This window comes from Streptomyces sp. NPDC127595 (assembly GCF_042671685.1).
Lineage (GTDB): Bacteria > Actinomycetota > Actinomycetes > Streptomycetales > Streptomycetaceae > Streptomyces.
Genome location: NZ_JBHXWK010000004.1, coordinates 459825 through 517495 on the forward strand (window position 1 = coordinate 459825; position 57671 = coordinate 517495).

Here is a 57671-nt window from a genome sequence, read left to right on the forward strand (position 1 = left end):
GGGTCGCCGTCTCCGCCTCCGTGGTCAGCGGGTGCTTGGTGTTCGAGCCGGTGCCGACCGCCGTGACCGCGCGGATGAGCTCGGTCGCGTACGGTGCGGAGGCCGCCACCTTGCGCTGCGCCTTGACGACACGCGAGGCGGCGATCATCTCCATCGCCTTGGTGATCTTCTTGGTCGCGGTGACGGACTTGATACGACGCTTGTAGACCCGGAGCTGGGCTCCCATGAGTCAGGTCCCTTCCGTCGTCACTTGGCCGCGGCGGCCGGAGCGTCTTCGCCGAGAAGCTTGCCGTCCGAGGTCTCGAACTGCTTCTTGAACTCCGCGATGGCGTCGGCGATGGCCGTCAGAGTGTCGTCCGACATCTTCGCGCCCTCCTTGATGGAGGTCATGAGGCCCTGCTCCTTGCGGTGCAGGTACTCCAGGAGCTCCGTCTCGAAGCGGCGGATGTCGGAGACCGGGACCTCGTCCATCTTGCCGGTGGTGGCGGCCCAGACGGAGACGACCTGGTCCTCGGTGGCCATCGGCTGGTACTGAGGCTGCTTGAGCAGCTCGACCAGGCGCTGACCGCGCTCCAACTGCGCCTTCGACGCCGCGTCCAGGTCGGAACCGAAGGCGGCGAACGCCTCCAGCTCGCGGTACTGGGCGAGGTCGAGACGGAGCCGGCCGGACACCTGGCGCATCGCCTTGTGCTGGGCGGAGCCACCGACGCGGGAGACCGAGATACCGACGTTCAGCGCGGGGCGCTGACCGGCGTTGAACAGGTCCGACTCCAGGAAGCACTGGCCGTCGGTGATGGAGATGACGTTGGTCGGGATGAACGCCGACACGTCGTTCGCCTTGGTCTCGACGATCGGCAGACCGGTCATCGAACCGGCGCCCAGCTCGTCGGAGAGCTTCGCGCAGCGCTCAAGGAGACGGGAGTGCAGGTAGAAGACGTCACCGGGGTAGGCCTCGCGCCCCGGCGGACGGCGGAGCAGCAGGGACACGGCGCGGTAGGCGTCGGCCTGCTTCGAGAGGTCGTCGAAGATGATGAGGACGTGCTTGCCCTCGTACATCCACTGCTGGCCGATGGCCGAACCGGTGTACGGCGCAAGGTACTTGAAGCCGGCCGGGTCGGACGCCGGGGCGGCGACGATGGTCGTGTACTCCAGCGCGCCGGCCTCTTCGAGGGCGCCACGCACGGAGGCGATGGTCGAACCCTTCTGACCGATGGCGACGTAGATGCAGCGGACCTGCTTCTTGGTGTCGCCCGAGCGCCAGTTGTCGCGCTGGTTGATGATCGTGTCGACGGCCAGCGCGGTCTTGCCGGTCTGACGGTCACCGATGACCAGCTGACGCTGGCCACGGCCGATCGGGGTCATCGCGTCGACGGCCTTGTAGCCCGTCTCCATCGGCTCGTGCACCGACTTGCGGATCATGACGCCCGGAGCCTGCAGCTCAAGGGCGCGGCGTCCGCTGGTCTCGATCTCGCCGAGGCCGTCGATCGGGTTGCCGAGCGGGTCGACGACGCGGCCGAGGTAGCCCTCGCCCACGGCGACGGACAGCACCTCACCGGTGCGCTGCACCGGCTGGCCCTCCTCGATACCGCTGAACTCGCCGAGGACGACCGCACCGATCTCGCGCTCTTCCAGGTTCAGCGCGAGGCCGAGGGTTCCGTCCTCGAACTTCAGCAGTTCGTTCGCCATCGCCGAGGGAAGGCCCTCGATCTTGGCAATACCGTCGCCGGCGACGGTGACCGTACCGACCTCCTCGCGCGAGGCCGCGTCCGGCTTGTACGACTGGACGAAGTTCTCCAGCGCGTCCCGGATCTCCTCCGGCCGGATCGTGAGCTCCGCCATCTGGGTTCCCTGCTCTCCTTGTTGGGCCCGAAGTTTCACTTGGGGGGATGGGGACTCCCCCCTGTAAAGAGGTGAATCCTCTGCACGGCCCAACGAGGGCCGTAGGTACGTACTGCGTATGAAGTTGGGGTCAGCCGGCCATGCGGCGGCTGGCGTCCGCGAGACGGTCCGCGATCGAACCGTTGATGATCTCGTCGCCGACCTGCACCTGGATCCCGCCGAGGACCTCGGGGTCCACGTCGAGGTTGAGGTGCATCTGACGGCCGTAGAGCTTCGCCAGAGCGGCGCCGAGGCGCTGCTTCTGTCCGTCGCTCAGCGGAACCGCGGAGGTGACGACGGCGACCATGCGCTCGCGACGCTCGGCGGCGAGCCTGGACAGGGACTCGAGTCCCGCTTCCAGGCTACGTCCACGAGGTGCGGTCACAAGGCGCGTCACCAGACGTTCGGTCGTCACGTCCGCCCGGCCGCCGAGCAGGCTGCGCAGCAGCTCGCTCTTGGCCGCGGTCGTCGCGGCGCGGTCGGTCAGCGCGGCGCGCAGCTCGGTGTTCGAAGAGACGATCCGGCCGAAGCGGAACAGCTCGTCCTCGACGTTGTCGAGGCGGCCGGCCTGCTGCGCCGACGTGAGGTCGGCGAGGCTTGCCAGCTCTTCGAGGGCGTCCACGAGGTCGCGCGACTGCGACCAGCGCGAGCGCACCAGACCGGCCACCAGATCGGCGGTCGACCCGCTGACCTGGCTGCCGAACAGGCGTCCGGCCAGCTCGGCCTTGGCCTCTCCGGGCTGCGACGGGTCGGTCAGGACCCGTCGCAGCGACACCTCGCGGTGGAGCAGCGCGGTGACCGCGGCCAGCTCGTCCGCGAGCTGCGCCGCGTCCACGGACGTGTTGTCCGTCAGCGCGTCGAGACGCTCACGTGCGGCTGCGGTTGCCTCGCGGCTCGCTCCGTGCGCTGTCATCGAGCCGCCTCGGCCTTCTCCTCGAGCTCGTCGAGGAAGCGGTCGATGGTGCGGCTCTGCCGGGCGTGGTCCTCCAGGGACTCGCCGACGAGCTTGCCGGCCAGGGCGGTGGCCAGCTGGCCGACGTCCTGACGCAGCGCCTGCGCCGCGGCCTTGCGGTCCGCCTCGATCTGCGTGTGACCGGCGGCGATGATTTCCTCACGCTGCCGCTGGCCTTCCGCGCGCATCTCGGCGATGAGCGTGGCGCCCTGCTCCTGCGCCTCCTGGCGCAGTCGCGCGGCCTCGTGCCGGGCTTCGGCGAGCTGATCCTTGTACTGCTGGAGCACGCTCTGGGCCTCGGTCTGAGCGGCCTCGGCCTTCTCGATACCGCCCTCGATGGCCTCGCGACGCTGCTCCAGAACCTTGTTGATGTTCGGGAGAAGCTTCTTGGCGAGGAAGCCGAAGACGATGACGAAGGCGATCAGGCCGATGACAAGCTCGGGAATCGGCGGGACGAGGGGGTTTTCCAACTCCTCGGCCGCGACAGTGAGCAGCTGGCTCATATCAGTGCCTTTCGTCTAGTGGGCTGTCGTGGATCCGACGATCAGACGCCGTAGACGAACGGCATGACCAGACCGATGAGGGCGAGCGCCTCACAGAAGGCGAAGCCGAGGATCTGGTTGGCGCGGATCAGACCGGCAGCCTCGGGCTGACGGGCGAGGGCCTGGGTGCCGTTGCCGAAGATGATGCCGACGCCGACGCCAGGGCCGATGGCGGCGAGGCCGTAGCCGATGGAGCCGAGGGAGCCGGAGACAGCGGCGAGGGTCTCAGTGGCAGCCATGCTGATTCTTCCTTCTCTGTACGGACCGGCGGAGGTTGGCCACCGGACGCTTTGGGGGTTTTACAGGGGGGTTGCTCAGTGGTGCTCGGCGAGCGCGCCCTGGATGAAGGTGCAGGTCAGAAGCACGAAGACATAGGCCTGCAGGGCCTGGATGAACAGCTCGAACGCCGTCATGACAAGCACCATGACGAACGAGACGCCCGCGTAGGCGATCCCGATGCCGTTGAGCAGGTACCAGCTGGCGATCGTGAACAGCAGCAGCAGGGTGTGACCCGCGAACATGTTCGCGAACAGTCGTACCGCATGCGTGAACGGCCGGACGATCAGGTTCGAAAGCAGCTCGATGCCCATCGCCAGCGGAAGAACCGGGCCCAGCGACTTGTCGTAGCCGGAGAAGTTCTTGAACGCGCCGACGAATCCGTGTCGCTTGAAGGTCAGCGAGACCCACAGGATGTAGACGATCCCGGCAAGTACCGCGGGGTACGCGATGATCGACGTCACCGGGAACTGGGCGACCGGAACGATCGACCAGAGGTTCATCATCCAGATGAAGAAGAAGAGCGAGACGACCAGGGGTACGTACTTCTCGCCTTCCTTCTTGCCGATCGTTTCGTAGACGACACCGCGGCGGATGAAGTCGTAGCCCGACTCGGCGACCATCTGCAGCTTGCCCGGAACGACCTGCGGCTTACGGAAGGCGGCCCAGAAGAAGCCGACGACGATCACCGAGCCGAGCAGCGCCAGCAGCATCGTCTTGTTGAAATAGACGCTGCTGTCCGCATCGCCCACGAGGGGCTCGAACAGGAACGAGTGCAGGCCGGGAGCGGGGAAGCCACAGCCATCGAAGATGTGACAGTCGGTCTCAAAGGCGAGCACCTGCGTCGGGTCAGCACTCACCGCGGGCTCCTTCAGCGTGGCGCATAGGTACGGCAACCTCGTTGTGTCGGCGCGGCGCGCAGCCGCGGTTCGGCACTGGACTGGTGTAACGGATGTGGGGGCGGCTGTGGGGCATCAAGCCTCGCGTTTGAGCAGGCGTCAGCTCAGATGCCCGCGCCCGCGATGCCGCAGTTGGCACCGGACGATAGCAGGGGTTCCTACGCTCGCTTATCCCGGCCCTACCCCTCACGACGAGTGCCCCGTCTTTTCGGGCTTGTCGCCCTTCGAGGACTCGGGTTCGACGTAGAGGATCTTGGCCTTCATGTAGGCACGCGCCTGGGCACCGATCCACGCGAGCGTGGTGGCGACAAGCGTGATCGCGAAGGCTTTGGGGTTGAACAGCGTCGTGTTCTTGAACGCCGCGACAAAGATGAACAGCAGAAGAATCTGTGCCGTATAGAGCATCAGACCCATCGCCTGGAACAAGTGCGGAAGCGATTTGGCAGTGCGCTGCAGAACGTAGAGCCCGATGCCCATGAAGAGGATCACGACCAGCGTCGCGACGACCGCCCCAATTGCTCCCTTGCCACCGGCGACCACACCACTGACGACGGCGGCAATCGCGCCGACGGCAGCTGTGGGCACAGCGGCCTGAAGGAGAATCCGGGCGTCATTGGACGGCATGGCGGCAACTCCGCTTGCTAAGGGGGGCAGGGTGTCGTCATGGACGAGCGTAATCCCGGGCTGAGAGAGAACCTCACGCCAAGGGACCGTCTCTCTCGGGTCCTTCGGCTCCGTCCCGGGTTCTCGTGAACCGTATCACAAACTATTTGATGAGGTCTTTACCTGGTTGGTGTGCTCGCTGTCACACATGAGAGTGAAGGTGCGCGTCTGTGCATTCAGCGAGCCAACTTGTCTGGTATTGGGACAGTTTGCCGAAGCGCGGAGGTGTGAACCTCTTGCAAGATTCTTACTTTGGCGTCAGCGCGACGACTCGGCTTTACGCCGATCCAGGAAGCGCGAACGAGCGCCAAGTGCCGTCGCCCCGTTGACTCCTGAGACTCCGACGGCAACCGGAGTCCGGTGCTCCTGCGCGCCGTCCCCCTCGGCGAGAACGCCTGCCTCGTACGCCACAGCCGGCACAGCCTCCGCCGCCTCCGGAAGGGCGGCTACGACCTTGCTACGGCGATAGCGCGGCGGCACGAAGCTCTCGGCCCAACGCGGGGTACGCGGCGTGAAGCGCGGCAGCAGGAGCAGCACGAGACCGACCGCGCTGAGCCCCATGATCCCGAGCACGATCCACATGGCACCGGAGTTGACCGAGTACGCGAGGGCGCCGAAGGAGATCAGCGCCGACCAGAAGTACATGATCATGACCGCGCGGCTGTGCGAGTGCCCGACCTCCAGGAGGCGGTGGTGCAGGTGCCCGCGGTCGGCGGCGAACGGGGACTGTCCGCGCCAGGTGCGCCGCACGATGGCGAGGACCAGGTCGGCGGCCGGGATCGCGATGATCGTCAGCGGCAGCACCAGCGGGATGAAGACCGGCACCGTCTGGTGCACGGTGTTCCGCTCGGACCCGGAGAACAGGTTCATCACGTCGGGGTCGATCTGCCCGGTGATGGAGATGGCGCCGCCGGCCAGCACGAGCCCGATGAGCATTGAGCCGGAGTCGCCCATGAAGATCCGCGCGGGGTGCATGTTGTGCGGCAGGAAGCCCAGGCACATGCCCATCAGGATCGCCGCGAAAAGCGTGGCGGGGGCGGCGGCCTCGATTCCGTAGCTGTACCAGATGCGGTACGCGTACAGGAAGAACGCGGCGGACGCGATGCACACCACTCCGGCGGCCAGACCGTCCAGGCCGTCCACGAAGTTCACGGCGTTGATGGTGATGACGACCAGGGCGACGGTGAGCAGGGTGCCCTGCCACGAGGTGAGCGCCACCAGGCCGACGCCCGGGATGGGCAGCCACAGGATCGTCAGACCCTGCACGACCATCACACCGGCCGCGATCATCTGGCCGCCCAGCTTGATCAGGGCGTCGATCTCGAACTTGTCGTCCAGGACACCGATCAGCCAGATCAGCGCCGCCCCGGAGAGCAGGGCACGCGGCTCGTTGGAGTTCGCGAAGACGTCGCTGAGGTTCTCCAGGTGGTCCGCGACCAGCAGGCCCGCGCACAGTCCGAAGAACATCGCGATGCCGCCGAGCCGCGGGGTCGGTTCTCGGTGCACGTCGCGCGCGCGGATTTCCGGCATGGCTCCGGCCACGATCGCGAACTTCCGCACCGGCCCTGTCAGCAGATACGTCACCGCGGCCGTCACGCAGAGCGTCAGCAGGTATTCACGCACAGGCTTCCCCACAGGTCTCGCTGGCCATCTGAGCCCCACACCTTATCGATGCACGCATATGGTTGGGGACTTCCGGGTAGCGACGATGGTTGCACGAGTGGCTGTGCACGAGGTTCCGTCTACCCCACATCAGCCGGGATACGGCGGAAAACTGCTGGTCAGCTCCCTGACTTCTTCACGAACCGTCTTCGCGTCCGTCTCGTCCCGCAGCACACTCGCGAAGAGTACGGCCACCCGCGCCATCTCCGCCTCCCCCATCCCCTGCGTGGTCAGCGCCGCCGTCCCCAGCCGCAGCCCACGCGCGTCCCCGTGCGGCAGCGCGCAGGTGTCGAGGACCATCCCGGCGGCGGCGAGACGTCCGCGGGCGGTGCGCCCGTCGACGCCGAGGGGCGTGCTGTCGGCGGTGAGCAGGTGGGTGTCGGTGCCGCCGGTGGTGATCGCGAGCCCTTCCGCGTCCAGCGCCCCGGCGAGCACCCGGGCGTTGGCGACGACCTGATGGGCGTACGCCGTGAAGGCGGGGGTCGCCGCCTCGCCGAACGCGACGGCCTTGGCCGCGATCGTGTGCATCTGAGCGCCGCCCTGGGTGAACGGGAAGACGGCCCGGTCGACGCGCTCGGCCAGCTCGCCGCCGCACAGGATCATGCCGCCGCGCGGGCCCCGGAGCACCTTGTGGGTGGTGGCGCAGACCACGTCGGCGTACGGCACCGGATTGGGCGCCGCTCCCCCGGCGACGAGCCCGATGGGATGGGCGGCGTCGGCGATGAGATAGGCGCCCACTTCGTCGGCGATCTCCCTGAACAGTGCGTAATCGATGTGCCGGGGGTAGGAGATGGATCCGCAGACGATGGCCTTCGGGCGGTGCGTACGGGCCAGCGCGCGCACCTGCTCGTAGTCGATGAGCCCGGTCTCCGCCTCGACGCCGTACCCGACGAAGTCGAACCACCTTCCGGAGAAGTTCGCGGGCGACCCGTGCGTGAGGTGGCCGCCGAAGGGCAGCCCCATCGCCAGGACGGTGTCACCGGGGCGCAGCAGGGCGGCGTACGCGGCGAGGACCGCCGAACTCCCCGAGTGGGACTGCACGTTGGCGTGTTCGGCGCCGAAGAGCGCCTTCGCCCGGTCCACGGCGACCCGTTCGGCGACGTCCACGATCTCGCAGCCGCCGTGGTGGCGGGCGCCCGGATACCCCTCGGCGTACTTGTTGGCCAGCGGCGACCCGAGTGCGGCCAGCACGGCCGGCGAGGTGAAGTTCTCGGCCGCGATGAGCTGCAGCGTCGTCGACTGCCGCTCCAGCTCCCCGATCAGGATCTCGGCGAGCTCCGGGTCCTGCCGACGCAGAACATCCGCTTCCAGCGTTCGTGTGACCGGCATGGTGGACTCCGGACCTCGGCATGGGGGTGCTAAGTCCAATGTAGAACCGGGACCGGTGGGTCGCCCGGTGTCACGTCCGGGTAGGTACGTCCTTGCGCCGGACTCCGTCCGTCCCGGTCGCGGCCGGATCACGTCCGGGTAGGTACGCCCGTCAGCGCCGTCACCACCGGATCCAGCGCCTCATTGATCTCGTCCCCGATCGAGCGGAAGAACGGCAGCGGGGCGCCGTAGGGGTCGAAGACCTCGTCCGCCTCCGCGGTGGGGGCCAGGAGCCACCCGCGTAGAGCCGCCGCGGCCCGTACCAGGGCGCGTGCGCGCTCGACCACTCCCTCCTCCAGGGGTGGGAGCGTCGCGGGGTCTATGGCCCGTACGAGCCGGGTGAACTCCTTCAGGGTGAAGGTGCGCAGGCCCGCCGAGTGGCCCATGGAGATGACCTGGGCGCGGTGGTCGCGGGTGGCGGTGAGGACCAGGTCGGCGCGGATGACGTGGTCGTCGAGGAGTTCACGGCCGACGAAGCCGGAGGGGTCCGCGCCGTAGTCGGTGAGGACCGTGGCGGCGTTGGTCTCCATGGGTGCACCCTCGTGCCCCCAGGTGCCCGCGCTCTCCACGATGAGACCGCCCCACAGGGGGTCGCCGAGCCGGTCCGCGAGGGCATGGCGGGTCAGCCGCTCGGTGATCGGCGAGCGGCACACATTGCCGGTGCTGACGTGGAGGATGCGGAAGGACCCCCTGGGAGAACCGTTGGCCCCCGTGATCCCCGTGCCTATGCCACGCCCCGCGTCAGGGGCTGTCAATTCGCCACCTCGAGGTCGGGTACGACCTTCCGCAGCTCCTCGGCCGACAGTGCCCCCTCGCGCAGCAGCACGGGCACCTTGCCGGTCACGTCGACGATCGAGGAGGGGACGATGCCGGGGGTCGGGCCGCCGTCCAGGTAGACCGAGATGGAGTCGCCGAGCATCTCCTGCGCGGCGTCACAGTCCTCCGGCGAGGGGTGACCCGTGAGGTTGGCGGAGGAGACGGCCATCGGGCCGACCTCGGTGAGCAGTTCGATGGCGACGGGGTGCAGCGGCATGCGTACGGCGACGGTGCCACGGGTGTCCCCCAGGTCCCACTGGAGGGACGGCTGGTGCTTGGCGACGAGGGTGAGCGCACCCGGCCAGAACGCGTCGACCAGCTCCCAGGCCATCTCGGAGAAGTCCGTGACCAGGCCGTGCAGAGTGTTCGGGGAGCCGATGAGGACAGGGGTGGGCATGTTGCGGCCCCGGCCCTTGGCGTCGAGGAGATCGGCGACGGCGTCGGAGGAGAACGCGTCGGCGCCGATGCCGTACACCGTGTCGGTCGGGAGGACGACCAGCTCGCCGCGGCGGACGGCGGACGCGGCTTCGCGCAGACCGGTGGTGCGGTCGGTCGCGTCGTTGGTGTCGTATCGCCGTGCCATTTAGCGGTCCTCCTCGTACACGTACTGCTGCCTGGGGAACTCGATGCGCGTGCTCACGGCATCGCCTTGCGGGCGGTCGCGAACCGCGGCCGGTTGTTGAGGTCCGGGTGGTCGGCCGCGTCGGCCCAGCCCCGCTCCTCGGTGAAGATCCACGGCACCTGCCCGCCCTGGGTGTCGGCGTGCTCGATGACGACGACACCGCCGGGCCGCAGGAGTCGGTGCGCGGTGCGCTCGATGCCACGGATCAGGTCGAGGCCGTCCTCGCCCGAGAACAGGGCGAGTTCGGGATCGTAGTCCCGTGCCTCCGGCTGGACGTACTCCCATTCCGTGAGCGGGATGTACGGCGGATTGGAGACGACCAGGTCGACATGGCCGTCGAGGTCGGGAAAGGCCTCCAGGGCGTCTCCCTGGCGCAGGTCGACCCTGGAGCCCGCGACGTTCTTGCGGGTCCACTGAAGGGCGTCCTCGGACAGCTCCACGGCGTGCACACGGGAGCGCGGGACCTCCTGCGCGAGGGCGAGCGCGATGGCGCCGGAGCCCGTGCACAGGTCGACGATCAGCGGCTCCACGACATCCATGGCGCGTACGGCGTCTATGGCCCAGCCGACGACGGACTCGGTCTCCGGGCGCGGCACGAACACCCCTGGCCCGACCTGGAGTTCCAGATACCGGAAGTAGGCGCGTCCGGTGATGTGCTGGAGCGGCTCGCGCGCCTCGCGGCGCGCGGTCACCTCCCAGTAACGGGCGTCGAAGTCGGTGTCCTTGACGGTGTGCAGCTCGCCCCGCTTCACGCCGTGCACGAAGGCGGCGAGCTCCTCCGCGTCATTACGCGGCGAGGGCACGCCGGCGTCGGCCAGCCGCTGGGTGGCCTGGGCCACTTCCGCGAGCAGCAGGTTCACGCTGGTCCTCCGGGCTGAGCTGTTGTCGTGAAGGTCGGTGGGGCTCTACACAGCTTTGGTGGGGCTCTACACAGCTTTGTTCGACTTACGCGGCGGCGAGCTTCGCGGCCGAGTCCGCGTCGACGCAGGCCTGGATCATCGCGTCCAGGTCGCCGTCGAGGACCTGATCCAAGTTGTACGCCTTGAAGCCGACACGGTGGTCCGAGATGCGATTCTCCGGGAAGTTGTACGTACGGATCTTCTCGGAGCGGTCGACGGTGCGGACCTGGCTGCGGCGGACGTCCGCGGCCTCCCGTTCCGCTTCCTCCTGCGCCGCCGCGAGGAGCCTGGAGCGCAGGATACGCATCGCCTGCTCCTTGTTCTGCAGCTGGCTCTTCTCGTTCTGGCAGGAGGCGACGACTCCGGTGGGAATGTGCGTGATGCGCACCGCGGAGTCGGTGGTGTTGACGGACTGGCCGCCGGGACCCGAGGAGCGGTAGACGTCGATACGCAGGTCGTTGGCGTGGATCTCGACGTCGACCTCCTCGGCCTCGGGCGTGACCAGCACACCGGCGGCGGAGGTGTGGATGCGGCCCTGCGACTCGGTCGACGGCACGCGCTGTACGCGGTGCACCCCGCCCTCGTACTTCAGCCGCGCCCAGACACCCTGGCCGGGCTCGGTCGCGCCGTTGCCGCCCTTGGTCTTCACGGCGACCTGGACGTCCTTGTAGCCGCCGAGCTCGGACTCGGTGGCATCGATGATCTCGGTCTTCCAGCCGACGCGCTCGGCGTAGCGCAGGTACATGCGCAGCAGGTCACCGGCGAAGAGCGCCGACTCGTCGCCACCCGCGCCGGCCTTGATCTCGAGGATGACGTCCTTGTCGTCGCTGGGGTCGCGCGGGACCAGCAGCAGCCGGAGTTTCTCCGTCAGCTCCTCGCGCTGCTTCTCCAGCTCCTTGACCTCGGCGGCGAAGTCCGGGTCGTCGGCGACGAACTCCTTCGCCGTCTCGATGTCGTCCCCGGTCTGCTTCCAGGAGCGGTACGTCGCGACGATCGGGGTCAGCTCCGCGTAGCGCTTGTTGAGCTTGCGCGCGTTGGCCTGGTCGGCGTGGACCGACGGGTCAGCGAGCTTCTTCTCCAGATCGGCGTGCTCGCCGATCAGTTCCTCGACCGCCTCGAACATCTCCGGCTCCAATGGGCTGCCCCCGGCTCCATGATGGGCTCGGGGACGTAGATAAAACGAATGGGGGCTGCACCGCAAAGCGCCGGTCCCGGCGCCCCCGTGCAGGGGGCACCGAAGACCGGCGCTGTGAGGTCGCTACTTCTTGGCAGCGGCAGCCTTGCCGAAGCGGGCCTCGAAGCGGGCCACGCGGCCACCGGTGTCGAGGATCTTCTGCTTGCCCGTGTAGAACGGGTGGCACTCGGAGCAGACCTCGGCACGGACGGTGCCGCTGGAGATCGTGCTGCGGGTGGTGAACGACGCGCCACAGGTGCAGCTGACCTGCGTCTCGACGTACTCGGGGTGGATGTCGCGCTTCAAGGTGTCTCCTAGTTTCGGGAGGGCGCCGGGTCGCAGCCGCGGATTGCGGGTGCGTGAACCGGAGCCGACGTACCAGTCTGCCAGGACTGGCCGCATCCCCCAAAACCGGGGGACGCCATGATCTATTCCCTGAGCCTTCCGGTGCCGCTGGGTCGACGCTTCCCAGCCCCTTCCGGCGCCGCTCGGCGACGCTTCCCAGCCCCTTCCGGTGCCGCTCGGCGACGCTTCCCTGAGCTTCCCCATGCCCGTCAGCCCGCGGTGACGACGTCCTTCGCAGAGCCCGTGGCGGTTCCCTCGGTGGCCGACTTCGGGATCACCTGGTCGTTCTTCAGGGCGTCCCACACCAGCTTGGCCTTGGCCTCGTCGACGAGCACACGGTTGGCGTTCGCGCTGTCGTACTGGACCGGCATCGTCACCATGGTCATCTTCGAGGAGCTGATGCCCTTGAGGCCGCTCGCGAAGGACACCAGGTCGTTGACGGACTTCAGGTCGGAGTCGGTGGTGATGGCGCTGGTGGCGGTGTCGGCGAGTTCGAGAAGCTTGGTCGGGCTGGTCAGCAGGCCGATGCTCTTGACCTGGTTCATCAGTGCCTTGATGAACGCCTGCTGGAGCTGGATCCGGCCGAGGTCGGAGCCGTCGCCGACGCCGTGCCGGGTGCGGACCAGGCCGAGCGCCTGCTCGCCGTCGAGGGTGTGGGTGCCGGCCTTCAGGTTCAGATGGCTGTCGGGGTCGTTGATGTCCTGGGTGGTGGTGATCTTCACGCCGCCCAGGTCGTCGATGAGCTTCTGGAAGCCGCTGAAGTCGACCTCGATGTAGTGGTCCATGCGGATCCCGCTCATGGACTCGACGGTCTTCACCGCGCAGGCGGCGCCACCCGTGGAGTACGCGGAGTTGAACATGACCTGGGAGGCCGCGTCGTGCGTGACGCCGTTGGCGTCGGTGCAGGAGGGGCGCTCGACGAGTGTGTCGCGGGGTATGGAGACCACACTCGCCGACTTGTGGCCCTCGTACACGTGCACGACCATCGCGGTGTCCGAGCGGGCGCTGCCGTCGTCGGTGCCGCCGCCCAGCTTCTCATTGGAGCCGGAGCGGGTGTCGGAGCCCAGGACCAGGATGTTCTCGGAGCCGTTGTCGACCTTCTCCGGCCGGTCCGTGCCCAGGACCTGGTTGATGTCGACGCTCTTGATGTTGCCGTTGAGCTTGAAGTACAGGTATCCGGCGCCGGTGCCCCCCAGCACGACGATGCCCGCCGCGACCCAGGCCGTGATCAGCAGGCCCTTGCGGCGCTTGCTGCGGGCCTTGCGGCGGCGGCCCTTCGCGCGGTGGCGCGGGGCGCTGGTGCCGGACTCCCCGGGTATGCCGGGTTCCGGCGTGCTCTCGGCAGGCATGTGCTCCTCAGTCCTTGTTCGGGTCGGTTACCCCCTGCTTTCAGGCTCAGGCCCGGTCGGCGTGACACATTCAGCTCCATGGTCACTCCGTACGGTCAGACGGGGAAACTCGGGCAAGGGTTGCACGACGCTCTGTGCCCAAGCTGTGGGTCCACGGGCACAGTGAGTCACAGGTGAGTGCGAGGGAACCCCGCTCACCTGCGATTTCAGCCGAATTGGCCGTGCCGCTCGGGATCGGCGCCGACCCCGGCTCCTGTGGCAAAGATCTCGCCGGTCACCTGCCGGCCGGTCGCACGCAAAGGGCCGCCCCCGTCACCGGTGTGACGGGGGCGGCCCTCGGACTCCACGGGATCCGGATCAGTCGTTGCCGCCGTTGCCCGGCGTCGTCTTCGCGATCTGCATCAGGAACTCGGCGTTGGACTTCGTCTGCTTCATCTTGTCCAGCAGCAGCTCGATGGCCTGCTGCGAGTCGAGCGCGTGCAGCACCCGGCGCAGCTTCCAGACGATGGCGAGCTCCTCCGCGTTGAGGAGGATCTCTTCCTTACGCGTGCCCGACGGGTCGACGTCGACCGCCGGGAAGATGCGCTTGTCGGCGAGCTTCCGGTCGAGCTTGAGCTCCATGTTGCCGGTGCCCTTGAACTCCTCGAAGATCACCTCGTCCATGCGCGAGCCGGTGTCGACGAGCGCGGTGGCCAGGATGGTCAGCGAGCCGCCGTCCTCGATGTTGCGCGCGGCACCGAAGAAGCGCTTCGGCGGGTACAGCGCGGTCGAGTCGACACCACCGGACAGGATGCGGCCGGAGGCGGGGGCGGCGAGGTTGTACGCACGGCCCAGACGCGTGATCGAGTCGAGCAGTACGACAACGTCGTGACCCAGCTCCACCAGACGCTTCGCGCGCTCGATGGCGAGCTCGGCGACCGTGGTGTGGTCCTCGGCCGGGCGGTCGAAGGTCGAGGAGATGACCTCGCCCTTCACCGACCGCTGCATGTCGGTGACCTCTTCCGGACGCTCGTCGACCAGGACGACCATCAGGTGGCACTCGGGGTTGTTGACGGTGATCGCGTTGGCGACCGCCTGCAGGATCATGGTCTTGCCGGTCTTCGGCGGGGCCACGATCAGACCACGCTGGCCCTTACCGATCGGCGCGACGAGGTCGATGATGCGGGTCGTCAGCACACCCGGGTCGGTCTCCAGACGGAGCCGGTCCTGCGGGTAAAGGGGCGTCAGCTTGTTGAACTCCGGGCGGCCACGGCCGGATTCGGCGGCCATGCCGTTCGCGGAGTCGAGGCGGACCAGCGCGTTGAACTTCTCGCGGCGCTCGCCGTCCTTGGGCTGGCGGACGGCGCCCGTGACGTGGTCACCCTTGCGCAGACCGTTCTTACGGACCTGGGCGAGGGAGACGTACACGTCGTTCGGACCCGGCAGGTAGCCGGACGTACGGATGAACGCGTAGTTGTCGAGGATGTCGAGGATTCCCGCGACCGGGATCAGCACGTCGTCGTCGGCGACCTGCGGCTCGTTCGGGCCGAAGTCCTCGCGGCCACGACGGCCACGACGGTCCCGGTAACGGCCGCGACGGCCGCGCCGTCCATCGCCGAACTCGTCGTCGTCCTGAGGGCCGTTGTCACGCTGCTGACGGTCCTGACGGTCCTGACGGCCGCCGCCCTGGCTCTGCTGCTGACGGTCCTGGCGGTCCTGGCGCTGCTGACCGCCGCCCTGACCCTGGCCACCCTGACCGCTCTGGCCCTGGCTCTGCTGCTCGTCGGTCTTGCCGGCCCGGCGGTCGCGGTCACGGCCACCACGGTCGCGGTCACGACGGTCACGGCGGCCCTGCCGGCCGTCGCCGTCACCCGCGTCGGGCTTGGCCTCGACCAGGGTCTCCGTCTTCGACTCGCTCTTCGCCTCGGCGGTGACCGTCTCGGGGCTGCCGGCCTCGGCAACGGCCCGGCGACGGCGACGCTCGCCCACGGGGGCGTCCTCGGCCTCACTCGCGCGGGAGGGGCCACCGGCGGGCTGGCCGGGAATGTCGATCTGCTGCGGGGCAACGGCCTTCTCGGCGGCGGGCTGCTCGGCCTTGGCCTCGGCCTCGGCGGCCTCAACGCCCGTACGGGCCTTCGAGGTGGCCCGGCGCTTCGGCTTGGTCTCGGCAATGGCATCGGCCTTCGCCGACGCGCCGCCTCCCCCGGCCTGCGCCTCCTTGATGACCTCGATCAGCTGGCTCTTGCGCATCCGCGCGGTGCCCCTGATACCGAGGCCGGACGCGACCTGCTGAAGCTCTGCCAGCACCATGCCGTCAAGGCCGGTACCGCGGCGCCGCCGGGAGCCTGCACCGGAGGCAGGCGCCGCTGAGGCGTCCGTGGCGGGCGCGGCAGCGGTCTCCTCGACACGTGCGCCCATCAGATCGGTGGTGTCGCTCACGAAGGGTCCTTCCCTGGAGCGGACGTCGGCCTGTCTGGCACGGCGACCGGTTTTGCTGTCCGGATTTGGTCCTTTTGGTACGGACCGTGCCGGGGCGGTGGTCCGCCAACGCGGCGGAAGACATAACTGGTGATGACGATTCCGGAGCCGTGGCACTGAATTGCGGTGTCATCGGCTCGGTCACGCCGGTTCCGGAGCGTGCTCAACACTGCTCAGCACATAGCACCCAATGCATGGCACAAAGCAGTTTGGGAGGCTCCCGGAAGAATGGGTGTCCCGGACGGGGACGCGAAGCACCTCGCCATGGTGAGGTCGGGTGCAGACTTGAGATTAACACTACCGGATCCAACAAACATTCCCCCTCTCGAAATCCGGTAACCGCGCGCTTCTAATTGACACCGGAGGGTGCGAGCGGCAACACGCTCGCTCCCGTGGCGTCGAGGTCCAGACGATTGGCAGCCCACCCCTGACCTGCGAGGTCGGCGATTTTGTCGGCCGACGCCCCGTCAGCGAGGGCCAGCACCGTGGGGCCCGCGCCGGAGATCACCGCGGGGATGCCGTCACCCCGCAGCCGCTCCACCAGCGCGATGCTCTCGGGCATGGCCGGGGCGCGGTACTCCTGGTGCAGACGGTCCTCGGTGGCGGGCAGCAGCAGGTCGGGACGCCGGGTGAGGGCCTCGACGAGCAGTGCCGCGCGGCCCGCGTTGGCCGCGGCGTCGACATGCGGCACGGTGCGTGGAAGCAGACCGCGCGCGGTCTCGGTGAGGACCGGCTTTCCCGGTACGAAAACCACCGGAACGATGGAATCGGCGGGCTCCATCCTGATCGCCCGCGCCGCGCCGGTCTCCATCCAGGAGAGCGTGAATCCGCCGAGCAGACAGGCCGCGACGTTGTCGGGGTGCCCCTCGATCTCGGTGGCGAGCTCAAGCAGGGCCGTGTCGTCGAGTTTCGCGTCCCCGCCTATGGTCACCGCCCGCGCGGCGACGATGCCGGCGCAGATGGCCGCCGACGAGGAACCGAGGCCCCGGCCGTGCGGGATGCGATTGGCGCAGACGATCTCAAGGCCGCGCGGCTGTCCGCCCAGCAGGTCGAAGGCGGTGCGCAGGGAACGTACGAGGAGATGACCCTCGTCGCGCGGCAGCGTCTCACTGCCCTCACCCGCGATGTCGATGTGCAGCCCGGCGTCCGCCACCCGGACGACCACGTCGTCGTACAGCCCCAGTGACAGGCCGAAGGCGTCGAAGCCCGGCCCGAGATTGGCGCTGGTGGCGGGGACGCGCACCCGGACGGCGGCGGCGCGGAAGGCTGGACCGGCCATCGCTCGATGACTCTCCTTGAGCTGCGTGATGTACGAGATTCTCGAAAACGTGCGTTACGTGCGTGGGGTGTCTTGCGATACGGCTGTGGGGCGTCATGCGATACAGCTGGTGGAGCGTCATGCGATACGGCTGGTGGAGCAACTGGCGGTACGGATGTGAGGCGACTGGCGATAGGGATGTGGGACGGCTTGCGCTACGAACCTGACGCGTACGTCAACACCCGAAGGCCACAACGAGGGCGGCACCGCGGCATATGCGGCGGGCGGGTTCAGTACAGCCTATCGAAGACAGGTTCTGTGGCGACATAGGGCGCACAGGAGGCGCACGATGCGTGTCGTAAGCCCCCTGTGCACCCCCCGTCGGGTGTCTCGTCGGGTGTTCTCCGTTTACGCGAGACTCTCCGTCTACGCGAAACCACAACGCTCGTTAGGCGAGACCGAGCTTCTCGGCGGCCGCGACGGCGTCCACCGGGACGGTCACCGGCTGCGGAGCACCTGCGACGGCCCAGTCCGGATCCTTGAGCCCGTTCCCGGTTACCGTGCAGACGATCGTCTGGCCCGGGTCGACCTTGCCCTGCTCGGCCGCCTTCAGCAGACCGGCGACGGACGCGGCCGACGCGGGCTCGACGAAAACGCCCTCCTGCGCGGCCAACAGGCGGTAGGCGCGCAGGATCTCACGGTCCGTCACCTCGTCGATGAACCCGCCCGACTCGTCCCGGGCGGCGAGCGCGAACTGCCAGGAAGCCGGGTTGCCGATACGGATCGCGGTGGCGATGGTGGAGGGGTCCTTGACGACCTCGCCGCGCACGATCGGGGCGGAACCGGAGGCCTGAAATCCCCACATGCGCGGGGTCTGCTTGGCGATGCCGTCGGCGGCGTACTCCTTGTACCCCTTCCAGTACGCGGTGATGTTGCCCGCGTTCCCCACCGGCAGGACGTGGATGTCGGGCGCGTCGCCGAGCATGTCCACGATCTCGAACGCGGCGGTCTTCTGGCCCTCGATGCGCACCGGGTTGACCGAATTGACCAGCGCCACCGGGTAGTTGTCGGACAGCGCGCGCGCCAGCGTCAGACAGTCGTCGAAGTTGCCGTCGACCTGGAGGATCTTCGCGCCGTGCACGAGGGCCTGGCCCATCTTGCCGATCGCGATCTTGCCCTGCGGCACCAGAACGGCACAGACCATCCCGGCGCGTACGGCATAGGCGGCGGCGCTCGCTGACGTGTTGCCGGTGGAGGCGCAGATGACGGCCTTCGCGCCCTCCTCCTTGGCCTTGGAGATGGCCATGGTCATACCGCGGTCCTTGAAGGACCCGGTCGGGTTGGCGCCCTCCACCTTCAGGTGGACCTCGCACCCGGTGCGCTCGGAGAGCACCTGCGCGGGCACGAGCGGCGTGCCGCCCTCCCGGAGCGTCACGACCGGCGTGCTGCCGGATACCGGCAGCCGGTCCCGGTACTCCTCGATGATTCCGCGCCACTGGTGGGTCGTCATTGCTGGTTACTCTCCTTCAACCCGCATGATGCTGGCGACACCCCGCACGGTGTCGAGGCTGCGCAGCGCCTCGACGGTCCCGTGCAGGGACGCGTCGGACGCACGATGGGTGACGACGACGAGGGAGGCCTCGCCGCCTCCGTCTGGTCGCCCTTGCTGGCGCACGGTATCGATGGACACCCCGTGCTCGGCGAAGACGGTGGCCACCTGGGCGAGAACACCCGGTTTGTCGGCCACGTCGAGGCTGATGTGGTAGCGCGTCACGACCTCGCCCATGGAGGAGACGGGCAGTTGGGTGTACGCGGAGTCGCCGGGCCCGGTCGAGCCGCTGAGCTTGTTGCGACAGACGGCCACGAGGTCGCCGAGCACGGCGGACGCCGTCGGCGCGCCTCCGGCGCCCGGCCCGTAGAACATCAGCTGCCCGGCGGCGTCCGACTCGACGAAGACCGCGTTGTACGCACCGCGCACGGAGGCGAGCGGGTGGCTCAGCGGAATCATGGCCGGGTGCACGCGCGCGGTGACGGACTCGCCGTCGGCGGCCCGCTCGCAGATGGCGAGCAGTTTGATGGTGCAGCCCATCGCCTTCGCCGAGGCGAAGTCGGAGGCGGTGACCTCGGTCATGCCCTCGCGGTACACGTCGTCGAGGCGCACGCGTGTGTGGAAGGAGATTCCGGCGAGGATCGCGGCCTTGGCGGCGGCGTCGAAGCCCTCGACGTCGGCGGTGGGGTCGGCCTCGGCGTATCCCAGCGCGGTGGCCTCGTCGAGCGCCTCCTGATAGCCGGCGCCGGTCGAGTCCATCTTGTCGAGGATGAAGTTGGTGGTGCCGTTGACGATGCCCATCACGCGGTTGATCTTGTCGCCGGCGAGGGACTCGCGCAGCGGCCGGATGAGCGGGATGGCGCCGGCGACCGCGGCCTCGTAATAGAGGTCCTTGCCCTGCTCCTCGGCGGCGGCGTGCAGCGCGGCACCGTCCTGGGCGAGCAGCGCCTTGTTCGCGGAGACGACGGAGGCGCCGTGCTCGAAGGCGGTGGTGATGAGCGTACGAGCGGGCTCGATACCGCCGATGACCTCGACGACGACGTCGATGTCGCCCCGTTTGACGAGCGCGGTGGCGTCGGTGGTGATGAGGCCGGGGTCGATGCCCTCACGGACCTTGGCGGGGCGGCGCACGGCGACGCCGGCCAGCTCCACCGGGGCCCCGATCCTGGCGGCGAGATCGTCGGCGTGCGTCGTCATGATGCGCGCCACCTCTGAGCCGACTACCCCACAGCCCAGCAGCGCCACCTTCAGCGGACGCGTACGCATCATCCGACCTCGTTTCCTGTTACGTCACGGTTGGACCAGTCTCACTCACCGGACGGGACTTTCTATCCCATGTCCGGATCGTGAGACGTCCATTTCATTTCTACGGGGGTGGAAGACCGGAGATCTTCCACCCCTGCCGACGCTTGTCGACCGGCGTCTCTCTTGGCCGATGTCGCTCGTTCGGCGTCTCTCAGCCGCCGTCGCTCGGCCGGCGGCGGCTGAGTCGGCGACGCTCGGTCGCCGGGTCTCAGCCGACATCAAGGCGGAGCAGGTCCTCCTCCGTTTCACGGCGGACGATCACCCGGGCCTCGCCGTCGTGCACGGCGACGACCGGCGGGCGGAGTGCGTGGTTGTAGTTGCTGGCCATGGACCGGCAGTAGGCACCGGTGGCGGGGACGGCGATGAGGTCACCGGGCGCCAGGTCGGCGGGCAGGAACGCGTCCCGCACCACGATGTCGCCGCTCTCGCAGTGCTTGCCGACGACCCGGACGAGCATGGGCTCGGCGTCACTCGTACGGGAGACGAGGGCGACGCTGTACTCCGCGTCGTACAACGCCGTCCGGATGTTGTCGGACATGCCTCCGTCGACGGAGACGTACGTCCGGAGCCCGTCGAGCGGCTTGATGGTGCCGACCTCGTAGAGGGTGAAGGCGGTCGGACCCACGATGGCGCGCCCGGGCTCCACGGAGATCCGCGGCGTCCGCAGCCTGGCGGCGTCGCACTCTCGGGTGACGATCTCGGTCAGCGCCTTGGCGATCTCGTGCGGCTCGCGCGGGTCGTCCTCGCTGGTGTACGCGATTCCGAGGCCGCCGCCGAGGTCGATCTCGGGCAGCTCGACACCGTGCTCGTCGCGGATCTGCTTGAGCAGTCCGATGACGCGGTGGGCGGCCACCTCGAACCCCGAGGTGTCGAAGATCTGCGAGCCGATGTGGCTGTGGATGCCGATGAGCTCGAGACCGTCGAGCTGGAGGGCACGGCGCGCGGCCTCCGCGGCCTGGCCGCCGGCCAGCGGGATCCCGAACTTCTGGTCCTCGTGCGCCGTGGCGATGAACTCGTGGGTGTGCGCCTCCACGCCCACCGTCACCCGGATCTGCACCCGCTGCCGCTTGCCGAGGGACTGCGCGATGTGGGCGACGCGGACGATCTCCTGGAAGGAGTCGAGGACGATACGTCCGACGCCGCTCTCGACAGCCCTGGTGATCTCTTCGGTGGACTTGTTGTTGCCGTGCAGGGCGATGCGGTCGGCGGGCATACCGGCGGAGAGGGCGGTGGCGAGCTCCCCACCGGAGCACACGTCCAGATTGAGCCCCTCCTCGTCCAGCCAGCGCACGACGGCCCGGGACAGGAACGCCTTTCCGGCGTAGAAGACGTCGGCGTCATGCCCGAATGCGGTACGCCAGGCGCGCGCCCGCGCCCGGAAGTCGGCCTCGTCGATGAAGTAGGCGGGGGTGCCGAACTCCTCCGCGAGCGTGGCCACATCGATCCCGCCGACACTGACGACTCCGTCGCCGTTACGGGTGACGGTCTGCGCCCAGACCTTCGGGTCGAGGGCGTTGAGATCCGCGGGCGGAGCGGTGTAGTGCCCCTCGGTCAGGACGTCGGCGTGACGGGGCCCGGCGGGATGTGCGGAACGGCTCATGTCTGTGGGCTTTCTACTGTGTCGTCTGCGGTGTCATCGACAGCGTCGTCGGCTGAGTCATCTGCGGTGTCGTCAGCTCTGTCATCTGCTGTTTCAGAGGTATTCGGGTGCGCTGATGCCGAGCAGGGACAGGCCGCCGGCCAGCACCGCCCCGGCGGCTTCGGCAAGCGCCAGCCGGGCCCGGTGGGCGGCCGAGGGTTTCTCGTCACCGAGCGGCAGCACTGTGTGCTGAAAGTCGAGGACCGCATCGGCGATCGTGACGAGATGCCGGGCAAGCCGGTCCGGGGCGTGGTGGGTGGCGGCGGCGCCGAGGGCGCGGGGGTACTCGGCGAGGGCGGTGAGGAGTTCTGACGCTTGGGGTGCGTCTGCGGCGCCAGTCGCTGGGGGTACGTCCGCGACAGCGCTGTCGACGCCCAGGCTCGCGGCGTTGCGGCTGAGGGCGCGGGTGCGGGCGTAGGCGTACCGGATACGGAAGAGGGGGTTCGTCTCGCGCTGGACGAGGTGGTCCGCGGTGATCCGGGGCCGGTCATGGGGTGCGGAGTGGAGCAGGGCCCAGCGGGCGGCGTCGGGGCCGAGGGAGGCTAGATCCTCGGGGGCGGGAACGGGCCGGAGGCCGACCGGCTCGGCGTGCCGTACCTGGGCGCGGCCACCCTGGGTGGCGATGATCCGTACGAGCGTGTCGGCGACGACCTCGGCACGGAGGTCGTACGGCACGCGCAGCTCGATGACCTGCCCGGCGAGGGCGTCTCCATCCCCGTACCGGCTGCCTTGTCGCAGGATCTCGGACACGAGCGTGCGGGCGACGGCGGCCTGGTCGAGGCTGATGTTAAGGAATCCGGGTCCGGTGATCGCGACGCCCGCGACACCGGGCGCATCGCTGAGATGCGGCCGCAGAATCTCGGCGACCTGCCGCGGCGCCCGCCCGGCCGGCCGGGCCAGCTGCAACGCGATGCTAGTGGCGTAGTCCCCACACCCCCCGGCCCCCGGCACCGTCACCACGGCCCGTTCCGGCACCACCACGCTCAGCTCCCCCTCGTCCACAGCACGACGCACCGCGCCCAGCACGGTACGGGAGAGCTCGACGGGGGTCACGGGACAAGCCTAGGGGAGGAGGGGGGTGGGTAGGCGAGTCGGTTTGGGGGTGGTCCGGGATGTGGACGAGCGGGGTGGGGGCGAGGGCGCCGACGAGGGCCTGGGAACCCGGGGCTGTCGGGGGCGCTGTTGGAACCGGGATGACACGGCTGGTGACGCGACGCCAGACGCTGTCCAAGCCCATCCCCGCGGCCCGGAAATGACCCGTGGACGGCCCGCGGGTAACTGATGCTTCAGTGGCTCACGTGCCAGGGATTGACGAGCCGGGGATTGATCGGCCCGGGATCGACTGGTCAGGAATTGACCGGCCAGGGATCGACTGGTCGGAGATTGATGAGCCAGAGAATCGACTGGTCGGGACTTGACGGGTCAGTGACCGGCACGTCCAGCGCGCTCGGCACGCTCGGCTTCCTCGGCACCGAAGACACCCGGGAAGGCGGCCCCGGTGCTACCGCCACCAACACCGCTGCCACCGTCACCACCGCCACTCCCCCGACGCTCCATCAACTGCCGTACAAGCTTTACGAGTTCGGCAGGCTCGAAGGGCTTGGCAAGGAAGGCGTCGACGCCGACATCGAGTCCGCTCTCGACCTCGTACTGAGTGCAGGCGCTGACGATGGCGAGGGGAAGGTTCCGGGTCCGCGGGTCGGCCCGAAGGCGAGCGGCGGTGCGCAGGCCGTCCAGCCGAGGCATGACCACATCGAGGGTCACCACATCGGGCCGCACCTGATGCACGACGTCCAGGCATTCGGCACCATCGGCTGCGGTCACGACCTCGAGACCCTCCAGCTCAAGGTTGACCCTGATCAGCTGCCGGATGACCTTGTTGTCGTCTACAACAAGCACCCGGCCCGACGCGCCTGGCACAACTTGAGGGTAGGTCCGCACCCACCGCCGCGTCCGGGTTTTCCCCACTTCCGCCCCGTGCGGACGACCCACCGCCACCCCACCCGGAACCCTCCACTCCCCCGACAACACCCCACCCCTCCCCCACCGAAACCCATGCCGGTCACCCCCAAAAGAGCTGGTAGGGTTCTACCCGTCGCCGCACACCAAGCGCCCGACACGCCCCCGTAGCTCAGGGGATAGAGCAACGGCCTCCGGAGCCGTGTGCGCAGGTTCGAATCCTGCCGGGGGCACTCGCCACACAGCCAGCAAGAACAAGGCGCTGAGCTGGGCGGATGCCGACATGAGAGAGCGGGAGTCAGTCTCACTGACTCCCGCTCTTTCTCGTTCTCTCTCACTGTTCGCGCACTATCTCCGATACACGCGATACGCCTCCGACACGCTGAGGCCGCCTTGCCCTCACGCCCTACTCCGCAGGCTCGAACCCGTGCGCAGCGCGCCAGGCGTAAAGGTCCGTCTCGTCCGGCAACGCATGACCTTTGGGGCAGCCAATGCTGACTGGCGATGACTGCCACGCCGGATCACGGACGTCTGTCCGAGCCTGGCCCATGCGCGGGCAACGGCGGCGTCATCGAGGAGCCGAACTCGTCCTCGCAGACGATCCAGGCCTCGAACGCCACCGCGGGTCCTCCGCCGATTGAGGCGGGCCGCCCCTCGGCCGTCGGCGCGCCGAGCCACTCACCGACCAACGGCAGGTCAGCCGAGTCACCCCCAGCAGCAGTGAGCGTTTTCAGCGTTGCCGCTCCAGGGTGAGGACGGCTGCGGCGATTGACGTCATTCGATTCGGGCTGCATCGAGCCTTGCGGAAGATCCGCCACGACTTGAGCCGTGCGACACCGCGCTCGACCGGTGCCCGTGCTGCGGACAGTGCTCGGTTGACGGTTTGCTCGGTTGGCGTGAGGTCGTGGCCTGGTGGGCGCTTGCGTGGTGTTGTCACCCATGGGCCGGCTCCGATGTAGGCGCGGTCCGCGAGGATGGGGATGCCCTGGCGTTCGCAGATCCGGATGATCCGGTGGGTGCGGGCCGCGGTCAGGTCGTGGGCGCGGCCGGGCAGGGCGGGCGAGATCCACAGCAGGCGTCCTGCTGGATCGGTCACCACCTGTACGTTCACGCCGTGGCGTCGGTGTTTTTGGGAGAAGTCAGCCCGGCTGTCGCCGACCCGGTCGCACTCCGCGAGGGTGCCGTCCAGCAGGACGTAGTCGGGGTCGGCTTCGCGCAGGCTCCGCAGGAGCCCAGGTGCGCGGTCGGCAAGCAAGGCGATGACGGCTGCCGTGTAGGCGTGAGCCGTGCCGATGGAAATGCCGAAACCGGCTGCGAGTTGGGCGAGGGTGTCGTGTTTGCGTAGGTACACCAGGCCGACCAGGGCACGTTGGTGCGGCCGGAGCTTGCAACGGCGGTCACCCTCGCGGGTGACGATGAGCATCGTGACCCACTCGACCAGGGCATGGGGCAGGTCGAGTGCGGCAGGATAGGCAACCAACGAGGCTCCTGCGCCGACGAGTTGAGACTTCGAACACCTCCCTCAACGGCACGGGAGCCTCGTGCGTTGCGGACACCGACGTCATCACTCGATCGGTGGCCAAGCTGAAATAGCTCAGTGATGCCGCCAACCGGAGGCCTCGGGCCATGCGCGTTCGTCCGGGGCCGACCGCCTGGCGATAGGAGGCTTGCCTGTGGTGCTCCTTCCATCTCACAACGCGCCCTGTGCGGCTACAGGGGCTAACGGTCGAGCAAGCGAACCACCTACCAGGGCGTCAGAGTCACAGGACACCGCGTCAGACTGTGTCCGGCCAGAGCCTTCACGTCCAGCTTCACAAGCCTCAGAAGAGCTGCGTCTGTCTTGTTCCGATGATTGGATGTGTTCCATGGAACCCATCGATTTCGGTGACATGTCTGACCTCAGAATCCGGCTCCAGGTACTCGCTGAGGAAGCTGATCGCCGTCTTGTCACCGTCTTTGGCTCAGGCATCAGCAGTGAGATCCTTCCGAACGTAACAGAACTGACCGGAATCTTTCGCGAGCAGGTACCACCACAAGGACGCGATAAGTACGACAGCGCAATCAGCGCTATTTCTGATCCCGGCCACAAGTACCAGGGTGCTGCCGCCATTTTGACCCGGCAGGCCGGTGAGAAGGCGGTGATGCGTGCTATCCGGACTGCAGTCCTACGAGCCTGCAACGATGTGCCTCCTGGGGAAGTTGCCAACGTCGCTCGTAATGAGGCCCAGTGTCGCGAGTACGTCAGGTCCGGGTCCTGGTCAATTCCCACGGGATATAAACACTTCGCCGAGTTCTTTGCTGGATTGGATGGAGGAGTCCGCGGCCCAGTTATCACTACAAATTTCGATCCGCTCATCGAAATCGCATTGCATCAAGCGGGGATCAGCGCTGAGCCTCTCCCGGTTCCCATCGACTCTTCCCCCACCCTCGATCAGATGCGAGAATTCATCTCCCAGCCCGTCCTGCACATTCACGGCTATTGGACTGGTTCGGCAACGAGCAACGTGCCAGCGAGGATCATTGCCGACAGACCCAAGCTTGACCGCGTGCTGCAGGCCCTACTAACCGACTCCGTTGTCTTGGTAGTCGGATACAGCGGGTGGCTTGATGGCTTCATGAAAAGCCTGCGCAGCCGCGTTCTTAACGAAGCAGATGCCTTGCAAGCCGAAGTCCTTTGGGCCGCCTATGAGAAGGAACCAGCCAAGGCAATCGGTCAGGGCGTACTGCGCGAGCTAGTGGGTGCTCCTGGCTTCACCCTTTACCTAGACGTAAACGGCCACACTCTCTTTAGTGACTTGCTTGAGAAGCAAGAAGGCGAAGCTCAGGAGACGGCCATGGCCACTCCCAACGGCTACTCCAGAGTGCCAGTTCAAGCTTCTGGAACTGAATATAATCCCGCCCCATTCGCTGATGGACACCAGCCAGGCTGGGTCGATGCAGTGCCCGGCCGTTGGCCGACTCTTAGCTCGACAATTGAGCTGGAGCGAGAATTGTGCCATCGACTCGACAGCGGGTCCGGAGGCGGTGTCGTCGCCATCGGCCCTCTTGGGGAGGGGAAGTCACTAGCAGCCCGGCAAGTTGCCATGAAGGTCGCGGCTGCTCGCACCGACTGGAATTTCCTCTGGCGCGAGCCAGGTGCGCCCCCTATTACCGAAGCAGGGCTGCGCCATGTGCAAGATGTCTGCGGTCCCCGTACCGTCATTTGTATTGACGAAGCCGATCTTGTCGGCGACGATCTCGCCGCCACCCAGGGGCTCTGGGGCGCTAAGGACTCCGGCCTCGTATTCCTGCTGACCAGCCATGACCGGCTATGGTGGCAGGGGGCGGGGCTTCAATTGCGGCCACGCATCAGTGACGTTCTGTTCCATGGAATCACGCGCGAGGATTCCGAGGAAATCGCTACGGCCTGGGAGCGTATGGGACTGTTGCCCCCTACCGAGGATAGACAACATCAACGAGAGACCGCTTCAGAGCGCCTCCTATCGTCGGCTGGCGATATGGCTGCGGAGAGCAACACTCTTTTCGGTGCTGTGCTCGACGTCCGCTACGGGTCCCAGCTAGGCGACCGCGTCGAGGACCTCTTGAGAAAGCTGCGGGAGACTAAGCTCACTGACGAAATCAGCATCGGTGACGTATTTTCCGGGATCTGCGTGATGCAGAACGCTCTCGACAAGAATGGGAATACAGGTAGAGGGGCCAGTCGATCGGTGATCGCCAGAATGGGAGGCTTGGACCCTGTATTCGCCGACGGTAAAATTCTGAAAACGCTCGGTCGCGAGGCGGCGGTCACCTTCGCTGGAGATCGCGTCTATTCTCGGCACTCTGCAATTGCCGCGACCGTAGTCGACATTCTACGCAAGGATGGCAACGCCGAGAAAATCTACAAACTCGTTGGCAGAGCAGGTGGCGAGATCAGGGTCGCGGATGGGAGATCAGAAGAAGACGGACACAAGGACGCCTACCTGTTGTGTCAGAGCCCAAGCCTTTCCCTCCAAGAATCCGTATGGGCAGCAGTGGGAGCCATTGAAGGAAGCGACGGACTCCTGGAAGCCAAGGTCACCCTGATGTCAGTTCTGCGGCGTGAAGACGACAACCGATCTCTAGTCTTGGCTCAGGGATTGGCTCCCACCGTGTCTGACTACGTTGACTTCGGGGGTGCCATCAGAGCATTCCTAAACGATTTCTCGATTTCAATGCGCCAAGCGCACCCTCAGACCGCTGCGGGACTTGCAGCTCTCGCGCTCGATGACAGAGTGGGCTTCGAGTTGGATGCATATCGAGCTGGATACGCGCTTGTAAGTCTTGCGAAAGCGGCGGATCGGTTGAAAGGGCAAACGGGCGGAGGGTCTACGGTCGGCCTCACGGAGACCTGCTACGTCTTGATGGAACGAATCCGTGGAGCAGATGATACGAAGCATCACCTTAGGAGTCTGCGGCAAAAACTCGACAACCTAGATGCGTTCCGGGAGCAAAGTGCCAAAGATCTCACGGGGAACCTCGCGCAGAAGCTTCACGAAGTAGCGATGGCAGCTGTGCGGGAAGCCGAGCTTCCCATTGAGCTAAACGGCGTTCTTTCATTCGACACTCTGCGGAGGTTGGCCGAACGGAGGCCCGGCCGACATTCCCATATCAATATCCAGTACGGAAAGTAAACGCCAGCACGCCCAAGGACGCGGCGCCTACTACGCCGGACACTCGAACTGTCGACCACCCCTCGCTGTGCAGCCGTTGCCCGAACTGGCGGCCCGACAGGGAAACTGCGGTTCGCCGTACGCCGCTGGACTTGGGCCGGGCGACAGCGCGGGAGAGGAGGGCACCACCAGTGGGCGTACGTGAGTTTGCGCTGAACCGCCATGATGATCAGCAACTTCACCAACCCGTATCGCCGTCCTCTTCCAGCGCCTTTGTGATTTTCGCGTTGGCCGCTTCCTCGTGGCCATCGATGCAGCCGTGGTAGCGGCGGTGAATCACCTCGGGCGAGTTGCCGACTCGCCGGGCTACCTCAGCGATCGGGACCCCGGCGTTCAGCCACCGCGTGATGCATGCGTGCCGCAGGTCGTACGGGCGCCCGGCGAGCGGCGATTCGACGCGGTCCGGCGGGAGGGCGAACAGTCTCGCTTCCTCCCACACGCGCCAGTACGTGGATGAGCCGACGACTCCCCCGCGCTCATTTCCGAACACGCGCCCCTCCTTGGCGGTCCCGAAATAGTTCAGGTGGGCCCGGAGGATGACGACCAGGACGGGCGGGATGGGGACCGGGCGGTCGGTGTCGGACTCACGCGCCTTCAGGCCCCGGCGGTCGTGCCGCTCCCCGGAGTCGGTCCACTGCTTGCCCGAGACAGGGCGCGTCTCCCGCAGCGTCAACGTGCCCCAACCCTTCTCCGGTAGGTGACAGTCAGAGAGCCTCAGCCCGACCGCCTCAGCGGGCCTGAGCCCCGCGTAGTAGAGCACCGCATAGAACGCCACCAGGCGCCGCCCGCGGCTGCGGTCCCACGAGCCGACGTAAGAGACGGCGGCGAGCAACTGGCGCCCCTGTACGGCGTTTACGAGCACACGGCGGTCCACCACCCCACCGGAGCCCATGCGCTTCCCACGGGCTCCATGGAGCGGGTTCTCGGGGAGTTCCTTGGCTGCGACTGCGTGTTCGAGGGCCGTGTTCAAGGCGCGCCGCCGCCGTCTATGCGTCTCCCCCGCCGCCGGGGTGCCGTCCAGCCGGTAGCTCAGGCGGTACAGCACGTCCTCGAACACCTCAAGGTCGACCAGGTCGACAACTGGACGGTCCTCCTTCGTGAGCCACTCGTACGCGGCCTTGAGTTCGGCTGGCGGCTCGTGTCCCGCGTTTGCGGGGACAATCGCCCACCGGAACGCCAGACGCAAGTACTTGTCCTCCGGGGTGTTCTCGCCTCGCTTCACCATGGCCAGCGCCACAGCCGCGAGACCGTCCGCCATGCCCTCACGGGTCTTGGCGGCGCTCATGCGCCACCGCCCAGCGACGTACTTCCGGCAGAACTCGAACCACCGCAACGACGGCCTAACCTCAACCGCCGTTGTCGCCGCGCGGACTTCGGACTCAGGCTGTCCGCTTGCGATCTCGAACGCCTCGCCCCGGCGCATGGCCTGCCGCAACTCCGAGCGTCGGTTATCGGCGAGTGCCGACGTGGCGAACGTCGCGCTGCTCACCTTCCCGCCTACAACCCAGCGGAGTTGATACGGGCGCGCCTTCCGGTCAACCCTGGTGACCTTCCACAGCCGGACGTCGAGGGAGTACCCCGGCCTTGCCTCCCCGTGCGGACGGAGAGGCGAGGCATCATCGGTCGTGCTCACGCGGCGTCCTCCCGCTCCGCAAGCCAACGCTCGTATTCGGACCTGCGGATGCGGACGTCTCCGTTCGGCAGCTTGATCGAGCGCGGGCCCTTCCCAAGTTGGCGCCACCGGTAGAACGTCGACGGAGCCACCTTCAGATCAGTGATGACCTCCGCGACGGTCAACTTCTCCTCCAGCGCGCGGGAACTCATACCGCCGTCCCTTCGGCCTCGGTCGACCCGGACAGCCCGGACAGCTCCGATTCCGACTGTCCGGGTTGTTCGTGCTGGTCAGATGGAGTAACCGGACAGCCGGACAGTCCGGACACCTCCGGTAGGCCCTGTGTCCGGGTCTCGGTGTCCGAGTAGTACCGGCCGCTGCCGTCCCTGGTGAGCTGTCCCGCTTCGGCCATGCGGGAGCACGTCCGGCGGATCGTGTCGATGTCGACCTGCGACAGCTCGCCCGCCATGTCCTTGGGCTTCGCTCCGGGGTGAGCGCGGACGTAGCGCAGGATCGCGGCGCGGGTGTCCCCGACGGTGTGGTCGGTCACGGGGCCGTCCAGCAAGTGCCAGGCTCCGGAGGCGGATTGGAACTGAAGCGCGTACTCGGCTTCGTCCACGTCGCGGCCGGTGACGTGCAGGATGCCGTCTGCCTGCCCGCGGGCCCGCTTCAGTACGAGCGTGGCGTCTGCGGCGCCCGCGATGCCGTTGGTCCCGGAGACCTCCGTCAGGAAGTCCTCGGAGGCTGCCTTTCGGACGTGGTGGACGAGGACGACAGCCACGCTGTAGTGATCCGCGAGTCGTTTCGCGTAGCTGACGGACACATAGTCGGCGTCGTACGCCGACACGCCTTGCGGGGCCTGTCCGCGCATTTTGGCGAACACGTCGATGACGACCATGCGCGCATCGGGGTTGCGGTCCAGCCACTGGGCGATGGCCTCTGTGCCGCCCTGGGGGAAGGGCGGGCACTCGGTGACCAGGGTCAAACCGGCAGGCGCCGGCTCTCCTCCCAGGAGCTTGCCCATGCGGCTCTGAAGGCGGCGCGGGGTGTCTTCCAAGGCCAGGTAGAGGACCGGTCCGCCCTGGACGGGCACGGAGTCGAACGCCTGTCCTCCGGCCGCGACCGCGAGGGCGAGCCCGAGGGACAACCACGACTTACCAACCTTGGGCGGTCCAGCGAGCAAGCTCACGCCTTCGGCGAGGATGCCGGGCACGGCCCACTTCGGCTCGGGGAACTCCGTGGCCATGAGCTGATCCGCTGTCCACGCGGTCCGCGGGCGCTCTCGCTTCGGCGGTGCCGCTGCTGAAGGCTGAGGGTCGCTGGGCACGGAGTACAGATGCAGGGGCGGGATCGGGTTGGCGCTCATGCCGCGACCGTCCTGGGGCGCCGTGCCCCGGCCCTGAGCCCGGAGGCAACAGTGCGGCGCGCCTCGCGCTCGCCCTGGCCTACTTGGAGAGCAGCGGTCAACAGCCAGCCGGTCACGTCGGCTTCGCTCAGCTCTCCCCCGGCAACGAGCTGTCCGAGAGCTACCGAGGCGATGTACAGCGCGTTGTTGTGCTGGTCCTCTCCGGACTCGGCGACCCGTGCCACTTCCCCGTTGACCGCGGACCGTAGGAAGGCCGCACGGCGTCCGCGACCGGCGAGGGCGACCCTGATGGGCTTCTGTGGCGGCAGCGGGGCGGGCCGAAGGAGTTCGGCTAGCCAGCCCGGCAACGGCGCCGTAGGGGCGTGGTGGGCCACCTCGTACGGGCGTCCGGCGAAGGTGCTTCCCGCGGCGACAACGAGTCCGCCCACGGCTCGGGTGTCGACCTTCCAGCCAAGTCCTCGGGCGCTGTCCCCTGCGGTGTTGCGCAGAGGCTCGCCCTCGGGCGCGGCGAAGTACAGGTGCGTACCGCCGCTCCAGGTGCGGACCGTGTACGTGTCGGCGGGGAAGGGCTGACCGTGGCGCTCGCAGAGCACGGCGAGCACGTCGGCTCCCTCCGTGACCCCGTGCTCGGCCCAGTCGGCCGGCGGGGTGTCGGTGGCGTGCTTGGGCCGGTCCAAGTCGATGATGACCAGGCCGGAAGGTCCGGCGGCGATACCGACGTTGTACGCGGCGCGTGACCAGCATCGGGTGATGCGCTCGCGGTCGGTGGTGGCGTGCTGTTCCCATGCGGAGATGGCGGGGCGCTTGTCACCAGGCACGAGAGGGAAGACGTGCCAGTCTCGCGACGCTGCGTCAAGCGCTGAGGCGAGCTGGGCAGGGCCGTCGGGGTACGGCATCCTGGGGTTCTCCTGTTCTGTCTTCGGATGGGCAGGGAGAACCGCGGCGGCGGGCGACCTTGCTGGGGAGTCCCGCCGCCGCGGCGTTGCTACTGGTTCTTGGCCCAACGGGCGTATTCCTGGCGGACGTAGCCGCGCGGGTGGGCGATGGTGGCCGGGTCGTCGGGCCCGTACGGGTCGCCGTAGTAGTCGCCGTGGCCTTCCTGGTCGGCTGTGATGAGCTGCCGGGCGGCATTGGCTGCGATGTCGTCGCTGCCGTTGGGGATGCCGTCGGCCTCGTAGCTCAGGACGATGCGGTCCAGCACTGCGGCTTTGCGCAGCCAGTACTCACGGCTCACGTCGTCGTCCTGTGAGTGGGTGATCACTGTCCTGGCCGCTGCTGCGGTCCATGCGATCTCTTCGGTGACGTCGGGGGCGGTGGCGTAGGCGTTCTTCGGTGCCGGCCAGGCCGTCAGCCACACCTCGGTTTCGTGCAGGCGTCGCGTTGCGGCATGCAGCTTGGCGTCCAGCACGGCGGGGGCAACGTCGGTGAAGGAGTGGAGGGCGACGGTGGCGGCGATGATGACGTCGCAGAGTTCGTCGGCCACGTCCGCGGGGCTGTGCGTGATGCCCTTGCGGGGGTTCTGGCCCGTCATCCCGATGTATGCGGCGGCGGCCTCTCCTGCTTCCTCCGTCACTTTCAGCAGGCGTGCGGAGATCTCTTTGTCGTCGGTGCCGTTGGCCTCGTTGAGGGTGGTGGCGATGCGGTGGGTCGCTGGCCACAGAGCGGTGCTCATGCGGACTTCCTTTCAAGGGCGGTGAGTTGGAAGGGCAGGGAGGCGGGTGCGGTCCGCTCGGGCAGGTGTCGCACGTTGGTCTTGCTGGAGGTGGGGGCGTCGTCGTGGAAGCGGTGGGTGCCGAGATCACGACTTCCGGCGTGGTGGCGGGGTGCGTCGGGGTGGGTGTGGTTCCACCGCTCTGCACACACCTTGTGGACGGGCTCGTCGGCGTGCGAGCGCATCGGCGTGGGCTTGCGGCACAGGGCGCAGGGCAGGTCTTCGAACCGGTCGAAGTGCAGGGCCTCACGCCAGATCAGCAGGCGCACCGCACCCGCGTTCATGCGGCGCGGTGGTGCGTCGGTAGCTCCGGCAGGCCCGCCGCATCCAGCGCGGTGGGGTCGAAGCCGGGCAGCATCGCGCGGGCGGTGAGCGCGGCGGCGAGCTGTTCGGCGTAGGCGGCGCCGGTGCGGGCCACCTCGATCTGTGTCGTACCGCGGATGGTCTCGACACGCTCGATGTGGGCGCGTTCCTCGCGCCGGTCGCTCACGTGCCGCTCGAACGCCACGCGTGTGCGACGGTCGTCGCGCCAGTACCGGGCGGCGAGCCCGTACGTGACAGCGGTGGCAAGGACCCACAGCAGCAGGGGCAGCGAGATGCCGTCGGCGTATCCGGCGACTCCGGCGAGGGCGAGCCCGCCGGAGGCGGCGAACGCGGTTCCGGCGATGACGGGGTCTCCGGCGCGGCCGACGCTCGCGCAAGCGCCGGCCGCCGCGGCGGCGAGGGACAGCGCGGTCATCAACACGGCATTGCCGAGGGAGTGTTCGGCGCCGTTGGCGTTCCAGATCCGGGCCAGGATCAGCACCGTGGACGTGGCCAGCACCGGTGCCGTTTTGGGGGCGATGAGGGCGAGCCAGTGGCGCGCCACGATCTGTTCGTTCACCGGGTGCTCCTACAGGTCAGGGAGCGCGGTGACCACGGCGCTCATGAGTTCGTTGACGGTGGTGGCGGCGCCGCTGTCGGCGAGATAGAAGCCGAACATCACGGCGACGAACGCCGAGCCCGCTCCGAGGGTCTTGGAGCGCAGCAGCATGAACAGCACGAAGCCGAAGAGCAGGGCGAGGGAGATGGTCACGGCCATGCCGGTGACCTCCTTTCGGGTCAGTGGGTGCCTTCGCGGTAGATCCGCTGGGCGCGGTTGAAGAGCCAGCGGCCGATGCGGACGCGCTTGCCGCGGCCCTTGCAGCGGCGGCAGCGCTTGCCTCGCTTCGGCCGTCCCTTGCGGTCGGTGGTGGTGGCGAAGCCGAAGCCGTTGCACTTGCGGCAGGTGCCGAACGGGCTCCCCGCACACACAGTTGCGTAACACAGTGTGATGATGAGCAGGAAGGCGGCAGCAAGGGCTATGGGGGTCATCAGGGTCCCTCCAGGCCGGTATCCGGGGTTTTCGCAGGTGGGGTGCTATCCGCTAGATCGCAGATGGGGTGTCATTTGGGGTGCTAGCGGGGCTGCTACCGGTAGCAGGTGAGCCCGCTACCGGTAGCAGCCGTCCGGGGCTAGGCGGCACCCCGGTTTCCGTCACGCTCCGCAATCGCTGCGGTGAGGTCGTCGCGGGCGATGCCGCGGCGGGTGGTGCGCTCTCCGTCGTCGGTGGTCCCGGCCACGCCGGTGGTCTTGATGCCGTGCGGCTTGAGCGCGGAGGTGACGTTCTCGCCCTTCCAGCCGCCGTAGACCTCCGGCCGCAGCTCGGCGAGCCGGGCGGCGATCCGCTCGTTCCACACCCGGTTCTCCGAGGGCGGTACGACCGCGGCGACATCGGCGAGCAGGTCGTACGACGGGCCCGAGGTGCTCTCGGCGTCCTCCCCCAGCGCGTGCCCGGACAGCGTGCCCTCTGCCTTGCGCAGCGCATGCGCGCGCTGAGCGATGGCGTGGGTGGCGTTGTCGTCCAGGTAGGCGGTGCGCACCACGACCGGCAGCGCGGTCGCGCCGGCGAGGTAGCCGTTACCGGCGTCGATCTCCGGACGGAAGGAGGTGGCGCGCACGCCGTTCTTGTACGCCGACGTGCCCAGGATCATGTCGTTCTCGGTCTGGCCCGCGACCTTGAGCGCGAAGCGGATGGACACGTTGCCGCTGATCCCCGTGGGCAGCGAGTCCTTGTCCGGGCGCTGCGTGGCCAGTACGAGGATGACCCCCAGGGCGCGACCGAGCTTGATGATGAACTCGGCGTCGTCACCTGCCCCTTTGCCGTACTTGGGGTGCGCGAACAGGTTCTGGCACTCGTCGAACACGCCGACCAGCGGCCACAGCTTCAACGAGCGCTTGTCGGCAATCGCGCGGGTGATGCGCTTGTCCGGGCACAGGTCCCGCGGCAGCTTCTTGATCACGCCCGCACGCCGCATGACCTCGGCACGCAGCAGCTTCAGCGAATCCGCCGCGTACTTGATCGAGTCGTCGTCGATGCCGGACACGAACCGGTGACTGACGCATTCGAGCGAGTCCAGGTCGCCGGTGCCCTTGTTCTCGTGCAGCCACAGTTCCACCGACGGATCCAGCGCCGCACCACAGGCCAGCACCCGCACGGAGGCGGTCTTGCCCTGGCCGGGCAGCGATCCGACCAGGATGTTGTGCTGGATCATCGGCACCGACTGAGCACGTCCCCGCGGGTCGATGCCGAACGGGTTCCGCTTGAAGATGTCGTGCCGACGGGCGTTTGCCAACTGCCACTTGACGATGCCGGTCTTGGACAGGTCCCGGTCCCCCACCCACAGGATCAGGCGCCCCTCGTGCTCGTCAGGGTCGGCGTCCGGCCACACGCACCCCAGCGGTCGGCGCAAGCCGGAGGCGAGCCGGGAGCGCCTGTCGGCCACGTCCGCGACCGTGACCCCGAGCGGCAGGTCGATGTCCGCGCGCCAGCCCGGACCCTCGCGGGTGATGGGTGAGACGAACTTGATGCCGTCCTGGCCCTTGGCCACGGCACTGGCGATCTGGCCGATGCCGATGGAGGCCATGGCCTTGACCACGATGTCGCTGGTCAGCTTCTGTACCTCGGTCTTGATGACCGCGCGGGTGGCGAGCGGCGCATCCGCCGGCGCCCCGGCCCACCCGCAGCCGAGCACGGCCACGATGACGACGATGACCTGCGTCATCGGCTCCGCACCGAACACGAGGAACAGGCCCACGCCCAGGGCGAAGATGCTGCCGAGGATGGTGAGGATCATCCGCAGTCGGACACGCCGGTCCCGCTGCCGGGAGAGCTTCAGGTACTCGTCCACCTGCTCATTGGTGGCGGTGTACTGGCGCAGAGCCTCGCCCTCGGCGTCCACGGCCCAACGGCCGATCCTGCCCAGGGTGTTGAGCGCGCCGCGCGGGGCGCGCCAGACGAGTTTGGGCAGGTAGACGACCGGGACGCGGACCGTGTGGAAGGCGACCGTGTGCCAGGCGTGTCCGGCAAGCCAGCCGAGCGCTTCCTTGAACTCAGTGCGCGACTTCAGCCACGCCGGGAAGACGTCCAGTCGCTTGGAGTTCTTGATGCGGTCGATGACGCCGGGGCCGGACACGGTGGGCACGGCGCTGTCGACCAGGGTCGACCGTGCGTCGGGCGACTCGGTCGGCTCCGGGTCGGCCGACTTCGACGGCCGGGAGTCGGCCGACGGGTCGGCTGTCGAGTCGGGCGACCCGTCGCGCGCGGTGCGGGCCTTGCCGAGGTCGACCACCTCGCCCCCGGCAGGGGCGGGCGGGTCGGTCATTTCGGCTTCCAGACGGTTGAACAGTTCGTTGTCGTCGTCGGGGTGCTTCACTGAGACTTCCTTCCGGATCTGCGGGAGGTGGGCCCGGCCGAACGCTGTGGAGGTGAGCGGTCGGGCCCGTGTGGTGCGGTTCGTGCGTGCCCCGGGCCGGATTCGATCCGGCGCCCTCACGGCCGTGAATGCCGGGGCCCTCTGCCTGGTCAGGTGGCGCGCTGTTCCTCGGTGGCGATGCACAGGCCACAGATTCCGTACGAGGTGGGAATGCAGTAGCCGACATCGATCCGGCAGCGGGGGCAGGTGCGGCGGGCGAGCATCGCCAGCGCGAGCGCGCCCCACTTACGGGACGTCATCGGCCGGACCGGCTTGGCGCGGTCGACGCGGTAGAGGTACGCGACCCGCACGCCTCCGGCCCGTCGGTTGGCCCGCATCACCTGAGCCGCGATCGGCTGACCCCCCGGCCGCAGTCCCCGGGCCCGGAGCTGTCGGCGGGTCGACAGGCCGTCGGGGGCCAGGCGCCACGGGTAGGTGGGAATGCCGTGCAGGGTGCCGGCCGGGTCGTAGCACTTACCGAACACCGCGGACATCAGACCGCCGCCCCCACGCTCGGGGCCGCCGTGCGGGCACCGGCGCGGCCGGAGCGGCGTCCGGTGACGGTCGCGAACAGCCGACCCAGACCCGCGCGGCGCAGTCCGGCACGAGCCTGCTTGGCCGCGTACATCGCCTCATCCGCCCGCCGCATCAGCCCGGACAGGTCATCGGCGGGGAAGTCCGTGGCGCGGACCCAGCCGAGTGAGACCGTGGTGTGCACTGCCGGGTCCTCGCCCTCGACCGGCCGGGCGAGTACGCCGCGCAGCACGGCGAGCAGGTCGGCCACGGCGCCGTGTTCATCGAGCAGCACGGCGGCGAACTCATCGCCCCCGAGCCGGCCCACCACTCCGAAACGGCCGATGTGGTGAGCGAGCCGATCGGCGGTCGCCTTCAGCAGCACGTCACCTGCGGCGTGGCCGTGGGTGTCGTTGATCTGCTTGAACTGGTCGACGTCGGCCAGGACCACCACCGCACGCGGGTCCTTCAGCAGCACCGTGGCGCAGCGGGTGAAACTGTCGCGGGTGCGCAGGCCGGTGAGCGGGTCCCGGCGTGCAGTGTGCAGGCGAGCGCGCAGCCACCACACGTGGACCGCCCATCCCGCCGCCCCGGGCGCGCCGTACAGCAGGGCCGTGGTCAGGGTGCTCATGCCGCCGCCCCCTCGCCGGTGTCGGTGTCGGTGTCGGTGTCGCCGATCGGGTGCAGGCGCCGGCCGTCCGCGCGCTCGCCCAACAGCAGGTCCCGCAGGACACGGGAGTTCGCTGCCGAGCAATGCAGCGTGGTGCGGATCGCTTCGGCGTTGATCGCGTCATCCGTCCAGGCCGCGGTCTTCTCGCGCGCCTCGGCGAGCAATTCCGTAGGGGTCCGCGTCACCTTGGCGGTCTTGGCCTTGGCCTTGGTGGTGGCGCGCTTACGGGGCGCCTTGGGCGCGTCCGGCTTCGACGGCTCCGCGGCCCGCGGCGGTACGGGTGTCGTGCCGTCGCTCTGCGGGGTGAGTTCACCCAGCTTCAACAGCACACGTTCTGGGCGGGGCGTCTTGGAGCGCCACCGGCGACCGTGCCGCTCCCGGAGCTCCGCGCGGGCCAGCTGCCGCTCACGCTCCCTGCCGAGCGCGTCGGCGTAGGAGGTGACCTCCCACAACGTCATCCGGCGCCACAGGGCGAACGTGGACAGTGGGGCGAGCAGCCAACGGGAGCGGCGGATCTTCTCCATCCGGCGTCCGGTCACCGCACCGATCCGGGAAGCGTAGACGTGCGCGGCCACCTCGGACAGCACTACCCACAGCAGCGGCATCGTGCCGTGCGCCAGCTTCGCGGACAGCGACTGTCCGGCCGCGACGTTGAGCCAGCACGTGACACCGGTGAGGAACCAGGGCACAAAGCGCACCCAGCTCAGCGGCATGTCCATCCGGATCAACAGCAGATTCACCAGGGTGAAAGCCGGAATGGCCGCGTCGATGCCGATCGGCAGCATCTCCGGAGTGGCGAAGCCCCAACGGGCTCCGGCTGCCGAGACCGTGTCGAAGGACGCGATCAACCCCATCCCGCCGACGCCGACCCCCAGGACCACGGCAAGACCGAGGAGAACCTTCTCCTTACCGGCGAGCCGCGGCACCGCCGGACGCTCAATGGCCTGCGTCGTCATGACGCACCCCCCGCCGGCGGATTGACCAAACCGGTCAGGGCGGCGATCTCGTCGCCGGTGAGGATGTCGCGCTCGTTCATGGCGTGGGCCACGGTGCGGATCTCGCGCCACAGATGGGAGACCTTGCGGCGGGCCATGCCGCGCACCATTCCCCAGGACTTCCCGCCCTCGGGGACGTGGTCGCGACCGAGCCGAAACCCGTGGCGGGCGAGCATGTCGACGGCCAACTCACGGTCATGATCGGCCTCGCACGCGGCAGCACGCTCGGGGGTCCACAGCCCGTAGACCATGAGGTACTGCACGTGCACCAACGGTCCGGCCGCGCACTGTGCGGCGAACTGCCAGACGTCGGTGTCCTGCCCCTGCCAGGCGGTGTTGCCAGTGACCGCCCACCGGCCGGCAGGCGACTCCCAGGCGATCACCTCGCTCGTAAAGACGCGCATGCCGTAGGCCAGGGACAGCACGGCGTGACCGGCTTCGTGGAACGCCATGCCCAACCGGGCCTGGTCGTAGCTCAGCGGCATCTGGATGTACGGGCGCGGCTTGCCCGTGTGATCGGACAGTTCCTCAGCGGTGGGGGCCAGCGTCCTCACGCCGCCACCCCCTTACGTGCCGCGCGACGACGGGCCGGGCGAGCCAGCGGGACCACGTCGAACAGGTCCGGGTTCTCCTCGATGACCTCCGCGGCCATACGGATCAGGTCGTCGGGAAGGCTCGGGTCGTCGGCGAGGATGTCGCGCGCCGCGTCCTCGCGCGCCGCTCGCTCTTCGTCCGTCTCGCCCTTGACTCCGAGCCACAGCTCGACCGGGGTACCGAGTGCCAGTTCCGCGAAGTCCTCTGCAGAGGTGGCTTGTTGATGGCCGATGTACGTACGCATGGACGTTCTCCTGCGTCGATGGGACAGGGAGAGGTCCGGCGACAGGCGACCTTGCTGGGGAGTCCCGCCGACGGACACACACGTGCTCAGGACAGTGCGGACCCCGGGGACTACGCTCCGTTGCACCACACTGAGGTACATGTATTACGTGTTCCTCATAATGGAGAGAGGGGTTAGCCCCGTCAAGCCCTTCGGCTGTTCGAAGTTCTGCGAGCCCCTCCGCTCGACATGCCTAGAGACTGGCTTCTCCGACGGCGACACTCGACTTCGCGCCTGTACGACCTGGGTCGTCCTTAGCTAGCGTGAAGTCGTACCAAGTCGTCCCATCTGGCCGGAGGTTGGCGTGTCGAACGAGCGACTGCGCGGCGCGATAGTGGACTTGGGCTTGACCCTTGATGAGGTCGCCCAGCGGCTCGGAGTCGCATCCAAGACGGTCGAACGCTGGATCAACGAGCCAGAACGCAAGCCCTATCGCCGCTTCCAGTACGCGACAGCCTCCCTGCTGAAGTGCGAGGTGTCATACCTGTGGCCAGATGAACGCACATCAGCCGAGGTCACCGCCTCTGGCAACGCGGAGCTGGTCAGGCTCTATCCACATAGGTCCGTCGTGATGCAAACCCTCTGGACGAACCTCTACTCCAAGGCGACCCGTCAGTTTGACCTGTTGGTGTACTCCGGGTTCTGGCTCACGGAAGACGCGACGTTCCACCGCATCGTGAAAGAGAAGTCAGCCGACGGAGTGCCCATCCGCCTCATCCTTGGAGAGCCCACGGCGCCAGCCGTTGCGGTCCGCGGCGAGGACGAAGGGATCGGCGCGGCGATGGCAGGCAAGATCCGAAACGCCCTCATCAACTACGGCCCGCTCTTCGGCCTCCCTGGGGTGGAGTTTCGGCTGCACGGCACGACCCTCTACAACTCGATCTACCGAGCCGATGACGAGATGCTGGCGAACGGGCACCTCTACGGCGTCGGCGCCTACATGGCCCCCGTGCTGCACCTGCGACGCGTGCCCGGCGGTGAACTCTTCGACGCCTACGCTGAGAGCGTTGAGAAGGTCTGGGAATCGGCCCGCCCGATCTCCTCCCCTGCCGATTGGGAAGGCACTGCCTGATGAGCCGCATCGACTACTTCCGCGACCCGAACGCTCCTCAAGCCAACTCGGTGGTGCCCTCGGTCACTGCGGTCGTACGAGACGACGCGGGGCGGTTGCTACTCATCCACAAGACAGACAACGACCTGTGGGCACTGCCCGGCGGTGGCCACGACATCGGCGAGCGCATCGGGGAAACTGTCGTCCGTGAAGTCGCGGAAGAGACCGGCATTGATATTGAGGTAGACAGCATCGTGGGGCTCTACACCGACCCTGAACACGTGCTGGCGTACGACGACGGAGAGGTCCGGCAACAGTTCTCCATCTGCTTCCGGGCCCGCCCCGTTGGCGGCTCTCTGCGTACGAGTAGCGAATCAAAAGAGGTCCGCTGGGTTGCCCCAACGGACCTCGATGGACTGGACATTCACCCGTCGATGATGCTCCGCATCCGGCATGGTCTCGACGAATCGCGGCACCAGCCCCACATCGGCTAACCGTCGACAGAGACCTGCACCAACCGGTCCTCAATGCGCTTCGCCGCTGCGTGGATCTCAGGAGCCGCGCGCTGAATGAACCGCCCGACAATCGTGTCAGGTCCGTACCGCTGCACAATCTCGTCCAGCCTCTCGGCCGGCATGGTCTGCCTACCGTCGGGGGTCGTCGTCATGTCGCAGTACAGCAGGGCGTCCACCAGGTCCGGGCGCTCCAGCTCGAACTCCCCCTCAAGCTCTTGCCTCAGTCCGCGCTCCTCGGCTTCCAACAGGGCGCAAGAGTGGTGAGCCACGAGACGAACGACCCGCTCGTCTGCCCTCTCCTGGTCCCGGAGGAACCGCGCACCGTCCAGCGGGTGAAAGCCCGTGGTGGCGATGGCTGGCGAGTACCCGATGTCGTGAAGCACTGCGGCGGCTTCAAGCAACTCTGCATCGGCACCCAGGATCGACCTAAGGGAGCGAGCGCGCTCGGCAACCCCCAGCGAATGAGCCCACCGACGCGGGAGCGGATCAGACAGCAGCGATTCGGAGAGCGAGTACGCCCACTCAGTCAGTCCCATGACGGCCAAGGCTACGGCCGAACCGCGGGAGCTGGGAGAGCGCGTACTGTCCGCCCCTTGCCGTGGACTGTGGCAAGTAGTCCGTGCCCCTCCATCTGGGCCAGAACCCGGCGCACCGCGGTGCGCGACGCTCCGAACCGTTCGCACAGTTTCGCCTCAGACGGGTACGCGTCGCCCACTGAAAGCGAGTCCTCCTTGATCACATCGGTCATCCGTTCCGCGAGAGACCGACGATCGCCACCCCGAACGACGCGCCACCCGATGCCGGGCGCCGACTCAACAACACTGTCGGCTTCGAGAACTTTGAGGGCACGACGGATCGTGTTGCGGGAGACGCCATGCACATCCATGAGCTCAGCCTCAGACGGCAGAGCACCACTGCCCGCTCCCGCTTCGATCTCGCTTCGCAGCGCCTCCGCGATGACCAAGTAGGTTCCACGCGGGCTGGCTTCCGGCACTTCAGCTCCTCTCGTTCCGCCCGATGCTCGCTGTCAAGAGTGCCACCATGCCGCGCAGCGCATCGACGAACAGGAGTGTCCCACGTGTCCGGCTGTCCGGTTAGAGCTCTCACCTGCATAAACGGGCCGGACAGCTCTCAGCGCGGGTGTCCGGGCTGTCCGGTCGCAGACGGCCGTGCAGCTAGTTATGGCAGCACGCGAAGATGATCATCAATTGGTACTGTTGACGGGGGAAGTGTCGTGATTAGGAGCTCGTCAGCAGCACGCTTCCCAACCTTGCCAGCCGCCGAATATCGCGTGCTTACAAGCCTCTTAGTGATACGCCAACGCCGCACCCCTAGATCCACTCGGTCAGATTCCAAGGGATTCATACGGTCATGCGCGTATAGCCATGCACTATCAGTAAGCGATGGGTGATTATCGTAGCTCAGCAGCCACCTGAACTGAGCCTTAGTCCTAAGGTAATGAGCGAGGCCGAGATGCAGAAATTCCGCACCCTTTCCTGAATCTACTACCCCAGAACTGCCGTAGCCACCTCGTGGGTCAAAGGAAGTTCTGTACAGCAGTGATGACTTATCAATGTACGGTGGGTCTAGATAGGCGATCACCCGTGACGGAAGCAGTTGCGGATACCGCTCCGGAACATCATCGAGCGTACGCCTCCAGTCCTTACGCCAGACATCGACAAGTCGCCCGATATCGTACAGGTGGCCAACGTAACGAACGCGCTCGGCAAGGGCTTCTGCATTCCATCGACACCCGATGGGATATTTGCTTTCTTGCGCTCGGCCGCCAATAGGCCCAGCTTTTCCGTGCAAAATCCCCGAGAAAGTAGTTCGATTTAGGAAAAGGCATTGCATAGCAGCCGCAAGGCGACGGTTGCGCGGCGCCATATCGGCTGGCGGCTTCCAATTCCTCCAATAGTCCCATCGTTCGACAGCAGTAGGACCTCCGAACTTCACAAAGCGATTCCACTCATCGTACATACGGTCCACCAGCCGCTCTGTATCCTCGGCTGCAACCTGCCAAAAAGCAGTGACGAGCGGATCGGCGTCGGCGAGTAGGATGCGATCAACGGTACCGTCGCCGATCATCCGCAATGAGGCAGAGGCTCCCCCCGCAAAGGGCTCCACGAGCAAATTGATCTCAGGGACCTCGCGTGACTGCTTCGCTGAAGTGATCACTCGCGCGATCACAGGAGCAAGTGCAGACTTGGCGCCTGGGTAACGAAGGGGAGATTGGTAGCGCCCGCGTGCAAGACCGTGATCCACTGAGGCCAAGTCCGCGGTAATCGCCTTTTCATGGCCGTTGATCGCGTCACCTGTACCCAAGAGCGCAGCAGTTCGCGCCAGCTCATCGGTTGCAGTGGCCGCGATCGGCTCTGTCAGGGTGGACATGCTTGTATTCTGCCTGATAGCGCCGCCACTTGGTACATGGCACTACCTCTTGAAGTAGGTCGGTGGCTGTACCGCCTGCATGTCAAGCTTAAGCCCCGGAATGTTCTGCTGAGCCATCATGGTCAGAACCGAACGACCAACTCCGAGCGGGAGCGCTGCCGCGGAGTGCGCCAACGCCACCGGAATGACCGCATGTTGGTACATACGGGTTCGCAACGAGTCCAGCACCTCGCAAATCAGACGAAGCGTCGGGTACGCGTCCCAGCCCTCAGCAGCGCTGCTGCCATCGTAAGGACTGACTCCGGGCGCCGCAGGCACCGTGATCACCAGTGGGTCGCCGGCCTGGGTGCGATAGATGAATCTCCGTCCGTAGAACTCATCCACCCCGTAGTGGTTACTCTCTGACCGGCCCGAGATCCGATTGATGTAGTCGTTAGTCAGACGCATCGCGTGGCCAACAGGAATCCAGTCAGCGATCTGCTCGGCGTGTTCTACGAATGCTCCGCTCTTCTCAATCCCGACCATCAGCGGAGCAACTAGGTCCTGAGCCTTGCACCAACTAGCGAGATCTCCAAGGTGCTCCACGAAACGTCGCTTGAGTGGTGCCAGTGGACCGTGCAATGCGAGAGGCCCATCAGTGACAAAAATCGTATGCCGGAGGACCTCAGGAGCCGAATCCGCGAAAAAGTTCAGGTAGCACAAGGTCATCAGCCGCTCAGCCACGCTCATCACACGGCCCATGGGTGTGAAGTTGGATCCTTCGACGTTGTACTCTTCATGCGTGCGAAGCGCGTCAGAAAGGTACAGCGCGCCGCCGCAAGATGGACAACTACCACCACTCGCTGCCACGGTGAGCTGTGCTCCATTCGGGGCGGATTCACCGCAGTTGGGACACACTCGGAGAGGAATACGTTCCGCACGAGCTTTTCGGGTTCCGTACAGCGCGAGAAGGCCGTCAGCCAGAGTCATGGTGGTACTGGAGTCGAACCGAGAGCTCATGAGAAAAGCGTCGAGCTCACTTCGCCAGGTATCGACCCCACTCATTCCAGGTCGCACGAGTTGCGACCCGGGCAGCGCAACGTCGAAAGCGTACTCTGTTTGCGACTTTCGAACAGCGCGGGGGTCGATGTAGCGCTCAACAGCCAGGGCACGGAAAGCGTCGAGCTGCACCATTGAGCCAGCTACCCTCAGGTAGCCAACCTTGACGGTCGGATGGTCGCGCGTGGCCTCAACCTCAGTATCTGATCCGTCAACTGTGATCGAAAAGTCGACATCTTCCGGGTCACCCACGCGAGGTAGGCCTTCCAGGGGAAGACACAAACTTTCGATCTCGTCCTTGCTGTTGGGCCTGGAGCTGGTTATCTCCCACCGTTGCAAAGCGGCCTTCACCGCTTCGTTTCGGACGGTGTCCACATGACCGAGGCGAGAGGCCTTCTCTCCGGAGTACGGCATGGGTTACCCGTCGCTTTCTGCCGCTGAAATATCGGCAAGGCCAGCCGCCTTGCGAGCCTCGTTGACCATTGCATGGTCAAACTTAGCAATCTGTGCAGGGACGATGTACTTCCCCGAATACGTCTTCATACGGACGAAGCCCACGTCTTCTGCACGAATAATGCTCGGAGCCCATACCTTGAAGTCGTAGTAGTGGGAAAGCTCGCGGGTTTCGTGATCAGAGTTCAAGTGCGCCACTAGCCAGTTAGACGTGTTGGACAAGATGCGCTTGTCAACAGACGTAACCTCTTGCGTGGCGTAGATCAACCCCATCTTATATTTTGCAGCTTCCTTGGAAAGTCGCACCCAAGGGTCGTCAGCCACTTCCCGTCCTCCACGCTCAAACAGGTTGTGAGCTTCCTCTACTACGATCTGCATTTCCAGCGGGTCCGAATCCTCTCGGAACCGCTCACCCGCCTTATTGAGCAAGTGTGTAACAATCCGCTCCGACATGACCTTGGCGACAAGCTCATTACCACTTGACAGGTCAACAATCGATAGACGACCCGCGACCATGTCCTGCCAGAGGAGTTCCGCTACGTCTCCTGCCGACTCGGCGCCGTGAAATGGCCGAATCGTCCTGATGGCTGACGTTACACCCGTGTATTCATAGACCCCAAAGATATCCGGGAAACGCGAGTTCTCGTCGTGCCACTTCGGAAACTCGGCGGATCGCTTACCCACCCAGTTAGCAAGAGCTAGTGCAGCGGTAGGCGAATTGACGGCATACTTGCCCCTCCCGGCCGGCGCAATGGCATTCGGGTTTTCCTTCAGGAAAGCATCAGCCTTGTCCTGGGGCAGAGCAACGTTGAGCGCCGGGAAGCGAGGGGTTGTGAAGCCACATTTGGCGAGCAACCCATAGAAGGCTACGAGCGCCCAGCCCCAACGGTTATGGGCGCTGAAGTCCTGACGGTCTGGTTCAGTCAGGTCTGCGGAGCGAAAGCTCTTGGCGTAGTTAGTGTTTACCTGCGCGGTCGCGTCGCTTACAAGGCTCCACGCCGCCTCCAGCACGTCGCGGTCATAGAAGTTTAGTCGAAGTGTCTTCTCGCGGGAATCGCTCGGATCTGGAACAACCTTGTAGATTCTCACGGTCCGATCATCATCGCCCAGCAAGCGGAGCCCCGTACCGTCCTGCCGATTGACGTTTGCATACTCACCTTGAGGGTCGAAGATGAGTTGGCCTATTGAACGCTGATGCTCAGAGGCGTATCGGTGAACGGCTGTCGCAAGCGTCTTGATGGTGTTGGACTTACCTGTCCTGGTCATACCAAATACTGCGGTCTTGCGCCCAACGAAGTCCGAAACGTCAATGCGAACGTCCGCCTGGTCGGTGCCAGCAATCAGCGCCTTACGCCGCGTGGCAGCGAACCGGACCTTGCCAATGGCGAGGGAATCGCGTTCGTCGGCGGCCGCTGGGTATGAAGCTAGCCACGACAGGACGTCAGTCGACGGCAGGAATACCTGATATCGAGCAGAGACAACAACATTGTCGATATCGGCGCCATATTCGACTCGCGCATCTCGTGCGTCTGTCTCGGTATAGAAGGTTCCCAAAACCTCACAGTCGAAGGCAGACTGCTGGAGCTCGTTCCGCGTCAGGACGTCCGTGACGTCATCAAAGTCAACTCCCGAGGCACCAGCGTCGCGTACGACGGCAAGCCGGGTTTGAATGAGCTCAGACTCGTTGGGAAGCGGCGCAGTACCACGAACGCGGAGCAAGATGATCTCTTGATCTTCAAGGATGAACCCAGCCTCCGTGCTGTCCCCGGCCACTGCAAGCAGAAAGCCACCCCGAGGGACGCCGCCAGCCTCATGCTTCTTAAAATCGTCGGTAAGGACCACCGCTGAGTCGTAGTCCAGTCGGAAGATTCCGCCGACCGGCCTACAGCCTTGATTGATCAGAGCCGTCAGAGGCTTCCTGAGCTGCGTCGAGTGCTGAACCTTCGCCGCGATCCCTGTCACGCGGTCCCTCCCTCATCCCCCCGCGCACGAGCGCGACGCTACGTCCGATGTCCCCGGTAGGCGCGACAGATCGTACTGCTGCCTACTGACAGTCAGTTTCGGCGTCAGCGACTATGTGTGTGGCAAGTTCAGCTCAAGTGACCGAAATTGATCGATTGGCTCACACATCAGACCGATCCACCCCTTCCAAAACATCTGATTACACCCCTCACTCCCACAAACAGCAGAGAGAGATGGAAGTGCGACTTTCCGAGCCATACGGCCAAAGCGGCTGTAACACTCAGGGGGGTGTCGCTCCACCTGCATAGGACAGTCTGTTCGTCGAATGGCGTAACTCTCTCGGAGAACCGCCGCGGTACCTCGAAGCGCTGCTATGCGCTGCACCGTCTCCGCTCATCGGCGCGCTCGGGGCACCAGCGGTAATAGCTGTCGTCGAGGTTGCGGCTGTGCGTTGTTCGGCCGTGCTTGGGTCGCCATCCACGCCAGTAGCGGGTGTTGCAGCGATTGCACAACGGCGCGCGTACAAAGCCGTGCGTGTGGCAGTGATCCCATACGCTCGCCCGCACGGTCATGCAGCTCGCGCACATGAACTGTGCAGCGGTCGGCCAGTTCCGTCGGCCGGCAGGATCGACCCGGTAGTGCTCACCGGCCAGCTCACCGTGATACACCACCGCGTCCGCGTCGCTCCCTCTCGCGCCGTAGACGACCGCAGTACGGGTGCACTCGCCTTGCTCGGCCACCACTGCATCGCCGACACGCTCGAACCAGCCTGCGGCATCCTGTCCGTGATGCTGCCCCAGACATGAGCACTGGCATTCAGCGCCTGTTGCTTCCAGACATGCCCTGGTGCATTGCGACAGCCTCGACATATCTCGGTAGAGCACGATGAACCCGTACCGGTCGACCGCCGCCGTCACCAGCCGCACGAGGCTGCTGCGTGGCAGGTTCCATCGGTCGCCGTTGAACTCCGGGGAGCGAATGCCCAATGTCTCGTGCAGCCAACGGCGGTTGCCCTTCCGAGGCGGGATCTTGGCGACGACTTGCCCGTTCAAGGGGAGCCACACCATCGCCACCGCTCCGAGCCCGGGTTCCGTTACTACACGTCCATCGACGATACGTACCGGTAAGTCGGCCATCATGATGCAAAGGTGACATGCCCATTGGCAGTGAGGAACCCCGCCTCCGAGCATCAGACCGAGTCTGGCGGTTCCGCTCGGATTCAGGCACCCCCTCGCACGACAGCCCCCCAGTGTTGCAGCCCGTCGGCGAAGCCGACCTCTCAATCGCAGGAGCCGGAGGCGACTTCCGATCTAGGCCGCCTCCCATGCACGCACCCTGGCCCCACTACGGACCCACCCCCACCTGATACGCACTATCTGCGATACACGGAGCCACTGCCCACCTCTCGGGATCAAGGGACCCCCTGTTCAGAGGCCGTTCGCAAGTCGAACTCTGATTGTGCTCCGGAGCCGTGTGCGCAGGTTCGAATCCTGCCGGGGGCACCCCGCATAAGGTGCCCGAGGACCCCGCCATCAGCGCTTTCGCTGGGGACGGGGTCTTGGCGTTTGTGCAGGCGGATGCCGCCCGAAGCGGCCGTATGTCGGGGTCCGTGGACGAGCTGTGGACGGGATCTTGGAGCATTCCCGCAGGTGATGAGACTCATTGGAGTCAGGTGGGCCCACTCTTCGTTATCGTCGTCCCGGTCTTGGACCGTGCCGCGGGCGGGGAGCCTGAGCGTTGCTGGAGGCGTCGTGTCGTCTTCAGGGGCTGTCCGCGGGCAGATTGAATGGACGAGTTGGGGGATCTCGTGGATGTGACCACGCTTGCCGTCGCGCTCATCAGCGTCGGAGGAACCCTGGGCGGAACTCTGGGCGGGGCGGTGCTCAGCCAGCGCGCCACCCGAGAGCAAACCCAGCGTGCCGATCGCGAACGCGCAGAGGACCGCGACGACCGAGCGCAGGAAGCCAGGCGGGATCTCTATGCCCGACTGAACGCGACGGCTCGCGCTTACCGAGTTGCCGCCCGGGACGCGGTCCTGGCAGCCGAGCGTGGTGAAGGCATCGAGCAAGCAGTCCTCGACACGGCCAAAGAAGCCTGGTCAGAGCAATACTCTTTGGCGCAGATGGCACTACCGAAGGACGTCCATCAGATCGCCTCAACTCTCAACAGGGCGCTCGGAGTCGGGTATTCCGTCGTAAAGCAGCTGCCGACCAGACCTGACCCAGATGGGTCGTACGACCGGGCCAAAGACTGGTTCAGCCGCCCGCTGTCCGACGGGGTGTATCTGTTGCAGGTCGCTCTGCGCCATGACCTCGGCGTCGAGGTCGAGCCCGACTTCGAGCACACTCGTACGCGAATGCTGGCTACGCTCGACAGCGAGCGGAGGAGCCTTGAGCGCCTGCTCGCCTCTGAACTGGCTCAAGCCACACGTTCTGCTTGACGGGCAGGACAAGCGACGGAAATCCCCTGGGCGTGGCCCCAGAGGCTCGGACACGACAACCGAAGGTCCACCCCGGTAAACCGGGCCGCTCGCCGGTGGGGTCCCGCCGCAGGCAGTACGCGACTCGCCTCGCCCCCCCCTCTTGAATGGGGGACGGGACTCGCCCCCCGTCGCCGGGGATGAACCCCTGGGCGAGGGCGGGGGGCGGAGTGCGCACCCCATCCGGCTATTGGGGGTACGGGGCGAGGGGCCCGGGCGCGGCAGGCGCCCGGTGGGTCAAGTGGCCTGGTCGTCTAGCGGGTGGGGACCGGACGGTCGTAGACGTTCTTCGGGGTCGCGATTTCGGTGATGGCTCGGGCGAGTAGGGAGGATGGTTCCTGGCCCTCGGTGGTGATGTCTGTGTTGATCATGATTACCAAGGTGGCGTGTTGGGACGGCAGGTAGACGGTCACGGTCTCGTAGCCGGGGATGGAGCCGTTGTGGCCGATCCAGCCGCCGGATTTGAAGATGCCGAGTCCGTAGCTCAGGCCGGGAAAGCCGGTTGGGAGTGTCTTGAGTCGCTCCGCCTGGGTTTCGGGGCTGAGGAGCTCGCCGGTGGCTACGATCTTCGCCCAGCGGCGCAGGTCGTGCAGGTTCGAGATCATCGCGCCGGCCGCCCAGCCCCAACTGGGGTTCCAGTCCGTGGAGTCGGCGACCTCGCCGCTCAGCGTCTGGTTGGTGTAGCCGCGCGGGTGCGGTTCGGGGAACTCGGCGCCCGACGGGAGGAGCGTGTGGCGCAGGTGGGCCGGCCGGAGCACCTGCCTCTCGATGACGCGCGCGAGGCGGTGGCCGGTGACCTTCTCGATGACCAGGCCGAGGAGTACGAGGTTGCTGTTGGAGTACTGGAACGCCGTCCCCGGCTCGAAGGTGTTCGCGTGCTTGAAGCCGTACGCGAGCACCTCCTGCGGGGTGAACGAGCGGCTCGGGTCGCTCAGCAGGTCGTGCACGAAGTCGTCGTCGGCGCTGTACGGGAACAACCCGCTGCGCATCTCGGCCAGCTGCCTCAGCGTGATCCCGTCACCGCCGGGCACTCCGTCGACGTAGGCGGAGATCGGGTCGTCCAGGCCGATGCGACCCTCGTCGACGAGCTGGAGCAGCGCGGTGACCGTGAAGGTTTTGGTCTCGCTGCCGATCCGGAAGAACTTGTCGGTGGTCATCGGCTCGCCGGTGGCGGTGTCGGCGACGCCGGTCGCACGGACGTAGCTTCCCTTGCCCGGCATCCAGAGTCCGACGACGACGCCGGGGATATCGGCCTGCCGGCGGACCTTCTCGATGGCCGCGTCCAGTCTGGCGGTCAGTTTGTGATCGAGCTCCGGCGGGTGTTCGTCGCCCCTGTCATGTCGGGCGACTGCCGCCGACGCGCTGACGGCCGTAGCGGGAATCGCTGTCATCGGAGCCAGAACGGCCGCCACGAGCAGGGTGGCGGCGAAAACACGGCGGGAGGGGGTACGTCGCATGCGGGGGCGCCTCTTCCAGGTCAGGGGCTGAGGTCGCAACGTCACCATCCGGCCCCTGGGCGGAGGTCTCCCTCGGGCACGCGTTCGGCGAAGTCCACTCGTTCGGAGCCACGCGGGGTTCCGAGGCGTCCGCGGTCCGGACCGGGCGACCCCGGGCATGCAGATGGGGCCTGGGTCAGCAGGTCTCGCGGAGGTAGCCGTTCGTGCCCTTGGGCAGGACCAGCTGGTCGCGGCGGACGATGCTCAGAGTGGTGCTCCAGTCGGCGCACACCGTGGACAGACCCTTCGCCGCGTACTCGACCACGAGCACGTTGTTGTCGAAGGCCTCGGCGAACTCACCGCATTCGTTCCACTCGCCGCACTCCTCCACCACGGCGAAGTCCAGGCCTACGGACGCGCGGTCGGGGACGAGCTCGAGGGTGTTCTTCTGGGCCACGGCCAGGCCCTTCTCGTGGGCGTGCGCCGACAGCAGTTTCATGAACGCCTTGGCCTGGGTGGCCGTGAGGTAGTCCGGGAAGCGGGTGAAGGTGTCGTAGTTGTCGGGCTCGACGGCCTTGTAGCCCTTCTCCGCGCATTGGTCGATCCAGGTGTTCACCTTGGCGGCGATGCGCTTCCGCTTGGCGGCGGTACGTACGTCCAGGACCGCCTCGCCCCAGTCCTTGTCGTAGACGACCTTCCCGTCGGCGTCGCGCAGCAGCAGGTCGGGGTCCCAGTCATCCTCCGCGTCCTCCTGCGCCTGGAAGGCGTTGAAGTTGCAGATGTTGTAGACACCCGGCGCGGGCGCGTCCTCGTGGCTGCGGCTGACCACCTCCACTCCGGTCGGCGGGGTGTACGTGCCGCCGACCTGGTAGTCCCACCGCACATGCTTCGGCGGTGGCGTCACCGCACTCGCACCCGTGGCCTTGCCTGTTCCCGTTCCCGTTCCCGTGCCCGCAGCCGCGGAGGCGCTGCCCTGGTCCGACCCGGATCTCACCACCGCGACGGTCAGGCCGGCGACGACCACGGCCGCGGCGACGCTGACGATGATGCGCCGCCCCCGACGTCTGTGACCTGGGTGGGTGCTGTCCGTCTCCCCCGCCCCGCCGGCGGTGAGCAGGCCCGGCGGAACGGGGCGCTCAGGGGAAACCTGGCGGCTGGTTCCCGCCGAGCCGGCCGCTCCCGGCCCGCCCAGCACACCGGGCACGCCTGGCCTGGCCGACACGTCCGGCTCAACGGCACCCGGCAACGTCCGGAGCAGACGCTGCAGTTCGGCGAGGTCGGGCCGGGCGGCCGGGTCCTTGTCCAGGCAGCGTTCGGCGATACTCCGGAGCGGTTCGGCGACGGCGTCCAGGGCCGGTGCCTCGTACATCACCTGATAGCCCGTCAAGTACGGGCTGCTTCCGTCGAAGGGACGGCTGCCCGTGGCCGCGTACACCAGCAGCGACCCCAGCGAGAACACGTCCGAGGCGGCCGTGACATCGCGGGGCGAGGCGAACTGCTCCGGCGACATGAACGGCGGCGTGCCGATCAGCCGCCCGGTCACGGTGAGGGCCTGGTTGTCGACGGCGTGCGAGATGCCGAAGTCGATGACGCGGGGGCCGTCTTCGGCCATCAGGACGTTGCTCGGCTTCAGGTCACGGTGCACCACGCCCACCCGGTGGATGTCCCGCAGCGCCTCGACCAGGCCCAGCGCCAGCACGCGCAACCGGCCTCCGCGCAGCGGACCGTCCGTGTTCACGGTGTCCGCCAGCGTGCGGCCCGGCACGTACAGCGTCGCCATCCACGGCTGTTCGGCATCCGGATCGGCGTCCACCACGGGGGCCGTGAACGCCCCGCTCACCCGGCGGACCGCCGCGACCTCCTGCCGGAAGCGCGTCCGGAACTCCTCGTTCTGGGCGTACTGCGCGTGCACGACCTTGACCGCGACCCGCCGCCCCGAGTCCGAGCGGCCCAGATAGACGACGCCCATTCCGCCGCTGCCGAGCCGTTCGACCAGGGCATAGCCGCCTATGGACTCCAGATCGCCGGGGCTCGGGGACATCGCGGGTCACCTTTCCCATGTGCCGTGCCTCGAAAAGCTGTTCAGTGAGGATCAGACTAGTGCCGAGATCTCTCAGCTTGTCGTCCAACCACAATGCCGGTGACCCGGGGCCGAGTTGGCAGCTGAGCGGATGGGCGCGAGGACCGCGCCAGGCAGTGTGCCCCTGTCCGTCTCCATCGAAGACGACCTCGCCTCAATCGAAGACGACCTCGCCTCAATCGAAGACGACCTCGCCTCAGCGGGGCCGGACCGACCGACCGGGTTCCACCACGGAATGACGTGGACAAGATCTATGATTACCGAATAAATCGGACATCCCGGTCCGGTCGATCGGGTGGCCGACAGGCGGACTCCGTCCGGCCCCACCCGACAGGCCGGATCCAACAGCCGCGAGGCCCGGCTTCTCTGACGGCGCGTCGGAATCTGTGACGCTTTCCCGGCCTCTTCAGCCGGTCCCGCTCCCGCGCTTTCTCCGGAGGAGCACCGTCGCATTTCGGGTGACATTGCCTCGGGTGACATTGCGCACAATAAGGGTGGATACGTCTAGGCAAGCGGTTGTTTGTCGCTGACAGTTGGGCTGGACATTTCCTATCCAACCGGCAAAGAAAGCTTCCGCTCGTATGCGAAATTCTTCCGACGTCCCCGTGCAGCCCCACCCCGTCACGGTCGCCGAAGTGATTCCCGGTGATCTCCTCGCCCTGTCGGAAGAGGACGTGGCGGCGGACAAGTGGTACGTGGTGATGCACACCCTGCCCGAGAGCCCGCGGACCATTCGGCTGGCCCTGCGGCCGCCTCTCGGGGGAAGTGATCACGAGCGGGTGTTCCGGCGGGATCACCAAGTGACGGTGGGGTGCCGGCGGATGGATGTCGCCGGGATTCCTGAGATCAGTTCCACCGATCTGGAGACGGTGGAATTCAGGGACGGGGATCAGGTCACCTCGCTGCGCGCCGTCGACCCCGGGGCTGTCGAGGAGTCGTACAGCCGCCGGTGGGGGCAGTGGTACCGGCACCTGGAGAGCCGGGACGAGGAGCCGGTGTCGGACTCAGGGCTGCGGGAACGGGTCGCGCGGGAAGTCGCGGAGGGGCATGTCGTACGGCATCTTCCGCGGCCGCGGGCGAGCGCGGGCCCCGGTTCCGCGCGGCCACGGCGGGTCGTCGTGACCGGGCTCGGGGCCATGACGCCGCTCGGGGTGGGCGTGGACGAACTCTGGCAGGGGCTGGTCGAAGGGCGTTGCGGGATAACGGAGTTGGAGGGTGCGGAGTTCGACGGGCTACCCGTGCGGACCGCGGGGAGTGTTCCCGTGGATCCCGCGGGGCTGCTGCCCCGGCCGCAGGCCCGGCGGATGAACCGGGCCGCGCAGTTCGCCGTGATCGCCGCGCGGGAGGCCTGGCAGGACGGCGGTCTGGATGTGGCCGGGACGGTCGAGAGCGGGCTCGAACCCGAGCGCGTCGGGGTCAGCGTCGGCGCCATCCTCGGGGATGCCTCCGTGCTCGTCGGCGGTGACCGGCAGCTGCGGGACAAGGGGCCGCGCGCCGTGTCACCCCTCACCACGCCGATGACCGTGCCCTCGCAGGCCGCCTCGCAGGTGTCGCTCGCGCTGCGGATCACCGGCGAGGCCCGCACCGTGAGCAGCGCCTGCGCGTCCGGCACCGAGGCCATCGGGCAGGCCATCGACCGCATCCGGTACGGGCATGTCGACATCGCCCTGGCCGGCGGCGCGGAAGCCGTGGTCACCCCGGCGATCATGGCCTCGTTCGCCGCGATGCGCGCACTGTCCACCCACGCCCTCGGGTCCACCAGCCCTTCGCGGCCGTTCGCGAAGGACCGCGACGGCTTCGTCAACGGCGAGGGGGCCGGCTTCCTGCTGCTGGAGGCCGAGGAACACGCGCGGGCCCGTGGCGCCCGGATCTACTGCGAGGCCGCCGGATGGGGACTGTCCGCCGACGCTCACCACATGGCCGCGCCCGATCCGTCCGGCAAGGGTGTCGCCCTCGCGATGCGGCGGGCCGTACGGGACGCCGGCGCGCATGTCGTGGACGTCGTGCACGTCAACGCCCATGCCACCGCGACCTCCGACGGTGACCTCGCCGAGGCGGGTGCGCTGCGGGCCGTGCTCGGCGGGAGCGTCCCCGTCACCGCGCTCAAGGGGCACCTCGGTCATCTGCAGGGCGCCGCGGGCGGGGTGGAGGCCGTCGCCGCCGTGCTCACTCTCCACCACGGCCTCATTCCGCCGACCATCGGCTGTGAGGAACAGGACGACGCCATCGAACTGGACGTGGTGACCAAAAGTCCGCGGCCACTGCCCGCGCTCGGCGACCTCGCCCTCAGCAATTCATTCGGATTCGGCGGCCACAACGCGGTGTTGGCGCTTCGACGGGTTGGGTGATTCGGTCGGGCGTATTTCCCCCGGGGTGGGAGGCCTGCTCTCAGGCGGGCGCGTGCTTTGAAGGGGCGTGTGCTTGAGGGGGCGTGTGCTCTGAGGAGGCTCGTGCTCTGAGGAGACTCGTGCGCTGAGGAGGCTCGTGCCCTGAGGAGACTCGTGCCCTGAGGGGGCTCGTGCGCTGAGGACGCTCGTGCTTCAGGCGGATGCGCGCTTTCGGGGGGACGCCTTCTTTGCCGCGGGGGGATTTTTCGCCGTGGTCTTCTTCGCCGCCGTGGTCTTCTTACCGGCGGCGGTCTGGGCAGTCGACTTGGTGGCCGACTGCTTCGATGTCGCCTTCGTCGGCGACTTCGAAGCGGCCTTCGTTGTCGTCTTCTTCGCCGTGGTCTTCTTCGCTGCCGACTTTTTCGCCGTCGACTTCTTTCCGCCGACTTCCTTGGGGGCCGTACGGGCTGCCCCGAGCCGGGTGACCTCGGCGGCTTCGCCGGTCTCGGCGGACTCCCCGGCCTCGGTGCTTTCCTCGCTCTCGCCCCGGGATTCCTTGGCCGCGCGCACGCTCTTCTCCAGGGCGGCCATCAGGTCGAGCACCTTGCCGCCGGTCTTCTCGCCGGTGGGGGTGGCGGGGGCCTCCACGCCGGAGGCCTTGGCCGCGATGAGTTCGTCCACAGCCTCGCGGTAGTCGTCGTGCAGGTCGGCGAGGTCGACCTCGCCGAGGGTGTCCATCAGGGCGTCCGCCAGGTCCAGTTCCTTGTCCCGGACGGTGACGGCGGTGTCCGGGGCCACGTCCTGCGGGGCGCGGATCTCGTCCGGCCAGAGCAGGCCGTGCATGGCGATGACGTCGTCGACGACACGGAGCATGCCCAGGCGCTCCCGGCCGCGGAGGGCGAACTTCGCGATGGCGACCTTCTGGCTGCGTTTCAGGGCTTCGCGCAGGAGGGTGTACGGCTTGGCGGCGGGGACGCCGTTCGCGGACAGGTAGTACGCCGTGTCCATCTGGAGCGGGTCGATCCGGTCGGCCGGCACGAAGGCCACGATCTCGATCGTCTTGGCGGTCGGGATGGGCAGCTGGGCCAGATCCTCGTCCGTGATCGGGATCAGTGTGCCGTCCGCGTCCTCGTACGCCTTGCCGATCTCCCCGGACGTGACCTCGCGGTCCTCCGCCTCGCAGAACTTGCGGTAGCGGATCCGGCCGCCGTCGTCGAGGTGGATCTGGCGGAAGGAGACCGAGTGGCTCTCCGTGGCGTTCACCAGCTTGATCGGGATGCTGACCAGGCCGAAGGAGATAGCGCCGTTCCATATGGATCGCACGTGCAGCACCTTCCACTCGGTTGCATACGTTTTCAGACATATCTTTAGCTTTTGGTGAGATTGTCATCGTATGACGCCTATCACCGTGGTGGAGGGGCGAAGGCTCGCACTCAGCAATCTGGAGAAGGTCCTCTATCCGGCGACCGGCTTCACCAAGGGCGAGGTGCTGCACTACTACGCGACGACCGCCGACGTACTGCTGCCTCACCTCCGGGACCGGCCGGTGTCCTTCCTGCGCTATCCGGACGGGCCCGACGGCCAGGTGTTCTTCGCCAAGAACGTGCCGCCCGGTACGCCCGAGTGGGTCACCACCGCCGAGGTGCCGCGGTCGGAGGGGCCGGCGCGGATGGTGCTGATCCAGGACCTGGCGAGTCTGATGTGGGCGGCGAACCTCGTCACCGAGTTCCACACACCCCAATGGCTCATCGGGGCGCCGGGCGAGGCGGACCGGCTTGTCTTCGACCTCGACCCGGGGGCGCCGGCGACCGTCGTCGAGTGCTGCGAGGTCGCGCTGTGGCTGCGGGAGCGGCTCGCCGCGGACGGGATCGAGGCGTACGCCAAGACGTCCGGGTCGAAAGGGTTGCATCTGTTGGCGGGGCTGGAGCCGACGCCCTCCGGGCGGGTGACGGAGTACGCCAAGGGGCTGGCCGTGGAGGCGGAGAGGGTGCTGCCGGGGCTTGTTGTGCACCGGATGACGCGGACGTTGCGGGCGGGGAAGGTGTTTGTGGACTGGAGTCAGAACGCTGCGCGGAAGACCACGGCGGCTCCGTACACGCTGCGGGCGCGGGCGGAGCCG

At 67.1% G+C, this 57671-nt stretch carries 53 protein-coding genes and 1 tRNA gene (2 of these 54 cut by a window edge); 7 read left to right on the top strand and 47 right to left on the bottom strand.

Going from position 1 to position 57671, the window contains the following annotated elements; all coding sequences use genetic code 11:
- The 22 genes from ACFVKT_RS16195 to ACFVKT_RS16300 form a co-directional block, all read right to left on the bottom strand.
- On the bottom strand, window positions 1–226 hold the beginning of the coding sequence (locus ACFVKT_RS16195; protein WP_385731803.1) for a F0F1 ATP synthase subunit gamma. 689 nt of this gene lie to the left of the window's left edge; only the first 226 of its 915 coding nucleotides appear in the window; the start codon lies at window positions 224–226; its stop codon lies off the left edge, out of view.
- A gap of 20 nt (window positions 227–246) precedes the next feature.
- Window positions 247–1839, bottom strand: coding sequence for a F0F1 ATP synthase subunit alpha (atpA, locus tag ACFVKT_RS16200; RefSeq protein WP_385731805.1), 1593 nt, complete (start codon window positions 1837–1839; stop codon window positions 247–249).
- 130 nt (window positions 1840–1969) lie between these two features.
- Entirely contained in the window at window positions 1970–2791 is an 822-nt protein-coding gene (locus ACFVKT_RS16205; RefSeq protein ID WP_385731807.1) for a F0F1 ATP synthase subunit delta, read from the bottom strand.
- Window positions 2788–3333 carry a F0F1 ATP synthase subunit B gene (locus ACFVKT_RS16210; protein ID WP_385731809.1) on the bottom strand — a complete coding sequence of 182 codons (546 nt, stop codon included), beginning with the start codon at window positions 3331–3333 and terminating at the stop codon, window positions 2788–2790. Before ACFVKT_RS16210 ends, ACFVKT_RS16205 begins: the two co-directional genes overlap by 4 nt.
- A 41-nt stretch (window positions 3334–3374) precedes the next feature.
- Window positions 3375–3611, bottom strand: coding sequence for a F0F1 ATP synthase subunit C (locus ACFVKT_RS16215; protein WP_067273352.1), 237 nt, complete (start codon window positions 3609–3611; stop codon window positions 3375–3377).
- 75 nt (window positions 3612–3686) lie between these two features.
- Window positions 3687–4523, bottom strand: a complete 837-nt coding sequence (atpB, locus tag ACFVKT_RS16220) for a F0F1 ATP synthase subunit A (protein WP_385732133.1) — start codon at window positions 4521–4523, stop codon at window positions 3687–3689.
- A gap of 210 nt (window positions 4524–4733) precedes the next feature.
- Entirely contained in the window at window positions 4734–5171 is a 438-nt protein-coding gene (locus tag ACFVKT_RS16225; RefSeq protein ID WP_365441009.1) for a hypothetical protein, read from the bottom strand.
- A gap of 297 nt (window positions 5172–5468) precedes the next feature.
- Window positions 5469–6833 (bottom strand): MraY family glycosyltransferase, encoded by a 1365-nt coding sequence (locus ACFVKT_RS16230; RefSeq protein WP_385731812.1) that lies wholly within the window; start codon window positions 6831–6833, stop codon window positions 5469–5471.
- Between the two features lie 129 nt (window positions 6834–6962).
- Complete coding sequence (gene glyA / locus ACFVKT_RS16235) at window positions 6963–8201, bottom strand: serine hydroxymethyltransferase (RefSeq protein ID WP_385731815.1); 1239 nt, start codon at window positions 8199–8201, stop codon at window positions 6963–6965.
- A 128-nt stretch (window positions 8202–8329) separates the two neighbouring features.
- The gene (locus tag ACFVKT_RS16240; RefSeq protein WP_326720645.1) at window positions 8330–8995 is read right to left on the bottom strand and encodes a protein-tyrosine-phosphatase; all 666 of its coding nucleotides are present in this window, start codon (window positions 8993–8995) and stop codon (window positions 8330–8332) included.
- Entirely contained in the window at window positions 8992–9639 is a 648-nt protein-coding gene (locus ACFVKT_RS16245) for an L-threonylcarbamoyladenylate synthase (protein ID WP_385731817.1), read from the bottom strand. Before ACFVKT_RS16245 ends, ACFVKT_RS16240 begins: the two co-directional genes overlap by 4 nt.
- A gap of 53 nt (window positions 9640–9692) precedes the next feature.
- Window positions 9693–10538, bottom strand: a complete 846-nt coding sequence (gene prmC, locus ACFVKT_RS16250) for a peptide chain release factor N(5)-glutamine methyltransferase (RefSeq protein WP_384382720.1) — start codon at window positions 10536–10538, stop codon at window positions 9693–9695.
- 85 nt (window positions 10539–10623) lie between these two features.
- Complete coding sequence (prfA, locus tag ACFVKT_RS16255; protein ID WP_385731819.1) at window positions 10624–11700, bottom strand: peptide chain release factor 1; 1077 nt, start codon at window positions 11698–11700, stop codon at window positions 10624–10626.
- 135 nt (window positions 11701–11835) lie between these two features.
- A complete protein-coding gene (rpmE, locus tag ACFVKT_RS16260) occupies window positions 11836–12057 on the bottom strand; it encodes a 50S ribosomal protein L31 (RefSeq protein WP_010984345.1) in 222 nt (73 codons plus the stop codon).
- A 248-nt stretch (window positions 12058–12305) separates the two neighbouring features.
- Window positions 12306–13445 carry an LCP family protein gene (locus tag ACFVKT_RS16265; RefSeq protein ID WP_385731822.1) on the bottom strand — a complete coding sequence of 380 codons (1140 nt, stop codon included), beginning with the start codon at window positions 13443–13445 and terminating at the stop codon, window positions 12306–12308.
- Between the two features lie 357 nt (window positions 13446–13802).
- Window positions 13803–15863 carry a transcription termination factor Rho gene (rho, locus tag ACFVKT_RS16270; RefSeq protein ID WP_385731824.1) on the bottom strand — a complete coding sequence of 687 codons (2061 nt, stop codon included), beginning with the start codon at window positions 15861–15863 and terminating at the stop codon, window positions 13803–13805.
- Between the two features lie 388 nt (window positions 15864–16251).
- A complete protein-coding gene (gene thrB, locus ACFVKT_RS16275) occupies window positions 16252–17181 on the bottom strand; it encodes a homoserine kinase (protein WP_385731826.1) in 930 nt (309 codons plus the stop codon).
- A gap of 427 nt (window positions 17182–17608) precedes the next feature.
- Window positions 17609–18670, bottom strand: a complete 1062-nt coding sequence (gene thrC, locus ACFVKT_RS16280; RefSeq protein ID WP_385731828.1) for a threonine synthase — start codon at window positions 18668–18670, stop codon at window positions 17609–17611.
- Between the two features lie 6 nt (window positions 18671–18676).
- On the bottom strand, window positions 18677–19975 hold the full coding sequence (locus tag ACFVKT_RS16285; protein WP_385732135.1) for a homoserine dehydrogenase: 1299 nt from the start codon (window positions 19973–19975) through the stop codon (window positions 18677–18679).
- A 247-nt stretch (window positions 19976–20222) separates the two neighbouring features.
- Window positions 20223–21614 (bottom strand): diaminopimelate decarboxylase, encoded by a 1392-nt coding sequence (gene lysA / locus ACFVKT_RS16290; protein ID WP_385731830.1) that lies wholly within the window; start codon window positions 21612–21614, stop codon window positions 20223–20225.
- Window positions 21615–21707: 93 nt separating this feature from the next.
- Window positions 21708–22706, bottom strand: coding sequence for an ArgS-related anticodon-binding protein NrtL (nrtL, locus tag ACFVKT_RS16295; RefSeq protein WP_385731832.1), 999 nt, complete (start codon window positions 22704–22706; stop codon window positions 21708–21710).
- A gap of 369 nt (window positions 22707–23075) precedes the next feature.
- Entirely contained in the window at window positions 23076–23573 is a 498-nt protein-coding gene (locus ACFVKT_RS16300; RefSeq protein ID WP_385731834.1) for a response regulator, read from the bottom strand.
- 200 nt (window positions 23574–23773) lie between these two features.
- Here ACFVKT_RS16300 and ACFVKT_RS16305 point away from each other — a divergent pair.
- Window positions 23774–23845 (top strand) — tRNA-Arg (locus tag ACFVKT_RS16305).
- A 497-nt stretch (window positions 23846–24342) separates the two neighbouring features.
- Here the strand turns inward: ACFVKT_RS16305 and ACFVKT_RS16310 are convergent.
- Window positions 24343–25092 carry a transposase family protein gene (locus tag ACFVKT_RS16310; protein ID WP_385731836.1) on the bottom strand — a complete coding sequence of 250 codons (750 nt, stop codon included), beginning with the start codon at window positions 25090–25092 and terminating at the stop codon, window positions 24343–24345.
- A gap of 385 nt (window positions 25093–25477) precedes the next feature.
- Here ACFVKT_RS16310 and ACFVKT_RS16315 point away from each other — a divergent pair, with 385 nt between their 5' ends.
- Window positions 25478–28264, top strand: a complete 2787-nt coding sequence (locus tag ACFVKT_RS16315) for an SIR2 family protein (protein ID WP_385731838.1) — start codon at window positions 25478–25480, stop codon at window positions 28262–28264.
- 217 nt (window positions 28265–28481) lie between these two features.
- On the opposite strand, the gene ACFVKT_RS16320 is transcribed toward ACFVKT_RS16315, so the two are convergent.
- The 15 genes from ACFVKT_RS16320 to ACFVKT_RS16390 form a co-directional block, all read right to left on the bottom strand.
- Entirely contained in the window at window positions 28482–29936 is a 1455-nt protein-coding gene (locus ACFVKT_RS16320; RefSeq protein WP_385731840.1) for a tyrosine-type recombinase/integrase, read from the bottom strand.
- On the bottom strand, window positions 29933–30127 hold the full coding sequence (locus tag ACFVKT_RS16325; RefSeq protein ID WP_385731842.1) for a helix-turn-helix transcriptional regulator: 195 nt from the start codon (window positions 30125–30127) through the stop codon (window positions 29933–29935). The genes ACFVKT_RS16320 and ACFVKT_RS16325 overlap by 4 nt, the downstream gene beginning before the upstream one ends.
- Window positions 30124–31281, bottom strand: a complete 1158-nt coding sequence (locus ACFVKT_RS16330; protein WP_385731844.1) for an AAA family ATPase — start codon at window positions 31279–31281, stop codon at window positions 30124–30126. The genes ACFVKT_RS16325 and ACFVKT_RS16330 overlap by 4 nt, the downstream gene beginning before the upstream one ends.
- On the bottom strand, window positions 31278–32099 hold the full coding sequence (locus tag ACFVKT_RS16335) for a bifunctional DNA primase/polymerase (RefSeq protein WP_385731846.1): 822 nt from the start codon (window positions 32097–32099) through the stop codon (window positions 31278–31280). The genes ACFVKT_RS16330 and ACFVKT_RS16335 overlap by 4 nt, the downstream gene beginning before the upstream one ends.
- A gap of 167 nt (window positions 32100–32266) precedes the next feature.
- Window positions 32267–32953, bottom strand: coding sequence for a hypothetical protein (locus tag ACFVKT_RS16340; protein WP_385731848.1), 687 nt, complete (start codon window positions 32951–32953; stop codon window positions 32267–32269).
- Complete coding sequence (locus ACFVKT_RS16345; protein ID WP_385731850.1) at window positions 32950–33276, bottom strand: hypothetical protein; 327 nt, start codon at window positions 33274–33276, stop codon at window positions 32950–32952. The genes ACFVKT_RS16340 and ACFVKT_RS16345 overlap by 4 nt, the downstream gene beginning before the upstream one ends.
- The gene (locus tag ACFVKT_RS16350) at window positions 33273–33875 is read right to left on the bottom strand and encodes a hypothetical protein (protein WP_385731852.1); all 603 of its coding nucleotides are present in this window, start codon (window positions 33873–33875) and stop codon (window positions 33273–33275) included. Before ACFVKT_RS16350 ends, ACFVKT_RS16345 begins: the two co-directional genes overlap by 4 nt.
- 9 nt (window positions 33876–33884) lie before the next feature.
- Entirely contained in the window at window positions 33885–34073 is a 189-nt protein-coding gene (locus tag ACFVKT_RS16355; protein WP_385731854.1) for a hypothetical protein, read from the bottom strand.
- Window positions 34074–34093: 20 nt separating this feature from the next.
- The gene (locus ACFVKT_RS16360; RefSeq protein WP_385731856.1) at window positions 34094–34345 is read right to left on the bottom strand and encodes a hypothetical protein; all 252 of its coding nucleotides are present in this window, start codon (window positions 34343–34345) and stop codon (window positions 34094–34096) included.
- 140 nt (window positions 34346–34485) lie between these two features.
- Window positions 34486–36726, bottom strand: coding sequence for a cell division protein FtsK (locus ACFVKT_RS16365; RefSeq protein WP_385731858.1), 2241 nt, complete (start codon window positions 36724–36726; stop codon window positions 34486–34488).
- Between the two features lie 149 nt (window positions 36727–36875).
- Entirely contained in the window at window positions 36876–37259 is a 384-nt protein-coding gene (locus ACFVKT_RS16370) for an RRQRL motif-containing zinc-binding protein (protein WP_385731861.1), read from the bottom strand.
- Window positions 37259–37909, bottom strand: a complete 651-nt coding sequence (locus ACFVKT_RS16375) for a GGDEF domain-containing protein (protein ID WP_385731863.1) — start codon at window positions 37907–37909, stop codon at window positions 37259–37261. Before ACFVKT_RS16375 ends, ACFVKT_RS16370 begins: the two co-directional genes overlap by 1 nt.
- Window positions 37906–38904 (bottom strand): DUF2637 domain-containing protein, encoded by a 999-nt coding sequence (locus ACFVKT_RS16380; protein ID WP_385731865.1) that lies wholly within the window; start codon window positions 38902–38904, stop codon window positions 37906–37908. Before ACFVKT_RS16380 ends, ACFVKT_RS16375 begins: the two co-directional genes overlap by 4 nt.
- On the bottom strand, window positions 38901–39497 hold the full coding sequence (locus ACFVKT_RS16385) for a hypothetical protein (RefSeq protein WP_385731867.1): 597 nt from the start codon (window positions 39495–39497) through the stop codon (window positions 38901–38903). Before ACFVKT_RS16385 ends, ACFVKT_RS16380 begins: the two co-directional genes overlap by 4 nt.
- Window positions 39494–39781, bottom strand: coding sequence for a hypothetical protein (locus ACFVKT_RS16390; RefSeq protein ID WP_385731868.1), 288 nt, complete (start codon window positions 39779–39781; stop codon window positions 39494–39496). The genes ACFVKT_RS16385 and ACFVKT_RS16390 overlap by 4 nt, the downstream gene beginning before the upstream one ends.
- A gap of 343 nt (window positions 39782–40124) precedes the next feature.
- Here ACFVKT_RS16390 and ACFVKT_RS16395 point away from each other — a divergent pair, with 343 nt between their 5' ends.
- Both ACFVKT_RS16395 and ACFVKT_RS16400 read left to right on the top strand, forming a co-directional pair.
- Window positions 40125–40892, top strand: a complete 768-nt coding sequence (locus ACFVKT_RS16395; protein ID WP_365245437.1) for a helix-turn-helix transcriptional regulator — start codon at window positions 40125–40127, stop codon at window positions 40890–40892.
- A complete protein-coding gene (locus ACFVKT_RS16400) occupies window positions 40892–41365 on the top strand; it encodes an NUDIX domain-containing protein (protein ID WP_385731871.1) in 474 nt (157 codons plus the stop codon). Before ACFVKT_RS16395 ends, ACFVKT_RS16400 begins: the two co-directional genes overlap by 1 nt.
- Here the strand turns inward: ACFVKT_RS16400 and ACFVKT_RS16405 are convergent.
- The 6 genes from ACFVKT_RS16405 to ACFVKT_RS16430 form a co-directional block, all read right to left on the bottom strand.
- Entirely contained in the window at window positions 41362–41922 is a 561-nt protein-coding gene (locus ACFVKT_RS16405) for an HD domain-containing protein (protein ID WP_385731873.1), read from the bottom strand. The genes ACFVKT_RS16400 and ACFVKT_RS16405 overlap by 4 nt on opposite strands.
- An 11-nt stretch (window positions 41923–41933) precedes the next feature.
- Entirely contained in the window at window positions 41934–42380 is a 447-nt protein-coding gene (locus ACFVKT_RS16410; RefSeq protein ID WP_385731875.1) for a GntR family transcriptional regulator, read from the bottom strand.
- A gap of 185 nt (window positions 42381–42565) precedes the next feature.
- On the bottom strand, window positions 42566–43777 hold the full coding sequence (locus ACFVKT_RS16415) for a DNA adenine methylase (RefSeq protein WP_385731877.1): 1212 nt from the start codon (window positions 43775–43777) through the stop codon (window positions 42566–42568).
- 42 nt (window positions 43778–43819) lie between these two features.
- On the bottom strand, window positions 43820–45190 hold the full coding sequence (locus ACFVKT_RS16420) for a hypothetical protein (protein ID WP_385731879.1): 1371 nt from the start codon (window positions 45188–45190) through the stop codon (window positions 43820–43822).
- A 42-nt stretch (window positions 45191–45232) separates the two neighbouring features.
- Entirely contained in the window at window positions 45233–47230 is a 1998-nt protein-coding gene (locus ACFVKT_RS16425; RefSeq protein ID WP_385731881.1) for an ATP-binding protein, read from the bottom strand.
- 371 nt (window positions 47231–47601) lie between these two features.
- A complete protein-coding gene (locus ACFVKT_RS16430) occupies window positions 47602–48369 on the bottom strand; it encodes an endonuclease domain-containing protein (protein WP_385731883.1) in 768 nt (255 codons plus the stop codon).
- Window positions 48370–49016: 647 nt separating this feature from the next.
- Here ACFVKT_RS16430 and ACFVKT_RS16435 point away from each other — a divergent pair.
- The gene (locus tag ACFVKT_RS16435; RefSeq protein ID WP_385731885.1) at window positions 49017–49670 is read left to right on the top strand and encodes a hypothetical protein; all 654 of its coding nucleotides are present in this window, start codon (window positions 49017–49019) and stop codon (window positions 49668–49670) included.
- 293 nt (window positions 49671–49963) lie between these two features.
- Here the strand turns inward: ACFVKT_RS16435 and ACFVKT_RS16440 are convergent, their stop codons facing one another.
- Both ACFVKT_RS16440 and ACFVKT_RS16445 read right to left on the bottom strand, forming a co-directional pair.
- Window positions 49964–51166: a serine hydrolase domain-containing protein gene (locus ACFVKT_RS16440; protein WP_385731887.1), complete on the bottom strand. Its 1203-nt coding sequence runs from the start codon at window positions 51164–51166 to the stop codon at window positions 49964–49966.
- Between the two features lie 175 nt (window positions 51167–51341).
- Window positions 51342–53186, bottom strand: a complete 1845-nt coding sequence (locus ACFVKT_RS16445) for an endo alpha-1,4 polygalactosaminidase (protein ID WP_385731890.1) — start codon at window positions 53184–53186, stop codon at window positions 51342–51344.
- Window positions 53187–53806: 620 nt separating this feature from the next.
- Between ACFVKT_RS16445 and ACFVKT_RS16450 the strand changes: the two genes are divergently transcribed.
- Window positions 53807–55573, top strand: coding sequence for a beta-ketoacyl-[acyl-carrier-protein] synthase family protein (locus ACFVKT_RS16450; RefSeq protein WP_385731892.1), 1767 nt, complete (start codon window positions 53807–53809; stop codon window positions 55571–55573).
- A gap of 192 nt (window positions 55574–55765) precedes the next feature.
- Here ACFVKT_RS16450 and ACFVKT_RS16455 read toward each other — a convergent pair whose 3' ends face one another.
- A complete protein-coding gene (locus ACFVKT_RS16455; protein ID WP_385731894.1) occupies window positions 55766–56884 on the bottom strand; it encodes a Ku protein in 1119 nt (372 codons plus the stop codon).
- Between the two features lie 61 nt (window positions 56885–56945).
- Between ACFVKT_RS16455 and ligD the strand changes: the two genes are divergently transcribed.
- A protein-coding gene (gene ligD / locus ACFVKT_RS16460; protein ID WP_385731896.1) for a non-homologous end-joining DNA ligase crosses the window boundary here: on the top strand, window positions 56946–57671 show its 5' portion. The gene runs 162 nt beyond the window's last position; 726 of the gene's 888 nt are visible here — the first part of the coding sequence; the start codon lies at window positions 56946–56948; the stop codon falls past the right edge of the window.

Excerpts from the sequence above, each read along its gene's own strand:
- ACFVKT_RS16390 (WP_385731868.1), bottom strand. The coding sequence starts at position 39,781 with ATGCGTACGTACATCGGCCATCAACAAGCCACCTCTGCAGAGGACTTC.
- ACFVKT_RS16445 (WP_385731890.1), bottom strand. The coding sequence starts at position 53,186 with ATGTCCCCGAGCCCCGGCGATCTGGAGTCCATAGGCGGCTATGCCCTG.
- ACFVKT_RS16450 (WP_385731892.1), top strand. The coding sequence starts at position 53,807 with ATGCGAAATTCTTCCGACGTCCCCGTGCAGCCCCACCCCGTCACGGTC.
- ACFVKT_RS16210 (WP_385731809.1), bottom strand. The coding sequence starts at position 3,333 with ATGAGCCAGCTGCTCACTGTCGCGGCCGAGGAGTTGGAAAACCCCCTC.
- ACFVKT_RS16225 (WP_365441009.1), bottom strand. The coding sequence starts at position 5,171 with ATGCCGTCCAATGACGCCCGGATTCTCCTTCAGGCCGCTGTGCCCACA.
- ACFVKT_RS16325 (WP_385731842.1), bottom strand. The coding sequence starts at position 30,127 with ATGAGTTCCCGCGCGCTGGAGGAGAAGTTGACCGTCGCGGAGGTCATC.
- lysA (WP_385731830.1), bottom strand. The coding sequence starts at position 21,614 with ATGAGCCGTTCCGCACATCCCGCCGGGCCCCGTCACGCCGACGTCCTG.
- ACFVKT_RS16355 (WP_385731854.1), bottom strand. The coding sequence starts at position 34,073 with ATGGCCGTGACCATCTCCCTCGCCCTGCTCTTCGGCTTCGTGCTGTTC.
- prfA (WP_385731819.1), bottom strand. The coding sequence starts at position 11,700 with ATGTTCGAGGCGGTCGAGGAACTGATCGGCGAGCACGCCGATCTGGAG.
- ACFVKT_RS16340 (WP_385731848.1), bottom strand. The coding sequence starts at position 32,953 with ATGAGCACCGCTCTGTGGCCAGCGACCCACCGCATCGCCACCACCCTC.
- ACFVKT_RS16215 (WP_067273352.1), bottom strand. The coding sequence starts at position 3,611 with ATGGCTGCCACTGAGACCCTCGCCGCTGTCTCCGGCTCCCTCGGCTCC.
- ACFVKT_RS16330 (WP_385731844.1), bottom strand. The coding sequence starts at position 31,281 with ATGAGCGCCAACCCGATCCCGCCCCTGCATCTGTACTCCGTGCCCAGC.
- ACFVKT_RS16370 (WP_385731861.1), bottom strand. The coding sequence starts at position 37,259 with ATGTCCGCGGTGTTCGGTAAGTGCTACGACCCGGCCGGCACCCTGCAC.
- ACFVKT_RS16430 (WP_385731883.1), bottom strand. The coding sequence starts at position 48,369 with ATGATGGCCGACTTACCGGTACGTATCGTCGATGGACGTGTAGTAACG.
- glyA (WP_385731815.1), bottom strand. The coding sequence starts at position 8,201 with ATGCCGGTCACACGAACGCTGGAAGCGGATGTTCTGCGTCGGCAGGAC.
- ACFVKT_RS16315 (WP_385731838.1), top strand. The coding sequence starts at position 25,478 with ATGGAACCCATCGATTTCGGTGACATGTCTGACCTCAGAATCCGGCTC.
- thrC (WP_385731828.1), bottom strand. The coding sequence starts at position 18,670 with ATGACGACCCACCAGTGGCGCGGAATCATCGAGGAGTACCGGGACCGG.
- atpA (WP_385731805.1), bottom strand. The coding sequence starts at position 1,839 with ATGGCGGAGCTCACGATCCGGCCGGAGGAGATCCGGGACGCGCTGGAG.
- ACFVKT_RS16360 (WP_385731856.1), bottom strand. The coding sequence starts at position 34,345 with ATGACCCCCATAGCCCTTGCTGCCGCCTTCCTGCTCATCATCACACTG.
- ACFVKT_RS16345 (WP_385731850.1), bottom strand. The coding sequence starts at position 33,276 with ATGAACGCGGGTGCGGTGCGCCTGCTGATCTGGCGTGAGGCCCTGCAC.
- ACFVKT_RS16285 (WP_385732135.1), bottom strand. The coding sequence starts at position 19,975 with ATGCGTACGCGTCCGCTGAAGGTGGCGCTGCTGGGCTGTGGGGTAGTC.
- ACFVKT_RS16375 (WP_385731863.1), bottom strand. The coding sequence starts at position 37,909 with ATGAGCACCCTGACCACGGCCCTGCTGTACGGCGCGCCCGGGGCGGCG.
- ACFVKT_RS16415 (WP_385731877.1), bottom strand. The coding sequence starts at position 43,777 with ATGTCCACCCTGACAGAGCCGATCGCGGCCACTGCAACCGATGAGCTG.
- ACFVKT_RS16400 (WP_385731871.1), top strand. The coding sequence starts at position 40,892 with ATGAGCCGCATCGACTACTTCCGCGACCCGAACGCTCCTCAAGCCAAC.
- ACFVKT_RS16440 (WP_385731887.1), bottom strand. The coding sequence starts at position 51,166 with ATGCGACGTACCCCCTCCCGCCGTGTTTTCGCCGCCACCCTGCTCGTG.
- thrB (WP_385731826.1), bottom strand. The coding sequence starts at position 17,181 with ATGGCCGGTCCAGCCTTCCGCGCCGCCGCCGTCCGGGTGCGCGTCCCC.
- ACFVKT_RS16405 (WP_385731873.1), bottom strand. The coding sequence starts at position 41,922 with ATGGGACTGACTGAGTGGGCGTACTCGCTCTCCGAATCGCTGCTGTCT.
- ACFVKT_RS16245 (WP_385731817.1), bottom strand. The coding sequence starts at position 9,639 with ATGGCACGGCGATACGACACCAACGACGCGACCGACCGCACCACCGGT.
- ACFVKT_RS16435 (WP_385731885.1), top strand. The coding sequence starts at position 49,017 with ATGGACGAGTTGGGGGATCTCGTGGATGTGACCACGCTTGCCGTCGCG.
- ACFVKT_RS16265 (WP_385731822.1), bottom strand. The coding sequence starts at position 13,445 with ATGCCTGCCGAGAGCACGCCGGAACCCGGCATACCCGGGGAGTCCGGC.
- ACFVKT_RS16380 (WP_385731865.1), bottom strand. The coding sequence starts at position 38,904 with ATGACGACGCAGGCCATTGAGCGTCCGGCGGTGCCGCGGCTCGCCGGT.
- ACFVKT_RS16205 (WP_385731807.1), bottom strand. The coding sequence starts at position 2,791 with ATGACAGCGCACGGAGCGAGCCGCGAGGCAACCGCAGCCGCACGTGAG.